Below are 43,364 nucleotides of genomic sequence, written 5' to 3' on the forward strand. Positions count from 1 at the left end.
CCTCGGGCAGCGTCCAGGCGGGCCAGTCGGTCACGATCCGGGTGAACACCGCGGTCACCGGCGGCAACGCGCAGTCGGTCAGCCTGAGCACGCGTTCGCTGCCCAGCGGCGTGACCGCGTCGTTCAACCCGGCCACGGTCACCGCGGGCCAGTCCGCCACGCTGACCCTGTCCGCATCGTCGACCGCCCAGGGCGGCACCTACCAGGTGACCGTCGTCGGCACCGCCGGGTCGACCACCCACGAGGCGTCCTACTCCCTCACCGTGGGCAACGACCAGCCGCCGACGAACGACTTCTCGGTGTCGGTGAGCCCGTCGTCCGCCTCGGTGCAGGCCGGAAAGTCGGCCAGCGCGACCCTCAGCACCAAGGTGACCAGCGGCAGTGCGCAGTCGCTCACGCTGTCGGCCGGCGCGCCCTCAGGCGTGACGGTGTCGTTCAGCCCGGCCACGATCACGGCGGGGCAGTCGTCGACGGTGATGATCGCCGCATCCTCGTCCACCGCGGCGGGGACCTACACGATCAGCCTCAACGCGGCCGGCACGGTCAGTCACGCGGCGTCGTTCTCGCTGACCGTCACCGGCGGTGGCGGCGGTGACGGTGGGGGGACCGCCTGGGCGGCCTACACCTCCTACAAGGTGGGCGACGTCGTGACCTACAACGGCGTGAGCTACCGGTGCATCCAGGCGCACACGTCCATGCCCGGCTGGGAGCCGTCCAACGTTCCCGCCCTCTGGCAGCGGCTGTAACAACCGAATGTGATCGATGACGGGGCGGGCGGCCATCCTGGGCCGCCCGCCCCACGTCGTCCGAGTGAGGGCGTCGGCGTGAGCGCCGAGCGCCACGCCCGGTCCACCGTCACGGTCACGGTCGAGGACGATCCGTCCGATGGTGTACGGTTCGTCCTGCCCGCCCTCCGCCGGCCCCGCTGACTGACGTCCCCGGGTAACGATAGATCACAATATAGGCGTGAATCGGATACACGCTTACTCTGATCTTCATTTTCCCGTGCCTGTTATGTAACCTCCCTTAAGGCGCAGATCGGGCGGAATCGGGCCCGCCGGTCGATGTGAGAGCACACGGAGGGCGCTTGCTGCCGCTGTTGGCGGGTGATCCGCAGGAGATCGGCCCATATCGGATCGTGGGCCGGCTCGGCGCGGGCGGCATGGGCGTCGTCTACGCCGCCGTGGACGGGGCCGGCCAGCGCGTGGCCGTCAAGCTCGTCCACGAGGCGCTGTCGATCGACCTCGAGTTCCGCCGCCGCTTCAGCCGCGAGATCTCCGTACTCCGTGGAGTCGAGGGGGCCTGCCTCGCCCGCATGTTCGACGCCGACCCCGGCACGGAACGCCCCTGGCTGGCCACCGAGTTCATCCCCGGTCCCACCCTCGAGCAGCACGTGCAGGCCGAGGGGCCGGTGACGGGCGACGCGCTCACCGGCCTGGCCGCCGGACTGGCCGAGGCGCTGGTGGCCATGCACGCCGCCGGAGTCGTCCACCGCGACCTCAAGCCGTCGAACGTGATCCTTTCCCCGCAGGGCCCCCGGCTCATCGACTTCGGCATCGCGAAGGTGCTGGACGAGACCTCGATGACTCACACAGGCACGCTGATCGGTTCCCCCGGGTGGATCAGTCCGGAGGAGTACGGCGACGGCCGCGCGGGGACACCCGCGGACGTGTACGGCTGGGCCCTGCTGGTGCTGTACGCGACGACCGGCGAGCCGCCGTACGGCACGGGTCGGCCCGAGGTGCTCGCCTACCGGGTGCGCGAGGAGACTCCCGACATCGCGACCGTGCCGGAAGAGCTGCGTGAGATCGTCGGCCGGGCGCTCGCCAAGGACCCGGCCGAGCGGCCCACGGCCGACGAGGCCCTCGTGGCGGTGACGGCGAGCCGGCCGGACGCGGAAGACGATCAGGCTCGGGAATCCTTCGACATCACCTCGTTCATCCAGCGCACATGGGTGCTGCCCCAGCAGGAGGCCCCCGAAAACACCGACTGGCCCCAATCCGGCCCGCTCGCCGCCGCCTCACCCACACCGTCCGTGCCCTCTGCCCCGGAGCCGGAGCCGGAGCCGGCGGCGAGCGCCTCCCCGACCGGGCCGATCGCCGCCCAGTCGATCGCCGTCCGGCCGACCGGTGTGGGCAAGCTGCCGGATGATCAGCGGTTGGTCATGGTGGCCCGGCGGTCCGGGCCGTCCTGGGTCCACGCCTACGTGGCCACGGCGGCCGCGGTGACCGTGATCGCCGTGGCCGCGATCGTCGCCACGTCCTCGGCGGAACGTTCCACGCCCACCGCTGCGGCCCAGACGCCCTCCGCCCCGCCGGTGACGACCCCCGCGTCCTTACCGACGGTGACGCCCTCGCCGTCGTTGACGCCCACCCCGCTGCCCGAGCCGGTTCCGACGCGAACACCGAAGAAGCGCAAACCCCGGTTCACGGGCAAGCGTGTGTCGTTCCAGGGCATCACGACGGTCCTGCCCAAGGGCTGGCGGATGTTCGCCGTGGGCAAGGACTACGCCTGCATCGAGTCCCCGCGCTCCGTCGGCAGCGGGGGCCCGTGGGACTTCACCTGCCGTCCCGACGCGATGGCGCTCGTCGTCAGGTCGTCCAACGACGGGTGGCCGGGGTTCGGCATACAGGACAACGAGTTCGGTTTCATGTGGGGCCAGCACGTGCCCTGCCTGACGGGAGGAAGCGTCATCCGGGATCCGTACGGCTCGTATGCCGAGCCCGGCGGAGATGCCGGCTTCTACTACGGGATCGATCCGTACGGTTCCCGGCTCGTCCACTCGGGGCTGGCCAAGATGGGCGACGGCCGGAAGGCGTACTACCGTGAGTGGCAGGTGGCCTGCGAGGTCAACCTCGTCTACACCATGAAGATCTGGCACCTGCCGCAGTCGAAGGTGTCGCTATACGTGCTCAGCGCCCGCCCGGAGGACGGCAAGGGCCACCGGCAGATCATCGCGTCGATGGACCTGCGGGGATACAGGCACGCCGCCAAAGTCTGAACCGGATCAAGGCGGATGAGCCCCGGGATCTCACCCGCCTTCGCGGCCTGCGTCTTTCGGGGAGCCCGGTTCGGGGAGCTCAGTTTCGGGTCAGGGTCCAGGCGCCGTCGGCATGGACGGTGACGAGGCGGGTGCCGGTGGGGAGCACGACCTTCCCCCGATAGCGGCCGATCTCGTTGATGAGGAGGTCGGAGAACGAGCCGAGCCGGGTGTGGCCGTGGACGATGAAGTTCGACTCGCCGTTGTGCGCGGCGCGCATCGTGCGCAGGCCACGGGTGGGGGAGAGCTTGAGCACCTGGTCGCCTTGGCCGCGGATCGTCGCGCCGCACCAGCAGCGGGCCTTCTGGACAGGCAGGAAGGTCGCCGTCCAACGACCGTCGGCCCTGATCTCCAGCCCGATCGTGCCCTTGGTGCCGTAGTCGTTGTACAGGACCGTCCCGTCGTACCGGCCGATCTCATTGACCAGGTACTCCCCGGTCTTGCCCCGGGGATCGATCGTGTGGACGATGAAGTTCGACTCGCCGTCGTGTGTGAGGCGGATGAGGCCGGGTTGCTTGGTGGCGCGGATGCGGATGACGTCGTCGCCGACGCCGCGGAACCGGGTGGCGGCCTGGGCGCTGGCCTCGGTGCCGGCCTGGGTGTTGATCTGAGTGTTGACCTGGGTGTTGACCTGGATGGCGGCATCGGCGGTGGCCGGGGTCGTGAGCGCGGCCGTGGTCAGGGTCAGTACGGCGATCATGCGGCGGAGCATGTGCTTCTCCTCTGGGAGGGGGTACGGACGTCGCTTGGGATGGAGATCAGCAGGAGATCAACGCAGGGTGACGGTGACCCCGCCGGAGAAGAACGAGTCGTGCAGCTCGATGGACTTGATCTTGAAGTCCTTCGGCACGTCGAAGAGCACGATGCCGTTCACCGTGTTGCCGGGGTTGATGTTGTTGAGGAAGGCGTTGGAATCCTTCATCCCGATGGCGGCGCCGGAGTCGGCGTCGAACTGCCGGCCCTGCGTGTCGATGAGCTTCTGGGCCGAGCCGGTGAACATCTGGGCCTTGTCGCCGATGTTCTTCACGTTCAGGTGGACCAGGACGTACTGCCCCTGCGCCTTGGAGACCATGAACCCCTCGCCCACCTGCGACAGGCCCTTCTCCACCTTGGTGACCTTGAAGGCGAACTTGCCGTCCTTGACCAGGTCGCCGATGCCGGGGGTCTTCGGCTTATCGGCCTGCTTGGGCTTGTCCGCCGCCTTGTCCGCCGCCTTGTCCGCCGGCTTGGCGGAGGTGCCGTTCGAGGTGGCGGTGGTCGTGGTGTCGCTGTCGCCGCCGGACCCGCCGCCGCTGAAGATCGCCGCCAGCACGATGATGCCCATGAGGACACCGGCGCTGATCAGCACGGCCTTGAGGCAACCGCCACCCTTCTTCTGCACGATCACGGTCTGCGGGTACGGCTGCGCGGTCTGCTGGTAAGGCTGCGCCGGGCCGTACGGACCGGGGTGTTGCTGGTTGCTGTGCACGAGGCCTCCAGAACGGGGGACGGGTACGGCGGCAGGGCCCTACGGCACACGCTGAGCGCCACGGCACAGCCACCGTCGTGTAGACAACCAGCATTACAGCAGACTGTGAACTGAGAACACAAGTCAGATTAAGAAAACAGGGACCCGCCGCCATCAAGGGGTGGTTGGTGGAAGGCGTCAGGCGCGCGGCCTGCTGTAATCGGTGGTGTCGAGGACGGCCTGGTAGTCGCTCTCATCAAGCCAGTGACACCAGGGGCTCGACGTACCGTCGATCCGCAGCCGGCCTCCGCCGCCACGCCACGCCGCGACCTCGATGTGCCCGCACTTGAGCTCCTGCACAGCCTCGATCGCCGGCACCAGATCCGTGTCGCCGCTGAACACGACTCCGACGTCGTAGGAGTCGTCGACGGCGGCCAGCCTGAGGATGTCGACAGCCAGCGCCACATCGATGCCCTTCTCAACGGCAGGTTCATGCGGCCATCTGGTCGGATACCGCAGCGGTCGTCGTCTTACCAGCACTTTGGGAGAGCGGGTCCAAGCGTCCGATTGCCGATCGTTGGCGGCTGCCGCAGCAGGCTGCCGACGCGGGTTTGGTGCGCCACGGTAGATCCGGACCTGAGCGAGTCGACTGGGGTAACCGTTTGTGGTGCGCTTTTGAACGATCAGTTGGCCGAGCCTGTATGGATCGATATGGCCGTTGGCGGGATGGGTGCCTCGCGGCCAGAAGGCTCGGAGAGCAGAACCATGAACATTTTGGTAGTCCATGAAGACTACGACACGTGCGGGGGCCACTACTCTGTGATACCAGAACGTGGCTCGCTCCACATAGAAAAGTCCCCGCCAGTCCCGGAGGACGACGGGGAAGAATCATCGCCGACATTACCCGCACGGCTCTTGGCCAGCTGGGATTTCGGGCAAAAAAGTCCCCGCCAGTCCCGGAGGAGGGCGGGGAAGAATCTCCTTCACGATACACCACTCGGCTGTCGGTGTCGAGCTGACCGGGACACTTCGTAGTCGACGTGTCACAGAATCGGCTGGTGGGCCTTGCCGTACGGGGTCAGTCCTCGGTGGGGAGGGCGGCGCGGAGGGTGGCGGCCCGGTCGCGTACGGCGTCCGCCTCGGCGTGGCCGAGGACGGTCAGCAGTTCGCCCAGGTGATCGAGCGCGGTGACCAGCGAGGGGCGGCGGCTCGGGTCGTGAGCGGCTCGCCGCTCCATGATCTCGACGCATCTCCTCTGGTACGGCAGCGCGTCCAGGTCCCGGCCGGCGTCGTGCAGATAGCCGCCCAGCCGGTCGAGCACCACGGCCAGCGCTCCGAGGAAGACATCCGGATCGGCCGAAGCGCCCGCCTCGAAGATCTCGACCACCTCGCGCTGCGCGGCGGCGGCCTCGCCGGGGCTGCCCTGCCGGGACAGGAGGGTCGCCATCGAGTCGAGCACGTGGGCACACGGCATCGGGTCGGCGTCCGGATGCTGGATCACGTGGATCTCCCACAGCGCGGCGGCCCGGTCCAGGTGCCGCCGGGCCTGGTCGAGCAGGCCGATGCCGAGGAGCTCCTGCGCCACGTCGTTGAGCGTCCGCACGGTGTGGGCCAGATCCTCCTGCACCTCGGTCAGCCGCTCCACCGTGGCCTCGGTGTCCCGGCCGAGGCAGGTCAGGATGAACAGCCGCCGGTGCAGCGAGCCGACGAGGCAATCGGTGTCGCCGAGGCCGGCCCAGATGTCGGCCGCCCGTTCGGCGTGCGGCAGCGCCTCCCGGTGAGCGCCCCTCTCGCAGAGGCGTTCGGCCAGGCTGTCGATGGTCATCGCCAGCTTCGGCAGGTACGGCTCCGGCCGCTGGAGTGCCAGGTCTTCCAGGATCTCCATGGCCTCGTGCAGCATGCCGAGCGCGTCCTCACCGCCGTTCTCGCCGGTGTCGCCGTGCTCGCCGCCGTGTTCGCCGCCGGCCGCCTCGGCCGTACGATCGCTGAGCATGCGAAGCGCGTGCGCCAGCCCGGCGCGGTCGCCGGCCTCGCGGTAGAGGTCGACGGACAGCCGCAGCGTCGACAGGCACTCGTCGAGCCCGCCGGTACGCCACAGGTAGACGCCGAGGGAGAGCCAGGCGGAGGCGAGCCGGGACCGGAAGCTGACCGGGTCGTGCTGGATCAGCTCGCCATAGAGGGAGACCGACCGCCGCATCAGCGTCAGCGAGCGGTCGAACCGCTCCGCCATCTCGTGATAGCGGCTGAGATTGTGCAGCGTGGCGGCCAACTGCTCGCCGCGATCCGTGTCGCCCGGCCGGTAGGCCCGCTCCAGCAGGCTGACGGCCCGATCCAGACTGGTGATCGCGTGCTCGAACTGGCGTGCCTCCTCCCAGATGCCGCCCAGCAGGCGCAGCGCGTCGGCGAGGTCGAGGTCCCACTCGGCACCCCCCTCGTCGTACAGGCGCTGGTAGATCTCGGCGGACTCGCGCGCGCGGGCCAGCGCGTCGTCGATCCGCCCGCATACCCGAGCGGTGACCGCCGCGTTGAAGAGCACGTGCGCCAGTCCGGGCAGGTCCCCGGCCGTGCGGAACAGATCGATCGCGTCGGCCATGGCGGCGGCCGAGGCGTCGTGATCACCGTCCGTGTGCAGGTATGTGCCAAGTGCCCGGAGCGCGTCGGCCAGTCGCGGGTCCCCGGCCTGACGGTAGAGCTCGGCGGATCGCTTCGCCTCCGCGGCCGCGCGTGCCGCCTGGCCGTTCTCGGCGAGCCGCTCGGCGAGGCAGCCGTACGCCTGGGCGAGGTCGACGGAGCGGGAACCGTCCCGCTCGACCAGGTCCCGATAATGCTTGACCGCCTCCTCGGTGGCGTAGACGGCCTTGGCGCCGCGCCCGGCCGCGGTGTACCGGATGCCCAGGTTGACCAGGTCGATCGCCAGATCGGGCAGGTGCCGGCCGGGGTCGGCCGCGACGAGGTCGCGGTCGATGTCGACCGCCTCGAGCATGACCTCCAGCGCCTCCTCCGTCTCCCGGAGCCGGCCGAGCACATCGGACAGCCGCCGCAGGTGGGCGGCCCGCAGGTCCGATCGGGGCGCGTCCACGGCGAGTGCCTCGTCCAGGCAGTCGCGGGCCTGCGCCCACTGGCCGAGGTTGCCGTGCCGTACGGCGAGGCCGCCCCAGGCCAGGCCGAGCGTGACCTGGTCGGAGGGGTCGTCGCGCGCGGCGTCCAGCGCCTGCCGGGACGCCTCCAGCGCCGCGGTCAGGTCACCCGCCAGGTGGTGGATGTCGCTCAGGATGTTGAGCGTGAAGGCGACCTCGAAGGAGACGCCCACGTGACGGAACCACTCGACGGCCTTCTCGGCGACGGTGACCGCCTCCGCGTGGCTGCCCGTCCGGCTGAGCATCCGTGCCCGCAGCCGCAGCGCCAGGGCGTACGGCTCGGCGGACCACTCCTCCTCCAGCGGATCGAGCGCTTTCACGAGCCGGTCGGCGACCCGCAGCGCGGCGAGCGGCCGGTCGAGGCGGACGAGCAGTTCGGCGAGCGGCTCGGCCTCGGCGGTGGCCGCACGCCACCGGGCCTCGCTGCGCCGGTCTTCCCGGAGCCGGTCTTCCCGGCGCGGGGCTTCGTGGCGCCTGGCGAGCCGGATCATGCCGTCGAAGGCCTGCCGCCGCAGGGCCAGGGCCTCCTTCAGGTCACCGAGAGCGGTGAGGGGGGAGGCCAGCCTGCTCATCGCCACGGCGATCGCGAACTCGTCGCCCGTACGCCGATGGAGGTCCAGCGCCAGGCGGCGTACGTCACGCTCGTCGGCGGCCCGATCCCGCGAGGCCAGACGATCGCCGAGCGCACCGAGCCACCCGAGGAGCTCGGCCTCCACGAACGCGGGCACCTCGATGACCAGCTGTTCGGGTCCGGCGATGTCGTCGTCGTCCAGTCGGGCGCACAGGTCGCCGAGCGCCCGTACGACGTCGGCGTCGAACCATTCGAACGACTCGGGCCGCTCGGCGGCGAGGTCCTGGTACTGGCGGATGAGGTGACCGATCGACATGCCCGGGGGAACCATTCCTTCTCACCTGGAACGTGACATTTGACGGATCATCGCGCAGATCACCACGAGATGTACAGATCCATCGGTTAGCAGGAAGATTACCAGCCTGCTCGATGTGAATTCAATACACAAATTACCGTGGTAGAGTCCCGCCTGGAGGGTGCCGGTGGAGCGGGGAGTCGGAGCTTCGATGATGAGCCAAGAGTGGGCCACGGCCGGCAACATAGATCGAAATCATATTGTTACTTCTGTTCACAGACGCATGTGTGTGGACCTGTCTGCACTGACCGGTTACTGTTGCCTGACGTGCGGTGAAGGTGTGGGGCCTGATCACTTTGGGGCCGGAACGGACATCTCAAGGAGCGAGGCGGCGTATCCTGGGCGCGCCCTGGTGCGTTGCCCCCGGACGTCGCGGTAGAGGCAGGTGAGCATGGATCCCCTGGACCGCTCCGATCCCACCCGGATCGGCGGTGCCACCCTGCGCGGACGGCTCGGTTCCGGAGGCATGGGCCGGGTCTTCTACGGCGTCACCGACGATTACGAGCAGGTCGCCGTAAAGATCATCCGTGAGGATCTGCTCGGCCACGCCGAGCCCCGCGCCAGATTCGCCCGGGAGATCGACGCCCTGCGGACCGTACGGGGGCCGCACGTCGCCGCCCTGATCGACGCCTCCGGCGAGGATGAGGAGCGGCCCTGGCTCGCCGTGGAGTTCGTCCGCGGCCTGAGCCTGAAGGAGTTCATCGACAGCCGAGGCCCGCTCGGCGACGAGCACGCCGCGACGCTCGGCGTCCTGCTGGCGTCCGCGCTGGGCGACATCCACGCGGCCGGCCTGCTCCACCGCGACCTCAAGCCCGGAAACATCCTGCTCGGCAGGGACGGGGCGAAGGTCATCGACCTGGGCCTGGTCGCCCTCGTCGACGGCCCGACCGACCTGACCACGACCACCTCGACGCTCGGCACGCCCGCGTGCATGTCGCCTGAGCAGGCCAACACTCCCAAGAACGTCACCGCCGCCACCGATGTCTACGCACTCGGCGCGACGCTGATGTTCGCGCTGGCCAAGCACTACCCCTACGACGGCAAGACCGTCGCCGCGCTGTTCATGAACATCATCAGCCCCGAAGTGGAGCCGGACCTCACCGGCGTCCCCGCGGAGTTAGCGCCGCTCATCGCCGCGATGCTCGCCCACGACCCGGCCGACCGCCCCACCGTGCCGGAGGCGTACGAGCGGCTCAAGGAGTTGGCGACCGCGGATGGGATCTCGCTGCCGGTGGCCGTACGCCGCTTCGCCGTGGCCACCTACGTCGAGCGGGAGACCGATCCGCAGGACCCCGCCCCGCCTGCCCGGCCGCGCCCCCGCGACCTGTCCGAGGTCGTCGTGCCCGGTTCGGTGGTCGCGCGGCTCGCCGACCGTCTCCGCGGCGCGTACGCCGCCAGTGCCCGTCTCTGACCAGCGCCCGTCTCTGACCAGTGCCCGTTTCCAAGAGGAGAACCGTGACCGAGACCTCGTTCCCGCCCGGTGCCCGGATCGAAGTCCGGGACGCCGAGTGGATCGTCCGGACCTGCGCGCAGCTCGCCTCGGGCGGCGACGAGCCCAGGTACAAGATCACGGCGGTCGGTGCCTCGGAGTTCGTCCGCGACGAGGACGCGGTCTTCTTCACCGACCTGGACGAGGTGGGCCTGCTTCGGCCCGAGGAGACCGTCTTGGAGCAGGACAGGACGCCACGCTTCGCGCAGAGCCGCCTCTTCATCGAGGCCGTCCTGCGCCGGACCCCGCTCCCGCAAACGGAGAAGGGCCTCGCGCTCGCCGACCGGTTCCTCCTCGACCCGCTGGCCTACCAGCGGCGCCCCGCCGAGCTCGCGCTGAGGGGCCTGCGCCCGCGCATCCTGATCGCAGACGTCGTCGGTCTCGGCAAGACCCTGGAGATCGGCCTCATCCTCGCCGAGCTGATCCGGCGCGGCCGCGGCGAGCGCATCCTCGTCGTGACCCCGCAGCAGGTGCTCGAGCAGTTCCAGCACGAGCTGTGGACGCGGTTCGCCATCCCGCTGATCCGCCTCGACTCGGTCGGCATCGAGCGGATCCAGCGGGAGATCCCGGCGGGCCGCAACCCGTTCACCTACTACAAGCGGATCATCGTCTCGGTCGACACGCTCAAGAACGAGGGCAGGTACGGCCAGCACCTGGAGAAGATGGACTGGGACGCGGTCGTCATCGACGAGTCGCACAACCTGATCGGTGAGAGCAGCCTGCGCAACAAGCTCGCCAGGCTGCTGGCCCGCAAGACCGACGCGCTGCTGCTGGCCAGCGCCACCCCGCACAACGGCAACAGCGAGTCGTTCGCCGAACTGATCCGCATGCTCGACCCCGCCGCGATCGCCGACGACAGGCACTACTCGGCCAAGGACATCGAGCACCTCTACATCCGCCGCACCAAGATCAGCCCTGAGGTGCGCGACCAGATGGGCGCGAAGTGGCCCGACCGCGGCCCCTCCGTCCCGGTGCGGTGCGCCGCCACCCCCGCCGAGGAGAAGATCTTCGAAGAGCTCACCCAGGTCTGGCTCGCAGGGGACCGGCGTGCCGGCGGCCCGGTCGTCGACGCCAAGCACCGGCTCTTCCCCTACACGCTGCTCAAGGCGTTCCTCTCCTCGCACAAGGCGCTGGCCAAGACGGTCGAGAACCGGTCCAAGAACGCCAAGGAGCCCCGCGAGATCGAGGCGCTGAAGACCCTCGCCGACCTGACCGCGCGGATGACCGACGACGACTCGGCCAAGCTCGACGCCCTCGTCCGGGTGCTCCGGGACGAGATCGGCGTACGGGCGGGCGGCCAGACCCGGGCCGTGGTCTTCTCCGAGAGCATCGAGACGGTCAGGTGGCTGGCCGAGGTCCTGCCCAAGCGGCTCGGCCTGACCGGTAAGGGCGCGGTCGAGATGATGCTCGGCAACGGCATGTCCGACCAGCAGCAGCAGGACATCATCGAGCGCTTCGGGCTCTCCGACAGTCCCGTCCGCCTGCTGGTGACCACCGACGTGACCTCCGAGGGCGTCAACCTCCACCGGCAGTGCCACCACCTGGTCCACTACGACGTGCCCTGGAGCCTCATCCGGATCGAGCAGCGCAACGGCCGCATCGACCGCTACGGTCAGACCGAGCAGCCGCGGTTCCGGGCGCTCATCCTCACCTCGGACGTCGAGGGAGCCAAGGACGACCGGACCGTCGCCGAGAAGCTCCTCGACAAGGAGGAGACCGCGCACCGCAGTCTCGGTACGGCCGAGGCCGTCACCGGCGAATATCGCGCCGAGCGCGAGGAGCGCCGCCTCATCCAGGACCTCCTCGCCGGCAAGTCCGTGGAACAGTCCCTCGCCGAGCAGCAGGCCGACGACCCCTTCGCCGACCTGTTCGGCTCCGTCGACGGCGGCGTCACGGGCGGCGACACCCTCCGCGCTGACGTGCCCCGGTTATTCGACGGCTCGGAGGCGTTCATCAAGGAGGCCGTCGACACGCTCGGGCTGCTCAAGGGCCTCGAGGACGACGGCACGATGCTCGCCTTCGAGCCGCCGCCGGACCTCGCCCACCGTCTGTCCGCGCTGCCCTCCGACTATCTGCGCACCCACGACGTCCGCAAGCGGATGAAGGTCACCTTCGACCGCGCGGAGGCCCGGCGGAAGCTCGACGAGGCCCGCAGGACCAAGACGATGTGGCCGGAGATCGCCTACCTCTCCGATCTGCACCCCATGGTCGACTGGGTGACCGACAAGGTTCTGGTACGGCTCGGCCGCCAGAAGGCGCCGGTCGTCACCGCCCAGGTCGACGAGCCGACCTTCCTCATCCAGGGCATCTACTCCAACCGGCTGGGGCAGCCGACCGTGGTCGAATGGATGGCCGTGGCATGCGGAGGCGCCTCCGCACGTGTGCTCGACCGGAAGATGACCGACGTCCTCGCCGCGGCCGACGTCGGCCCCAAGATGATCAACACGGGCCGGGCGATCGACCTCCGGCCCCTCCAGGAGCGGGTGCCCCAGGCGGTCGCGACCGCCCGCGCCCACCTGGAGGAGCGCCGCTCGGCCTACGAGAGACAGGTCGTCGGGCCGCTCGACTCCTACCAGAGCCGGCTCGATGAGTGGCGGCAGCTCACCCTCGACGGCGTGCACGCCTCCCAGCGCGGACGCAAGGAGCAGCGCGTCCGGGAGACCGTCGATCGGCAGCAGCGTCTGCTCGACTCCCTCAAGATCACCGGGGAGCCGCTGCTGCGGGTCCTCGCCGTACTCGTTCCTCAGGACGGAAACCGATGAGCTTCGACTCGCTGGTCAACCGCGGCGACTACTTCTCGGCCCACTACCTGGCCGAGGTGCTGCCCAAGGACCTGAAGAAGTCCGGCGGCCTGTTCGCCCGCTGGAACGAGCAGGAGAAGGCCGGGCACCGCACCCCGCGCAAGGGGCTGCGTGCGCTCGCCAAGCCGTACTTCGCCGACCGGCCGTACTTCGCGGACATGGACGACCGGCTGCGCGACGGCGAGGTGCCGGCCCCTGACCTGAGCGCTGACGAGGGCGCCGAGTGGCGCAAGGAGCTGGGCGAGCTCCACGGCGAGGTGCTGCGCGCCCTCGGCTACGAGGCGAGCCCGCGCGAGCTGACGGTGGAACGGGCGGGCAAGGACTACGTCGTCGAGGTCGCCTACGCCGACCGGCACCTGGTCGCGATCGAGTGCGGCTGGGCCGCCGACGTGGACGCCGCCCTCGACGACGACCGGGCCGGGCGGCTGCTCGCGCCGGTCAGGCTCGACAACACCGAGGAGATCACCTCCGGCACCAGGCTCGCCTCCTGGCTGCTGACCGCGGAGGAGGCGCCGCGCTACGTGCTCATCCTCGCCGGGGGCGTGGTCGTGCTCGCCGACCGCGCGGTGTGGGGCGAGGGCCGCTATCTCGCGGTCAGCCTCGATGTCGCGCTCGGCCGGAACAACGAGGCTGAGCTGGGCACGATCGCCGCGCTGTTCGGCGCCGACTCGCTGCTGCCGCCGGAGGAGGGCGGCTCCGAACCGCTCGCCGAGCTGCTCGACCGGTCCCGCGGTCACGCGGTCGGCGTCTCCAGGGAGCTGCGCGACGGCCTGAAGGACTCGGTTGAGCTGATCGCCAACGAGGTGCTCGCCCGCGTCCGCGCCCAGGGCGTACGGCCCGAGCAGATCATGGAGCCCGCCGCCCTGGCGAAGCAGCTGGGCCGCGAGTCGCTGCGCTACCTCTATCGGATCCTGTTCCTGCTGTACGCCGAGGCCCGCCCGGAGCTGGGCATCCTGCCGACCGACGACGATGACTACGTCAGGGGCTACAGCCTGGCCCGCCTGGGCGACCTGGTGGTGCGCGACCTGACGGGAGAGGAGGCGCGGGGCGGGTTCCATCTCTACGAGTCGCTCAACCTGCTCTTCCGCATGGTCAACCGCGGCCACCGGCCTCGACTGGGCGCCGAGCCCGAGGGCTCGGAGGGGGAGGGGCTGCGGTTCGAGCCGCTCCGCTCCGACCTGTTCGAGCCTGAGGCGATCAAGCTCATCGGCCGGAACGCGATCTCCCTGGACGATGACGACCCGGACGCGCCGCCCGTCGACACCCGGCTGCGCAACGAGACGCTCTACAAGGTGCTGCGCAAGCTCATGCTCACGAAGGGGCGGAAGAAGGAGCGCGGCGGCTTCATCTCCTACGCCCAGCTCGGCATCAACCAGCTCGGCGCGGTGTACGAGGGCCTGATGTCCTACACCGGGTTCATCGCCACGGAGGAGCTGTACGAGGTCGCCAAGGGCGGCGACCCGAAGGACGGCTCGTGGCTGATCCCGGCCTCGAAGGTGGACGACTATCCGTCGGAGGTATTCGTCCACGCGGTGGACGAGGACGGGAACAAGCTCGATGAGTACAAGCGCTATCGCGAGGGCTCGTACGTCTACCGCCTGGCCGGCCGCGACCGGGAGACCAGCGCCTCCTACTACACCCCCGAGTCGCTGACCCAGGTCACCGTACAGCTCGCGCTTCAGCACCGCCTCGACCAGGACGACACGGTCACCCCGGCCCGGGAGATCCTGAAGTGGACGATCTGCGAGCCCGCCCTGGGCTCCGGCGCGTTCCTCAACGAGGCGATCAATCAGGTCGCCGCTGAGTATCTCAAGCGCCGCCAGCAGGAGCTGGGCGTCTCGATCGACCCCGAGGCGTACGAGGAGGAGCTGCAGAAAGTCAAGGCGTACGTCGCGCTGCACAATTCTTATGGCGTCGACCTCAACGAGACCGCGATCGAACTGGCCGAGGTCTCGCTCTGGCTCAACGTCATGCACCCCGGCCTGCAGGCCCCCTGGTTCGGCCTCCACCTGCGCCGCGGCAACTCCCTCATCGGCGCGGGCCGGAAGGTGTACGGCGCGGCGCAGCTGACCAAGGGCACCTGGCTGAAGGAGGCCCCCGAGGACCTGCCGTTCTCGGCGGGGGAGCTGCCGGCGGGCAAGGTCCACCACTTCCTGCTCCCCGCCGAAGGCTGGGGCACGGTCGCCGGAGCCAAGGAAGCCAAGGAACTGGCTCCCGAGCAGGTGAACCGGCTCAAGGCCTGGCGCAAGCAGCTGCACAAGAGCGTCTCCGACAAGAAGAAGCAGGGCCACAAGCTCACCCAGCTTGGGCGCCTCCAAGGGCTGTCGAAACGGGCCGAGTACCTGTGGGACCTGGTCCAGCAGCGGCTGGCCATCTCCGAGCGGGAGATCAGCCGCAAGATCGACGTCTGGGGCGCCGACTGGATCGACCAACCGGTCAACGCCGTGCCCAAGGAGAAGGTCTACGGCGACCTGACCGCGCCGGGCACGCCGTACTGGCGGCTGAAGAAGGTCATGGACGCCTGGTGTGCCCTGTGGTTCTGGCCGCTCGACAAGGCGGGCCTGCTCGACGGCTCCGACGATCTCTACGCCCGGCGCGCGAAGGGGGATCGGCCGGAGGAGGCGACCGGCACCCCGGCCGCCGATGAGTCGATCGGCTTCGGGGGTGTCTACGTCACAGACTCCCTGTTCAGCATCGGTGACAAGCAGCTTGACCTCGTCTCCTACGCCCTGGACGCGAAGGCCACCAAGGCCGGTGGCATGGCCAAGCCCGCCGCCCGCAAGCCCCGGCCCGCCCTGGAACCGCTGCGCCCGGTGATCCCGCTGGGGAACCTCGACGACTGGCTCGACTTCGCCGAGGCCGTGCTCGGCCGCGCCGACATCCCCGACGACTCGCTCGGCGCGGTCTTCGCGTCACTCGACGCCCTGGAGGTGTTCGAGAACGAGCTCCACACCTGGATGGGCATGGACTCCGAGTTCAAGCTGGGGGAGCGTTTCCCCTGGCTCGACGTGGTCGAGGAAATCACCGACCAACAGGGCTTCTTCCACTGGGAGCTCCACTTCGCCCAGATCTTCACCAACGGTGGCTTCGACCTCCAGGTGGGGAATCCGCCCTGGGTTCGGCCCCGCTGGCAGGAGGACGCGGTCATCGCCGAGCTGGAGCCATGGTTCAAGCTCGCGGAGAAGCCGAGCGTCGCCGAATGGCGCGACCGCAAGGCCGCCGTGCTTCCGGAAGGAGGCGCCCGGGTCTATTTCATGGGCGAGCTAGTAGGTAATGCGGGAACTGTTGATTTCCTCACGTCCGAGGCCACTTATCCGCTGCTGGTCGGTACACAGCCCGACCTCTACCGCGCCTTCATGTGCCGGGTCTGGGCCAACGTCGGCCGGGCGGGAATGGCCGGGCTCATCCATCCCGACACCCACTTCGGTGGCGTGAAGGAGGGCCGCCTGCGGGCTGCGGCCTACCGGCATCTCCGGATGCACGCTCACTTCCACAACCGCGCCGGTGTTTTCCCAGAGAATCACGCGAATACCGAGTTCGGCGTCCATGTTTACGCGTCGGCGGCTCAGACCTCGTTCACTCATTTGAGCTGGCTCTTCCACCCGGAAGCGCTCCTCGCTTCGCTGGACCATGATGGCACCGGCGAACTACCGGGGATTAAACATGACGGCAAGTGGGAGTTGCGTCCGCACAAGGAACGCCTCATCCGGGTGGACGAATCGTTACTCGCTCAGTGGGCGAAGCTCACCGACTCCGCCGACGTCCCCGTCGAGCAGACGCCGCTGCTCCATCCGGTGACCACCGCCGAGGCGGGTGCGATCGAGGCCCTGGCGGCCCACGGTCGGCGACTGGGCGCAGACGGTCCACGGATCAGCCGAGGGTATGACGAGGCGAACGCCAAGAAGGACGGACTGATCCAGTGGGTGACAGGCAAGCCTGGCTCTCTGGATGCCGTCATCCTGCAGGGGCCGCACTTCGTGCAGGCGACGCCGTACAACAAGCAGCCGAACATCCCGTGCAAGACGAACCGCGACTGGTCGGCGTGGGATCTGACGGCCCTGCCCGAGGACGCCGTCCCGGTGACCAACTACGAGCGAGCCTGCGACGAGGAGACCTACCTCGCCGCCCAGGACCGCTGGGTGAACTACCGGCTGCTGGAGCAGCTCCAAGCGGAGTATCGTGACAATCCGGGCAGTCTTCCGGAAGGGCTACGGAAGGCGAGCCCGGCGGAGATCGAGACCTACCTACAGGGCAGGTGCACCCAGCGCTATACCGAGTTCTACCGGCTGGCCTGGCGGCGCATGATCCCGTTCGACACCGAGAGGTCGCTGTTCGCTGCGCTGATCCCGCCCGGTCCGGCGCACGTTAACGCTGTGCACACGCTGGCGCTGCCCGACAACCAGGGCACCGCGCTGGCCGCTGGCTTCTGGGCGGCGCTCCCGCTCGACTACCTGCTGCGGATCACTGGGCGGGCGGATCTCCAGATCGGTGATGCACCGAACATGCCTGCTGCGGATCCGGACCATCCGCTGGCCTCGGCGCTGCTGCTCCGCACGCTCCGGCTCAACTGCCTCACCAACGCCTATGCTCCGCTCTGGGCTGAGCTGTACGATCCGGCCTGGACTGACGAGCAGTGGGCTGCCGACTGGCCGGGCCTCAGGCCGCTCGGGGAGGCGGCATCGGTCACCCCGGAGTGGGCATACGCCACCCCGCTCCGTATCGAGCGGGAACGCCGGGCCGCGCTGGTCGAGTTGGATGCGCTCGTCGCGCTCTGGCTCGGGATGACTGCCGAGCAACTCGTGGCGATTTACCGGTCCCGCTACCCGGTCCTGTCCGACTACGAGGCGCAGATCTGGTTCGACGCGAACGGCCGGAAGATCGCGGGCAATCACAACACCTACGGTTACGGCCAGACCAAGCAGCACTATGAGCAGCTCATGGCCCACCTCGACCCCGAGGCGAACGGTCCCGTTCCCGACGGGTACACCGCGCCGTTCTACAAGGCCGATCGGGAGGCCGAGTACCGCCAGGCCCACGCCGTCTTCTCCGAGCGCCTCCGCCGCTCCGGCTGGCAGCCGCCAGCCGTACCCGGCGTCGGCGGTGAGAGCGCGTCGTGACGAAAACCGTTTGCCCGATCACCCAGAGTGCGGCACCCTCAGCAGTGCCGCACCCCTGGCGGGTGCCGGAAGTAGGGGTCGGGACCACCGATGGAGTCGGGCGCCCGGCCCCCGCGTCGGGGGACGGATCAGGCGGCGTGGTCGGCGTGCTCCCGGATGTAGCGCGCGAAAGCCTCTCTCGCCAACTGGGAGAGCGTCTTCCCCTCACGTTCGGCCAGCGCCTGGGCAGCGGACTTCTCCTCCGGGCTCAGGCGGAATGTCACCTGAGGCGAGCGCTCGCCCGGTGCGCTGAGCGAGGGGCGGCCCACCGTCCGGTGCACATGCTCCACCGCGGCGTCCACGTATGCCTGGTCGATGCGGCTACCCCGCCGGTCGTAGATATCCTCGGCGTCGAGGTCGACGTCCGAGGAGTCGTCCAGGGTCAACTCGACGTCCTCTGGAGGCCAGGCGCCGCTGTACTCGGTCATGACGTGCTCCTTCTTAGCGCGGTCGGCAGGGTGACCGACAGGTGCTTCTCGGTCAGAACCGCGATGACCTCCAACTCCGGTCCACGATCATCCAGGCCGAGCCAGTGCCACTGTTCGTCCAGATCAGGGCCGGGCGGTGGCACCACAGTGGGTGGGCCACTGCGGATGACGAACAGGGCTCGGGCTCGGCCGATGCGGTGCTTTCGCGCTGACTGCGTGAATTTGTTTCTACGCAGGAACGCATTGTGCCATGCACAATTAGTCAAGGCGAATCCGGTGTGAGGGGAATATTACTTACGGTGAAAAGTGGGTGAAGGAAGGCCGAAGGTCATCAGGCTTGAGCCGCCTTCTTCGAGCGGCTCCGCCAGGCCTGCGCCCCCCAAGGCGGCACCCGGTGAGGATCTCCTTGGCTACCCGCCGTTGCCGGACGCGTTGTCAGACCAGCGCGGCACAATGACTGCCATGACCACCGACCCGACCGAGAGGGTGAGCGTGCTGACGGAGTGTCGTGGGGCCCTCGACGGTCCGTTCGACGGACGGAGCGTTCCGGGCGGCATGGTTGATGATCTGGATCTTCGGCTGTTCCGGTCGACTTATCTGCCCGCTATGGCCTCGGCCGATGTCATCGAGGAGGATGGCCGGCCGGAAGAGCTCCAGCTCGCGAGTCTCCGAATGGCCGATCTCGTGGGCGCCCCGACGGTTCTTGGGCTGCTGGTCCTCGGGTTAGACCCCGGCGCGTTCATTCCTGGCGCATACGTGCAGTTCGTCCGATATGACGGCACCGGGCCGGAAGCCCCCATCGCCGACGATCAGGAACTCAGACACAACATCGTCGACCTTGCCAGACGTCTCGACGCTCTACTGCGCGGTCACATCCACACCCGGGTGGTCGAAGTGGACGGGTTCCGCGAGCGACAGCAGCCGGACTATCCGTTCTCAGCCCTGCGCGAGGTCTTCATGAACGCGATCATGCATCGCAACTATGAGACCTCCCACGCCCCGGTGCGCATCCTCTGGTTCACCGACAGGATCGAGGTGACCAATCCGGGCGGGCGCTATGGCCAGGTGCGTCCGGACAACTTCGATCGGGTACGCGATGACCGTAATCCTTCGCTGGCCGCCGCGATGAAGTCGCTCGGATACGTCAACCGATCCGGCCGAGGGATCGGCCGGATCCAGGCGGCCCTCAGGGAGAACGGCAACCCGGACGCGGAGTTCCTGATCGATGAGGTGTCATGGTCGGTGACCCTGCGGAGGGTGACGTGACCTCGGCGGCACTCTTCAACGACAAGGGCGGCGTGGCCAAGACGGTCCTCACTAATCACACTTGCCGGATCACTTTCAGTGAGGCATGCTCTGTGCTGCCGCACCCCCGGTGGGTGCCGGAAGCAGGGGCCGGGACTACCGATGGAATCGGGTGCCCGGCCCCCGCGTCCTATCCATCACTCCGGACCTTAAGGTCGGTTTCCAGGAAGTGCACGTCAGGGGAGGGCCTGAGCGGTGCGCTCTCCGGGAAACGACCTTGTGTCACCGGTAGGGCATTCCTCGCCTCTGGGCCTCTTCCGCCCCTCAGCCATAATCTGCCGGTAACGGCAGGACAGGTCGCTCTCCCCACTCTCGCCCTTCCCCACCCAGGGGAAGCGCCGCCGTACGGCCTCGTAGTCAATGGGTTCGTCATCGCTCATGCCTGCAGCGTAGACAGGTGCCTCACGCAAAGTGAGTTGACGGGCACGCTCTGGTGTCGATCTAATGGCTCGCACACACCGCTCATCCGTTCCCGCGGATGGGCCCCGGCTCGGAGCCGCATTCCGTCTGGCGCTGGCGAGTCGGTGTATTCCCCGGCTAAGCCATGGCCGTGGACCAGGCCCTACGGGACCCGTGCGCACGGTTTGGGCCACTCCACGCAGTCAGGGGGAGGGGGTGCGGGCGTCCGGACGGATATGGACTCCCCACCCCTTGGACCACCTCTAGCCTCACGGTCGGTCACCTCGTGTGACACCCGCTGGGCTGTGCCGTACGCCTTGGGGGGTGCGGAAGTGAGGCTGGGACTCCTGATGGAATCGGGCGTCCGGCCTTCGGTCTGTCGTGCCACCACTTCGCCCGTCGGGCGAGGCCCTGGTCTTCTCTCGCTCGGCTTGGAGGCCGAGTGGCTTGATCTCTCCTCCGCTGTGGCGACGGAATCCGCTTGCCTGGTCACGCAGCATGCGGGATCCTCGTCTGTGCCGTGCCCCTGGGAGCATGGAAGTGAGGCCGGGACTACCGAGGGATATCGGGTGCCCGGCCTTTGCGCTGTCTTCGCGTCCCTGGATGGTGTTGAGCATCCGGCCTACGTGTCGCTCGCCGCCCGAGGCGGGGTCGGGAACGCCTGTGTTACAGGGAGTGATTTGACGGACGCGGAGGGGATCCTATTTGCTGTTCTCGACTGCACCACCCGTTTCGGTGGGTGGCCCGGAGCCCCGTTCGCTGGATGGGGCTCTATGTTTTGGCTGTCACGCAAAGCTGCTTGCCCGCTCACCCGTAGTGAGGCATACTTGGGGAAGCTGCACCCCCTGGGGTGCGGAAGTGAGGCCGGGCCTCCCGATGGAATCGGGCGTCCGGCCTTCGCGCTGTTCGGGTCATTCGAGACAGATCGCGCGGACTTGCTTGACGAGCAGGTCGTAGTATCGGGCGCGGCCATCCAGCCACCAGGTCGTGGCGCTGACCACTGCGTCCGCAGCCCAGAGGAGCGGTTCGCTGACAGAGGGCTTCCATATGACTGTCAGGCTTTTCGGCAGGACGTTCGCCGTGCGCAGCCCGGTCAGGAGTCCTCGATCGAGGTGGTCTTGCTCGGGCGACCGGCTCTCGATTACCACCGTCGAGACGCCGGTCTGCTCGACCTCGATGAGCAGGCGCTCCAGGCAGCGTCGGCGCGCACGCTCCGTGCGGACCTCCTTACCATGCAGATACACCGTGACGATTCCTTGAATCGGCATGTTCACAAGCCGCTCAGTGATCGCGAGCTGCCGGGCGGGGGATTCGTCTCGCCAGTGCAGGCGGGGGCTCTTGCCGAGGCGAAGGGACTCCAGTTCCGTGCGGACATCCCCGTGGTCGGCGGAATCTATGATCACGGCAGCCATCGCGTAGACGCTGTCGTCATGGGGACGGCGGCGAAGGCTCTCGTCGATGTAAGCGGTAAGCACTGCGTAAATATATCGCCACCGAGAGTTATGTCACTCAGGAATGTTCGAACGGGAGTGCGGGTGCGGAGCAGGTTAGGGTGCGGGCGGGCCGTACGAGTTCACGCCGTAGTTCACAAGGAGGACCGGTGAGGCCGACGTTGGCCGCCGAGGAGTTGCGGCAGAGCCTGACGCAGTACCTCACGACCACCTTCGCGCTGGCCGACCGGCCCGTCCGTGAGGCATTGGAACGCTTCCTCAACCATCCCGAGCAGGGCATCTTCCGCGGGCCGTACCTGCGGATCCGCACGCCGTTCCGGACGGCCGAGGACGGCTGGCGCAAGACGCTGGAGTGGGCGCCGGCGGGCTTCTCACCGTACCGGCACCAGGCGAAGGCCTTTGATCGCCTCAGCACGCTCGGTAAGCGGGCCGAGCCGACGCTGATCACGACGGGCACCGGCTCGGGTAAGACCGAGTCGTTCCTCATTCCCGTGCTGGACCACTGCCGCCGGGAGCGGGCCAAGGGGCGCGGCGGCGTCAAGGCCGTGCTGCTCTACCCGATGAACGCCCTGGCCACCGACCAGGCGCACCGCATCAACGGCTACTTACAGCAGCCGGAACTGCGCGATGTGACCGCCGCCCTCTACATCGGCGACACCCCCGAGGTCGCCTACCCGAAGGTGATGACGCAGCGCTCGGAGATCCGGCGCAACCCGCCTGACGTGCTCATCACCAACTACAAGATGCTCGACCTGCTGCTCCAGCGCCCCGACGACCTGCCGCTCTGGCAGAACGCCGAGATCACCTACGTGGTGGTTGACGAGTTCCACACCTACGACGGCGCGCAGGGCACCGACGTGGCCATGCTGCTGCGCCGGCTGGCCGCCGCTACCGGGCATTCGCGGCCGGGCCGGCCGCTCGGCGGCATCTGCCCGGTCGCCACCTCCGCCACCCTGGGGGAGAACACGGATCTGGGGGAGAACACCGGCCAGGCGGGGAGCGGCATCCGCGAGGTGGCCGAGCAGGTTTTCGGCACGCCGTTCCCCGTGGACGCCGTGGTCGGAGAGGACCGGCTCACCGTGGAGGAGTTCGTCGGCGACATCGACGTCACGCTTCCGCTGCCCGGCCCCGACGACCTCATCGCCTGCGGCGACCCGCTGCGCGACCCCGCCGCGATGGAGCGGCTCGCCGCGGTCGTCACCGGGCGGGCCGGGCTCGACCCGCAGGAGCTGGGGAAGGTGCTGCGTCGGCACATCCTCACCCAGGCCTTGCTCGACGTGCTCGGCGGCGAGCCGCGCACCTCCGACGAGATGCTGGATCTGCTGCCCCGGCGCGGCGCCTACAACTGGGGCGCCGCCATCCGCGCCAACCCGGACCGGGCGGCCACCGCGCTGGCCCGGTTCGTCGCGCTGCTCTCGCACGCCCGCGACCCCGAGGACCCCGAGGGCCCCGAGGACAACGAGAACAACGAGAACAACGACGCCGAGAGACCTGAGGACGCCGACGGCCCCGAAGGCCGCCCGAGGCGGCCGTTCCTGATGATCGAGACGCACATGTGGGTGCGGGCGGTCTCGCGGCTGCTCCGCGTGGCGCACCACACCGCGGCCTTCGCCTGGATCGGCGAGCTGCCCGTGGTGGACGCCGACTCGACGTTCAGTGTGCTCGGCAAGACCCTGCTCCCGGCCGTCTACTGCCGCCACTGCGGCCGCTCCGGCTGGGCCGCGTTATCGCCGGAGCGTGACCCGGAGCAGCTGGTCACCACGCCGGAGCGGATCTACCGGGCGAACGTCGGCGCGGAGAAGAAGCGGGTCCGCCCGCTGATCCAGGCGACCGAGCGCGAGGTGGAGGCGGCGGTGCGCGGCCTCGCCGTCCTCGACGGGGAGCGGGTCCGGCCGTACGACCCGGCACGCGACACCTACGGCAAGGGCGACATCGTCTTCGTGCTGACGGACCTGCGCACCACACAGGAGGCGCTCTACGCCGCCGAGCAGGACCGCTGCCCGGCCTGCGAGATGGACGAGGGCATCCGCTTCCTCGGTTCGGGCCTGGCCTCGCTCGCCTCGGTGGCGATCACGCAGCTGTTCGCCGGCGGCCAGCTGGAGTCGGAGCAGCGCAAGACCCTCCTCTTCAACGACTCGGTGCAGGACGCCGCGCACCGGGCCGGGTTCGTCGCCAACCGGTCCTACGCCTTCTCGCTGCGTCGGCTGCTCACCTCCCGGCTGGACGAGGAGGCGCCGATCCTGCTCAACGATCTCATCGGCGACCTGGTGGCGGCGGCCAGCGAGGCCGGGGTGCTGCCCGCGGTGGTCCCGCCCGACCTGCACGACCGCCCGGAGATCGACGCGATCCTCGCCGGGGAGGCCGAAGGCGGCGCCGACGCGTGGAACCTCATCGGGGAGCGGCTGGCGTTCGCCGCCGTCATGGAGCTCGGCCTGCGCTCCCGGCAGGGCCGTACGCTCGAGCTCACCCGGACGGCCGCCGCAGAGGTCGTGCTCGCCGACCCGGTGAGGATCGCCGCGCTGGCCCGGGACGCGCACACCGCCACCTCGGGCATGGTCGAGATGCGGAGCGACGCGCGCTACCTCGTCTTCGTCCGCGGCCTGCTGGAGCGGCTCCGCTACCGGGGCGCGGTCAAGCACGCCTGGCTCGACAGGTGGATCGGCAACGCCGGGACCAGCCGCTACAACGGCGTCTGGGGCCGCCGACCTGACGGCATGCCCGCGTTCCCGCGCGGGGTCAGCGCGCCGACCTTTCTGCTCGACCGGCTCAAGCGGAAGTCGGAGTTCGACCGGATCGACGCCGACCAGGGCTGGCCGCAGGACTGGGCCGCCCGCTGCCTCGGCCTGACCCGGGGCCAGGCCGGTGAGTACCTGTCGCGGCTGCTGCCCCTGCTGGCCGCCGAAGGCGTCGTCGCCAGGCGGACCGCCGACGACGGCTCCACCGGCGTGTACGGCCTGCGGCCCGGCCACATCCGGGTGCACCTGCTGGGTGACGAGCAGGTCAACGACGCCGGGGTCGGCTGCGATCGGTGCGCCTGGCAGCAGACCGTCCCGCCGCATCTCGTCGCCGGCTGGTACGGCCAGCCGTGCCCCCGCTACCGATGCGGCGGCTCGCTGACCGGCGGCGACACCCGGGAGGACATCCGCGACCACCGGGCCGACTACTACCGTCGGCTCTACCGGGGCGAGGGGGTGTTCCGGGTCGTCACCGCAGAACACACCGGCGCGCTCACCCGCCGCCAGCGTGAGCTGACCGAACAGCGCTTCCGCGAGGGCGCCCGCTACAGCGACCCGAACGTGCTGTCGTGCACGCCGACGCTGGAGCTGGGCATCGACATCGGTGACCTGTCCGCGGTCATCCTCGCCTCGCTCCCGCCGGGACCGGCCAACTATGTGCAGCGGGTCGGCCGGGCGGGCCGCCGTACCGGGAACGCGTTCCTGGTCACGATGGTCGGCCGGTCCCCGCGCGACCTGTACTTCCTCGAGGAACCACGCGACGTGATCGCCGGTGAGATCGTGCCGCCCGGCAGCTATCTGTCGGCGGTGGAGATCCTGCGCCGGCAGTACGTCGCTCATCTGGTCGACCTGTGCGCCCGCGACCGGCTCCCCGGCAGCACGGCGCTGCCCCGGCGGGCGTCGGTGCTGTTCGGGGAGACCGGCTGGCTGGCCGCCTTCACCTCCGCAGCGCTGGCATCCGGCGCGACGCTCGCCGACGGGTTTCTCGACCTGTTCGGCGAGGCGGTGAGCGAGGCGGCCGCCGCCGACCTGCGCGCCTTCGCCGCGGGCGGGCTGAAGGAGGCCGTGGCCGAGGCCGAGCGGGTGTGGCATCGGCGCCTGGACGACCTGCGCGAGCGGCTGAACGTGATCAACGCGGCGTCCGAGACGCTGGTGGAGTCCGACCCGAGCCAGCAGACGATCAAGCGGTCGCTGGCGGCCGAACGGCGGGCCGTGGCCAGGCTCATCGGCGACATCGGCCGTCAGAGCGCCCAGGGCGCGCTGGTCGAGCTCGGCCTGCTGCCGAACTACTCCCTCATCGATGCCGCCACGGACCTGGAGGCGACGATCACCTGGGACGAGGAGGTCCCGGGCGGCAGGCACTATCACAGCGAAGTCCGGGAGTACCGGCGTCCCGCCAGGCTGGCCCTCACCGAGCTGGCGCCCGGCAACTCCTTCTACATGCGCGGCTACCAGCACCAGATCACCGGCCTGGACATCGGCACCCCGTCCCGCCCGGCCTGGGAACACTGGCGGGTCTGCCCCGGCTGCGGCCACGTGCGGACCTTCCGGGCCGTCGAGGACACCTCGCCGTGCCCGCGCTGCGGCAGCCGGGACATCGGGGAGCTGGGCTCGCTGCACAAGGTGCTGCGGCCCACCCGCGTCACGGCGCACGACCGCCGCGACGACGTGCAGATCCGCGACGACCACGACGACCGGAAGCGGCGCTACTACGAGCGCGCCGTCGCGGTCGACGTCGACCCGGCCGACATCGCGCCGGGCTCGTGGCGGCACGCCACGGCCGTCTTCGGTGTCGATTTCACCCGCCGGGCCGTCATCCGCCGGTTCAACCTGGGCACCACTCGGTATGACCGGCCGGCGGGCGACCGGTTCGCGGGCGAGCTGGTCCGGCTCAACCCCTTCCACGCGTGCCCGTCCTGTGGCGGGACGACCGTGGACGGCCCCCCCGCCTCCGGCGAGTCCGACGGACTGGTCGCCACCTCGTCGTTCGACCGGTCGCGCAGCCACCACCGGCCGTGGTGTCCCTTCCGGCGGGCCGCCGGCGACACCGAGCACGTCAAGCTGATCCTCGCCCACGAGCTGCACACCGAGGCGCTGCGCATCCTGCTTCCCGTCGCCACGCTGATGATCGAGCAGCGCACCGCCTCGTTCCGCGCGGCGCTGATGGCGGGAGTGGCGGCCAGGTACGGCGGCGACCCCGACCACCTGGACATCGTCACCGCCACCATGCCCGACCCGGCCACCGGGCGGGAGCGGCGCTTCCTCGTGCTGCACGACACGCTGCCCGGCGGCACCGGCTACCTGCACCGGCTCTCCGCACCGGACGGCTTCCGCGAAGTGCTCGCCGAGGCGTACCGGATCGTGGCGGAGTGCCGGTGCAAGGAGGAGCGCGACAAGCGGGCCTGCCACCGCTGCCTGCTCTCCCACGTCCCCGGAAGCCTGTACGACAAGGTCAGCCGGGCCGACGCGCTGGAGATGCTCGCCGAACTGCTCGAGAAGTGGGAGGCCGCGCCGGTCGCGACCACGGCCGACATCTCACTGTGGGACCAGGTCGAGAGCGAGTTGGAGGCGCGATTCCTCGACGGGCTGGAGGCGTGGGCCCGTCGGCCCGACACGCGCGCCGCGCTCGCCCGCGGCGAGGTCGTCGACGGCAGGAAGACCGCCGACCTGCGCATCGAGGCACCGGACGGCACGATCCGGCACTGGCGGATGACCCTGCAGAACACCATCAGGGGCACCCGGCCCGACGTGCTGTTCCGGCTGGTGGGCGACGAACCGCGGGAGGTCGCCGTCTACCTCGACGGCTACGCCTACCACGCCACCGCGGAGATCAACCGGCTGGCCGACGACGCGGCCAAGCGGGCCCGGCTGCGTGCGCATGGCCGATTCGTCTTCCAGCTGACCTGGGAGAACCTCGACGAGTGGGAGGGGCGAAGCTTCGCCCCGGACCTGTCCGTCGAGCCGCTGCGCAAGCCGTACCGGGGCATCGCCCAGGAACAGGCGCGGACGTTCTACCGGCGCTTGGAACCGGAGCGCGACCCGGTCGAGTTGGTGCGCACGATGTGGACCAACCCGGTCGAGACGCTGCTCGCCTTCCTCCGCGAACCCGACCGGCGGCTGTGGCTGCACCGGGCCGAGGCGGTGGTCGCGGGCACGGTCAAGGAGCCCCGCGGCGTGAGCAGGTGCGACGCGGGCGACGTCGCGCAGCGGGTGGCGGCGTCCGTGCGCGGCGAGGACCTCCCGGCCGGAACGGCGGGCCCGATCACGGTCTGCTCCACAGCCGACCTGGACGGCTGCCTGCTCACGGTCGTCCTGGACCGGCGTGCGGAACCCGCGTGGAGCGGGTTCACCGTGGTCGACGACCGGAACGAGACGATCACCGCCGACGGGGAGACCCATCGGCGCCGCTGGGCCGCCTGGCTGTACTGGGGCAACCTGCTGCAGTTCCTCGACGTCGGCGCCGGCGACGGCGGGCAGCTCGCCCGCACCGGCCTGGACCTCCTCGACCCGGCCCTGTTCGATCCAGGCGTATTCGACCCGGCGCAGCTCGCCGCGGCCGGCGGCGATGGTCTCATGAGCGTGCTCAGCAGGCTCCCGCTCGATGAAGATCTCGCCGGGGATCTCGCCGACGTCGCGGCGTCCGTACCGCGACCGCCCGCTGTGGCCGCGGAAGCCGTACGGCCCGCGCCCGAGGAGGCCGGGGCACCCGCCGAGGCGGTGGAGACGGCCGTGCCGCAGGACTGGGAGGAGGTGCTCGACCTCCTGGACCCCGAGGACCCGTTGCTGGCGCTGCTCGCGCACGCCCTCACCGATCTGGGGGTGTCCGCGCCCGAGGCGGGTTACGAGCTCGGCGAGCAGGCCTGGCAGGCCGAGCTGGCCTGGCCGCAGGCGAAGGTCGCGGTCGTGCTCGCCGGAGACGACGACGAGGCACGCAAACGCGACGCCGCCTACGCGCAGGCGGGCTGGGACGTACGGATCGCAAGGGGCTGGACGGCCGAGGAGTTGGCCGAGCGGATCGGCGCCGACAACAGGGGAGGGGCCCGGTGAGTGACGACCGGTACAGCGGTACCGCGCACGCGTCGATGAAGGAGGCCGTGTGAGTAGGGCGACGTTGCGGCTTCTCGACAAGGCCGACAAGGAGATCCTCAAGCTCCCGCGGGCGGTCAAGGGCGCCATCTACGACTTCCAGCACAAGTTCCGTCAGGACCCGGAGAGCCCCGGTCTGCGGTTCAAGCAGCTCAAGGGGCACCCCCGGCTGTACTCGGCGCGGGTGAACCTGGACTACCGGGCGCTGCTGTTGCACGCAGGGGGTGGCGACTACATCCTGGTCGCGGTCAAACCGCGCCAGGAGGTCTACGACAATCTGGACAAGTTCGCCTACCAGATCAACCCGGTGACGGGTGGCATCGAGTTCCTCGACCTGCTGACGATCGAGGAGACGGTCGTCCTCACGCCCCCGGTGTCCCCGCTGTCCCCGGTGCCGCCGGTGCCGCCGATGTCCCAGGCATCCCCGGTGCCGTCCGCGCCGGGCGAGGAGATCCCGGCGCGGCCGGAACCGCTGTTCGCGAAGTTCTCCGCCGAGACCCTGCTGAGCCTGGGCGTCGCCGGGCCGCTGCTCGGCCTGATCGCCAAGATCACCACGGAGGACGAGCTGCTCGGCCTGACCGCCTACGCGCCGCAACTCACCGGCGAGGTGCTGCTCGCGCTGTACGACGGCAAGACGGTCGACGAGGTCATGGACCAGGTCACCGCGCCGGTCGCGGTCGAGGAGACGGTCGACGCCGACGACTACCAGGCGGCCCTCACCCGCCCCGCCACGGTCGTGACCACCGAGGACACCGCCCTGCAGGAGGTGCTGGAGGAGGGCGACTTCGGACGCTGGCGGGTGTTCCTGCACCCCGCCCAGCGGAAGATCGTGGAGCGCGCCTACAGCGGCCCCGCCCGCGTCAGCGGCGGCCCCGGAACGGGCAAGACGATCGTGGCCCTGCACCGCGTCAAGCACCTGGTGGAACGGCTCGGCCCAGGCCAGGGCAAGGACGTCCTGCTGACCACGTTCAACAAGAACCTCGCCGCCGACCTGCGGCGGCGGCTGTTCGACCTCGCCGGGCAGGAGGTCGTCAAGCGCGTCGACATCGTCAACATCGACAAGCTGGCCAGCGGCCTCGTCTCGGCCACCCAGGCCGGCTCCGGACGGCAGTGGATCGACGACACCAAGGCCGTCATCGAATGGCAGGGGCTCCTCGACGAACTGGGGGAGCACCGGTGGGACCCCGAGTTCCTGCACGACGAGTGGTCGCAGGTGATCCTCGGGCAGGGCGTCGCGACCCGGGCCGAGTACTTCCGCGCCCGCCGGGCCGGACGGGGCCGCGCCATCAGCAGGCAGGACCGGGCGGAGATCTGGAAGCTCATCGAGCGCTACGTGATGCGGCTGGACGACAGGAGGCTGTGGACCTTCCGGCAGGTCGCCGAGCGGGCGGCGCGGCTGGCGATCGAGCGGGCCAGAGCGGTCGCCTCCTACCAGGCCGGCCAGGTCAGCTCGGTGAAACTGCAGCACGAGTCCGGCATCTGCTACCGCCACCCCTACCGTCACATCGTCGTCGACGAGGCACAGGACCTCAGCGCGGCGCACTGGCGGATGCTGCGCGCGATGGTCCCCGAAGGCCCCGACGACCTGTTCATCGCCGGCGACACCCACCAGCGGATCTACGCCAACCACATCTCCCTGGGCAGCCTGGGCATCAACATCCGGGGCCGGTCGTCGAAGCTGAGCCTCAGCTACCGCACAACCCATGAGATCCTCCGTACGGCCTGCCGCCTGGTCGGCGAGGATGAGTGGGACGACCTCGACGACGGCAACGACGACCTGACCGGCTACCGCTCGGTGCTGCGCGGGCCCGAGCCGGTGCTCACGCCGTACCCGACCTGGGCCGCCGAGCTGGACGGGATCGTCGAGCGGGTCAGGGAGTGGGGCGGGGGCTCGATCGCGGTCTGCGTGCCCGAACGGCAGATGGTGGCCGAGGTCGAGAACCGGCTGGGCAGGGCCGGCATCATGGCGGCGTCCATCGGCCCCGACGGGCCGAAGCTCATCGAGGCGCTCGTCCACGTGGGGACGATGCACCGATTCAAGGGACTGGAGTATCAGCGCATGATCCTCGCCGGTGTCGCGGAGGGGCTGCTGCCCGGTCGGCGGGTCCTCGCGTTCGAGAAGGACGACCCGCTGCGCTTCCGCCGGGAGTCGCAGCGCGCCCGGTCACTGCTCTTCGTGGCCGCCACGCGGGCACGCGACAGCGTTGTGATCAGCTGGCACGGCGCCAAGAGCAGGTTTCTGCCATGAGGACCGTCGCTGACCGTTACCGGATCACCTCACCCATCGGGCGGGGCGGCATGGGCGAGGTGTGGGAGGGCACCGATCTGCGGCTCAACCGCCCGGTCGCGATCAAGCTGATCAGCTCCGCCGACCTGGTCTCGGAGAAGGACGCACGACGGCGCTTCCACCGCGAGGTCCGGATCACCGCCCGGCTCCGTCATCCCGGAGTTCCGGTCGTCTACGACTTCGGCGACGACGGCGACCTGTTCATGGTCATGGAGGCGCTGCGCGGCGACTCGGTCGGGAAGCTCAAGGACGAGGAAGGCAGCCTGCCCGTGGCGTGGGCGGCCTTCGTCTGCGCCCAGGTGTGCGCCGTGCTGGCCGCCGCGCACGAGGTCGGGCTGCTGCACCGCGACGTCAAGCCGGAGAACCTGGTGCTGTGCCGGGACGGGGCGGTGAAGGTCATCGACTTCGGCGTGGCGGCCTCGCTCGGCGCGAGTGAGTTCTCCCGGATCACGCAGACCGGGCAGATCCCGGGCTCCGCCTGCTACATGGCGCCCGAGCTCATCGACGGGGAGGACGCCAGCCAGGCCAGCGACCTCTACACCGTCGGCTGCGTGCTGTACGAGTTGCTGACCGGCGCACGGCCGTTCCAGTCCCGTGACCTGCTGCGGGAGATCGCCCGTAGCAGGGAGGAGGACCCGCCGCTGATGGCGGGAGTGCCCGGTGAGCTTGAGGAGCTGACACGACGGCTGCTCGCCAAGGACCCGGCTCAACGCCCCGATGACGCGACCGGTGTCTACCGGAGCCTCCTGCCCTGGATCCGGGACCTCCCGCCTCTTCCCGGCTGGGTCGACCAGAACCTGTCCGCCGACCCCGCCCACATGTACTCAACGGTGATCTCGAGTTTGGGGTGATCCAAGCCTGACGACCATGATTGTCCCCGTCCGCACACAAGTCGCCGGGTCCACCGGCCCAGCCCGCCCCCATCCGCAGCGTGACACGAACAAAGCAAGATCGCGGGTAGCTGGGGCCGTAGGCTCGACGACTTTCACGCTCCGTTCAGGAAGGGCTGCCGATCGGCACCTTCGCGACCGGGCGCCAGTCCCAAAGGTATTCGGGGCCGTCCTGAACGACGAGGTCGATGCTGCCGACCGTGACCTCGCAGGTCGGCAACTGTCGGCCGAGAGCCGCGATGATCGGAGCCGCCGGTTGTGCAGCCTTGCTGTACGCCAACGTCACGTGGGGCGTCCACGGTTCGTGAGCGGGGATGCCGTCACGGCCGAGCGCGGTGCGGGTCGCGGTCTGTGCGGCTTCGAGGATCGGGGCCAGGGCGGCTGCGGGCCGTGCCTCCAGCATGACGGCCTCGGGGTGGTAAAGCACCCGCCCGAGCGTCGCGGTGACGGGCCGTACCTGTGCCAGTAACTTGCCCGCCTCGGTCACCATGGCGGTCATCTGCTCGTCGCTGATCTCGTTGGTGAGACCGGCGATCAGCACGGTCAGGTGCAGCCACCGATGCGGTGTGAGGTCCAGGCCGGGTATCCCGGCCAGGCGCTCGTGGGCCGTGGAGGCCATCGCGCGCACCTCAGGATGATCCTCGAGAAGGATGTGCCAGTAGATCCGGCCCTGCCCGGGTGGGAGCATCTCCCGCTTCGCCCAGCGGTCGGCCATCAACTCCGGCATCGGGCTCACGCGTCCTCCTTGATGGCGACGTCCGCCGACAATGCGGCGGAGGTGAACTCCCGGATCTGCTCACGAAGCTCCGCCGCGACATCAGAGCCTTGGAACCGTGGGGCGTCCAATCGTGCGTCCATCTCTACCAAGTAGTTGGTGACGGTCGCCATGCGGAATTCTGGCGGCATGGTCATCACCGGGGCAATCTGCTCCGCGGCACCATGGAGATCACCCATCATTACGTAGGCGTTGCCCGCGCCGAACCGGATTTGCGCCCAGGTCCCGTACACCCAGGCATCCCCGGATGCCCATGCCGTCTCGGCTGTTTCCGCAGCCCGCAGAGCCTCCTCCGGTTTGCCTGCCTGCAGGGCTACCGAGAGTGCGTACAGGGCTTGACGTGGACGTGGACATGACCATGGGGACACTCCCGAGTCGGGCGACAGGGGACCGCCGGCCGCCTCTTCCGCGCGCCTCAACGCTTCTTGCGCTCGGTCGATGTCGCCCAGGAATCCGGCGGCGTTGGCCTCCTGGCCGGCGAGCAAGACACGCAGCGGTGTCGGCGGACTGCACTCGAATCCACGTCGGGCCAAATCGGCGGACACGGCGTAACGGCGTCGCCAGCGTTCGGTCTTGGCCTGCGCGCTGAGTGCGGCGGCCGGGTTGGCGCCCGCCTCCCCGGCGCACAGGGCGGCGGTCATGCCGTAGGTGATCGCGATTTCGTTGTGGTGCAGGTCGCCCAGGAGGATGCAGGCGTGGGAGAGGAGGTCGGCCTCGATCCGGAGGAGCTCACGAGTCTGGCCGAGACGCTGCCGGCCTTCCCGCAGCAGCGTACGTGTTCGCCGGTGCAGCCCGATGACGTCGGACAGCATGCGTCGCGGGGAAACCCGAGTGTGGCTTTCGGCAAGACGGCGGCTCGCCTCGCCGAGCATGGTGATCGTGCCATTCCCCACATTGGTCTGTTCGATCCAGGCCGCAAGGTCGATCGCTTCGTCTGCGAGTGACGAAGCGTTATCCGAAGGGCAGGCAGGCCCGCCGAACAGTTCGGCCTCGCTGGTGCCGAAGGCGCGGGCGTACAGGAGACGGTAGGGGTCGCGCGGCTCGTTGTGTCCGGCCTCGTATGCCTTGATGCGGCGGACGATCGTCTCTCGAACGGGAAGTCCTCTTCGTGTCTCCTCGTCGGCGGCTTCGACGAGGCGGCGGGCCATCTCCTTCTGGCTCCACAGCCGGTTGCGCCGCTCGGCGCGCAGCCGTACGGCCCATTGGGGGAGTTCGGCGATCAACGCTTCACCTCTTCGTCAGACCTGGGGGCGTCTTGACTACCCTCAGTTTCCTCCGTCTCGATCTGTGATGCATAGGTTACGGAGTGTTTTATCCGGTGCCGAGTGCGGCCCATGTCCCGTCCCGACCCCCAAATCGCGCGTCTCCCGGGTCTCGGCCGCTGTTGTTGTTGTGGTTGCGTTGGAGTCCTCGGTCAGAGGCTGTCGTAGATCGAGTGATCACCGATACGTCGCCACAGCAGTAAGGGCTCACCGTCGTCAGCCGTGCTGAATTCGAACGTGGCCCGGCCGTCCGGGGAGGCGAAGTTCCACGTCAGCGAGTAGACGTCGGTGTCGGTGAGCTTATGGATGCGCAACCGCGAGGGCCAGAGGGTGCGACCCGTGTGCGCTCCTTGCTCAAGGGCAGGGAGGAAGTGTTTGTAGACGGCTTCTTTGAACATGGCGTAGTGCTCGGGGGGAAGTCGCGCGGCGTCCCGGTGAAAAGCTGTCGTGCGTTCGAATTTCACGGAAGGTCGTCTCCACGGACCGCCTCGATGTCGGCGAACAGGTCGTCCATGCTGTCGAAGACACGAGTGCGACCCTCCCGGATGTCCGCGTCGGCCTCGGCCTCGGCGGCCTGCCAACCGGGTGTCCAATACCAGGCTTCGTCCGCTGGGACGATCGCGGCGACGCGGCGGCCTTGGTCAGTGAGGTAGGCGATCGTGTGTCGCTGGGCGGCGGCGGTGATGACGTCAGGCAGATGACCGTCGGCCTCGCTCACCGGGATCTCGAACGCGTTCTCACTCATGCCGTGAGTGTAGGTGGGAGCTTGCGTAGGGGTCACGTATCAAAGAGTAACCGAATGACTGCGATGAGTTGCATCATCTGGTTCACTGCACCGACCGTCGAAGTGGATGCCTCTTCGCGTTCACGAGCGTGGGAGACGTACGTGAGATGCCGACGCACCCCGGGTTTCCTCGTCGGCGGCTTCGACGAGGCGGCGGGCCATCTCTTTCTGGCTCCACAGCCGGTTGCGCCGCTCGGCGCGCAGCCGTACGGCCCGACAGCAAGAACCCCGCCGCCGGGACGCGCCGATGCGGACCTGAGACTGGCTGCTGAAGCCGGCCCGCCGCATCGACGCCACTCCAGTCGGCGTGGAGGAGGCCATGACCTGGCTGGCCGAGCGCTACCGGGCCGCCGAGCCGTCCTTCCTCCACCCCGCAGACGAGGCGCGGATCGGCGTGGACTTCCGACTGGGCCTCGTACGGAAATCCCTGAACGCGGGCGTGGACGTGCAATGGGGCATCTGGCTCCGCGCCGGACGCTTCGTCTCCTGCGCCGTCGTCTGCTGCTCCCCGAACCGGGATGCCGACTACCGCTGTCCCGTCATCTGAGCCGCCCGCCTGCCGTACTTCCCCCGTGGCGGCAGGCGGGCCAACCATCCGGCAATCGCTAACTCTGGGCGAATGAAAATTGCGTGGAGTAATAACTGGCGGTTATGTCGATGCTGGGTCGGTATGGATCGACCTGTACGTGAGGTCCCTCATTGAGGGCCCATCGACGTGAGGAGAAACCACCATGGGTGAGTACGTAGATCTCCTCGGCATGCTGGTGCGGGCGCTCGACCAGGCCGGCACCGTCATCGCCAAGATCCAGCCCGAGCAGGCGGCGCTCCCCACACCGTGCCGCTCCTGGGACGTACGGGCGCTGGTCAACCACGTGGTGGACGAGGTGCACCAGTTCGCCGTGGTGACAGCGGGAGGAAAGCGGAACCATCTCGGCGTCGACGTCATCGGCGACGACTGGACGGGGGCATACCGCGCGGCGGCCGACGAACTGATCGCCGCATGGCGGCAGCCGGGCGCCCTGGAGCGGCCGCAGCGTCTGCCGTTCGGCGAGATCCCGGCCACATGGGCGGTGGGTCAGCACGTCACCGAGTTGGTCATCCACGCTTGGGACATCGCCAGGGCCACCGGTCAGCCGACCGACCTGGACCCCGAGCTGGGGCGGGTGGCGCTGCAGTGGGGGCAGGACAATCTCCAGCCGGAGTTCCGCGGTGACGAGGCCGACGGGCATCACATCGGCCCCGCGGTGCGGGTGCCCGATGACGCGCCGCTGTACGACAGAGTCGCCGCCTTCGGCGGCCGCGACCCCAGCTGACACCCGCCGGCGGGGCGCCCCACCTCGGTGCGGCGGAGATGGGGCGCGTCCGACGTGAGAAACGCGAACACCGGGCACGGCGGCGACGGCCGGGCGGCGCGTGTGATCGACTAGCGGCAGATCCGGGCGTGCTTGATGTCGACCGGAAGGACGGGCTTGCCGTCCACCGGCGGTGTCGGGCCTTCCGGGGTGGCCTCGATGCCGCCGGCGGCGATGCGATCCAGGGCGGCGAGCCCGGCGGCGTCGACCGTCCCGAAGACCGTGTAGTTGGGCGGCAGCCCCGAGTCGCCGTAGACCAGGAAGAACTGGCTGCCGTTGGTGTCCGGTCCGGCGTTGGCCATGGCCAGCACGCCGCGCGCGTACGTCTTCCGCGTCCCGGTGGTGTCACCCGGCCACGGCGGCAGATCGACGGGCAACTCGTCCTTGTAGCGGTAGCCCGGCCCTCCCTCGCCGGTGAAGCTCGGGTCGCCGCACTGCAGCACCTTCAGGCGGTCGTACGCCGTCAAGCGGTGGCATGAGGTGATGTCGTAGAACTTGTGCCGGATCAGGTGGACGAAGCTCTGCACCGTGCAGGGTGCCTTGGCCGCGTCAAGCCTGAGCCCGATGGCGCCGTGGTTGGTCTTGAGGACCGCGGAGACCCGCCGGGTGGGAGTACGGCGCGGGTCCGGCGGCAGCGGCACCTTCCGTACGGCCGGATCGTCCGGAGTCGCGGTGTAGTGACAGGGGCCCTTCGTCGTCCTCGGCGGTTTGCCTCCGGCCGCATCCGCGGCCGCCGAGGCGGGCATGACTCCGAACGCGATCAGGGAGCCCGTCGTCGCTGCGGCGACCGCGGCGCGTGCCGCGAGTCGTAAGACTGCTCTGTCAGACATGTCGTCCTCTCGGGGGGTGATCCACAGGCTCTCTGTGGTCTAGTCGATCTGACAGATGCAGTCAAGAGGGTGTGGCCATCGACAGTGTCGACGCGGTCTGGCGCGTGGGCGAAGTGCCGGGGGAGGAGCCGGTGCGGCAGCCGCCGCCGCTGACCGCCGCTGTCAGGGCGCATTAGACGTTCCGCCTGCTCAGGGGGCGGATGGCGCGCGCCATGCCGACCGGCTCACGTGGGTCACGACGCGAGCTTCCCCGTCCGCCGATCGCGCGGGCTCAATTGGTTCGCGCAGGTGTTCCGCGACCCGGCCCCGTCCCCCGGCGGACCGTTCCCTCGCCAGCCTGGTCTCCTCGTCCGCCGTGAGGCCGGCCTCCTGCGAGGGATCGCGCGGAATCGAACGCAGGACCTCGTCCAGGTTGTCGTAGCTGCCGAGCGGCAGGGCCGCGAGCACGCGGATCACGGGCTCGCCGGCTCCGGTCTCTTCGGCGCACCGTACGACATCATGCTTGTCCGCGGGATAGTCCAGTGAGGACAGAGCGCGGCGGACGGATTCAACATCGGTGCCTCGTGTCATGTCGTCCCCTCCTTCGCCGACGGCCCGCCGTCTCGCGGACGTGCCGTCCGAGGCGAGTCCGTCGTCTCTCCGGCTCTCGTTACCCGGCCCTGGCCGGTGAACACCGCCAATCCGGCACGGCAACGTCCTGAATGGTCGTGGCCTTGGAGATGGGCCGAGCCCCAATGTTGAAACACGAATGCCGGGCTCCCGATTTCCTCAGGAGCCCGGCACTGGCGATGATGTCTGCGACGACCTGGGGATCGGGCTCAGCCAGAGACTGGCCGAGAGAGCGGTGCAGGTCTCAGGTGAAGATTTCGTCGGCGGAGTTCACGGTCGCCGCGCGGCGGACCCAGGTCGTCAGCAGATCGAGGTCGTTGCAGCGAGTGATCCGGTCGCGGGTCTCGGGGGAGATCTCCATGCCGCGGGCATCGAGTACGGTCAGGATCGCCTTCGCTTCGCCTTCCGCGAGCCCTTCTTGCCGCCCTTGGTCGATCCAGTCGGTCACGTACGGGCGGGCGAGGTCCTTGGCGCGCTTCAGCAGGTCGTTGTTCATGGTCATGAGCTCCTTCATGTGCTTTTGCGCCACGTCCGGTAGCTTGTCGAGCACGTAGTGCAAATATAGCTCGGCCTGCTCCGCTTCCAGAGTGTTCAGTCCGGCGAGCATGGCCTGGAGTGCGGCCGGTTCGATCTCGCTGGTCTTGGCGTTGAGGATGGTCGACAGTACGGCCAGTTCCGGGGATGCACGGGCCCGGTCGGGGTCGGTGATCAACGGGATACGGCCGGGGTGGATGACCAGCGGGGTGATGATGCCGCTGGGGCCCAGGGTGATGGGCTGCTCGCTCCAGCGGCCCACCGCCGCATCGTGGCAGATGACCACGAGCGCGGTGGCGCACTTCAGCCGGGCGCGCAGCGCGGTGACGTAGACCGGCCAGCTGTACCGCTTGCCCGTGTCGTAGTTTTCCTGCGCCTCCACGATCGTGGCGAACCGGGCTTCGCCTTTCTGGTTGCGCAGCACCACGACCGAGTCGGCGCGGAACTCCACCGGGGCCACCTGGGTGAAGTCCAGCGCCTCCAGGGCTGCGGTGGCGAACGGGGGCGGCTGGATCCCGGCGGCGTCGCGGAGTAGCTCCACGGCCGTCATGGGGTTGTTGCGGATGAACTCGATGGACATCTCGTGGTCGATTCCTGGCATGGCCAAGGACGTTACTCTAAGTGTTCTATCCATTACTTTGAGGTGTGATCGAGTTGTGGATAAGTTCCCACCTCGGGAGGAGTTCTCTGCGTCCGGGGCTGAAGTGCGAACTGGTGGAGGGCGGTCCGAACTCGTAACGTCTGCTGCCGACTCTGACGATTTACACGTGGTATGGCTGCAGAGCGACCGGTGTGATCGTCCAACGGGACGACGAGACCAGGCGAGGCGATCGTGACCACTCAAAGCCCCCGGGCGACCACCGGCGGCGGGGACGGCGCGGCGTACGGCAAGGCGGCGGTGACGGCGACCGCGTGGCTCGGCCACCCGGTGACGATGGCGGCCGTCGCCCTGCTCATCCTCAACGATCACCTGTTCAAGCGCCTGTGGCCTGGTGTGGTCACCGGCAAGCTCAGCGACTTCGCCGGGATGCTGGTCGCGCCCCCGCTGCTGGCGCTGCTGCTCGAGTCGGCGATCCTCGCCGCGCGAGCGGTGGGCCGGGCCGTACGCCGGATTCCCGCCCCGCGCCTCGAAGCGGGGAAGTGGATCGCAGCGGCGGCGATCCTGCTGACCGGGGGACTCTTCACGCTCATGAAGACGACCGCGGCCGGAGCCGAGGCGGCGGCCGCCGTGTGGGGCCTGTTCACGCCATCCGCCCAGGTGATCGCCGACCCGACCGACCTGGTCGGACTGCCGTTGCTGGCCGTGGCCTGGCTGGTCCGGGGTCGTGCCGCACAGGGCCCGGGCGCGTACCGGGCGGTTCGGCGGACCCGGACCCTGGTCGTGCTGCCCGCCGCCGTCTTCGCGGTGGCCGCCACCTCCGCCGGACCCCCGGCGCCGTCGGCCCGGCATGTCGAGGTGCACGGCTCGACGATCGTTGTGTTCCTCGGCTCGGAGAGGGGCGAGGGCCTCGAGGAGGGGTGGGCTCTGGCCACGAGTGATCAGGGCCGGTCGTGGCGCGAATGGAAGGGTGCGCCGTCGGGGCACCGGAACGCCAGAGCGTGCGTGCCCGGTGAGCCGCGGCGCTGCTACCGGGTCGTCCCGCCGCGGCTGAAGGTCGAGCAGACGGCCGACGGCGGAGCCACCTGGTCGACGGCCTGGGAGATCTCGCGGGGACGGCAACGGCTGCTGGACCGGCACTACGAGAACCCGGACCGGTACGGCATTCCGTCGGACCCGGCCGCCTCGGTGGCCGTGGCGGTCCTGCCCGTGACCGGGGGGCACCTGGTGGCGGTCGCCAACCGGACAGACGGGGTCGTGCTGCGCGACGTGGCGGGACGGTGGCATCGGTTCGGCTTCATCGATTACGGCAGCGGGCTGTCCGAACGGGCGGCCGTACCGCTCGCCGAGCCCGGCGAGAAGACCGGCAGTGAGATCAAGGTGGCCGGGATGGCCGCGCTCGCCGTACTGCTCGTCGCCCTCGGGTTCGCCGGAGGCGCGCGGCGCCGACCGGCCTGGTTCGTCCTCTCGGGGCTGACGATGTGGTCCGGCGCACTGCTCATCGCGATGAGCGGAAGGGATATCGCCGACATGATGTCGGCGGGCGCCGGCATTCTGCTGATGCTGCTCGGTGGCACGGGCGTGCTGATCGTCTACACGCTCAGCCAGCCACTGCGAGGGGCGCCCGCCCTCGTCGCCGCGCCGTTGACGTTCGCCGCCATCTACCTGCCGTTCCTGGGCTGGAGCGCCGGATGGCCCGATGACTACGGCGTCGCCGTACTGTTGGCGATCGCCCTGTCCGTCGCGGTCCTCGCCTTGGGCGTCCGCCTGATGAAGCGGGCATGGCGGGACGATTCCCCCTGAATCGACTCCCAGGAGTTCTGTCGCACATCGTCACGTGCCCCCGTGCCCGCCCGTACTATGTCTGGTTTCAGGTCGTTTGGGGTTTATGCGCCGATCTGTAGGGCACCAGCAATAAGCGCCGTGCCCGCCTGGGGCTGACGGTACGGCGCAGCATGCCACGGCGGCCGGTCCGGCCGGCGCCATCTCCTCGGGTTCTCCCGGTGCGTCCCCGGGGGAACCGATGCACGAGATTGGAGTCAGGAATGGCTCAGCACGCTCTCGAACGGCTGATGCGGAAGATCGAGGGCCAGGAGTGGCTCGACAGACCGGGCCACACGCTCGAGCACGGCTACGCGTTCGTCCAGAACGTGTTCGGCCTCTCCCAGAGGCCGGTCCGCAGATTCCTGCACGGTGTGTGGTTCGGGCATCCACTGCACCCGGCGCTCACCGACGTGCCGATCGGGTCATGGACGACCGCGCTGGTCCTCGACACCATGGGGGCGGGGAAGGGCCGGCGTGAGCGTGAGGGATACCAGCGGGCCGCGCGGCGGGCCGTCGGGCTCGGGGTGGTGGGCGCCCTGGGGGCCGCGGTGACCGGCCTCACCGACTGGCAGTACACCCATGACTACGCCCGGCGTCTCGGCCTCGTCCACGGCGCACTCAACGCCGTCGCCCTCGGACTGTACACATGGTCCTGGTGGGAGCGCAGACGGGAGCGCCACGGGCGGGGGCGCCTGGCGGCCATGCTCGGTTATCCGCTGGTGGCCGTCAGCGGCTACCTCGGCGGCGGCCTCACCTTCCGCCACCTCGTCGGCGCCGACCAGTCGGAGCAGGAGGCGGACCGGCTCCTTCAACCGCGCGACTTCACACCGGTGCTGCGTGCCAACGAACTGCAGGAGGGGACCCCGCGCCGCGTGGAGGCCTGCGGCGTGGGCGTGCTGCTCGTCCGGTCGAACGGCCAGATCCATGCCCTCGGCGAGACCTGCCCCCACCTGGGCGGCCCGCTGTCCCAGGGCTGGCTGCGGGACGGTTCGATCGTTTGCCCCTGGCATGGATCGGCGTTCGATCTGGAGACCGGGGAGAGCCAGAACGGCCCGGCCATCGCACCGGCGCCGCGATTCCAGGCCCGCGTCCGTGACGGCCGCATCGAGGTGCGCCGGGTGCCGCCCGTGGTGAGCGCCCCCCCGGGGAGCGCCCTGACGCGCCAACAGGAGATGCCGGTTCAGCCACCGCGGCCTCGCCAACGGGAGATGCAGCCATGAAGAAGGGGACCCAGGTTCTCACCGACCGGAAGAAGCAGACCACTGAGGTGATCACCCCGCCGAAGACGGCGACTCAGATGCTCTACGAGCATCACGGAGTCCTGCGCGGGATCATGGAACGGCTCTCGCGCACCTCCCGTGACGACATCGAGCAGCGGCGGGCGCTGACCGACGAGCTGTACAGCGAAGTGCAGATGCACGAGCGGATAGAGGAGCACATCTTCTACCCCGCGATCAGCGACTTCCATCCGAAGCTCGACGCCGCGTGGTCGGAGCACCGCCAGATGACCGACCAGCTCGCCGCGCTGCTGCGCGCCGATCCCGGCGGCGCCCGGTTCGAGGAGGAGCTGCGGCTGATGCGCGACGTGCTGGAGGCCCACGCCCATCTGGACGAGGAACTGGAGATGTTCCCCGAGGTGGAGAGGCTGATGGACGAGGCGTGGCTCGTGGAGATGGGCGAGAGGCTGCAGGACCGCCTGGACCGGCTGCGGTCGTCCAGGACGCTGCGGGCACGGCACCGGCTGGAGCGCATGATGCTGCGCGGACCCGGACGGCTGATCGCGCGCACCATGCGGCGCGGGTCGTAGGAGTGTGAGCGGTGACCACAGAACAGATTCGCCGGTCGGGACCGCTCCGCTGGACGGGAATGGGGAAGCTCGTCTCGTTCTACCGGTACTTCGCCTTCAACGCGCCGAAGACGACGACGGCCGGGGGCATGGCGCTGCTGGCGGCCACCGCGGTGGCCCAGATGTCCCTGCTGATCCGGCACTCCGCCGCCCCGGCCTACGTCGTCGTCTGGTTCCTGCTGATGATCATCGGCTCGCTGCTGGCCGCCTTCGCGATGTCGGTGGGGTCCGTTCCGGCGCTGACGCGGTCGGGGTGGGCCCTGGGCAGCGCGGTCTCGCTGGCGTCGATCGCGATGTACTTCGTCAGCCGCGCCGTGGGGCTGCCCGGCCTGCCGCAGATGCTCGGCCACTGGCACTATCCGCTCGGCAACGTGACGCTGGCGATCGGCCTGTTCTTCCTGGCCCTGCACTTCTCCGTTGTCACCGGGATGAACGTCGCATACCCACGGACGCGGGGCTGGCATGACTGACGACAGGTCTATCTGACAGCCGATCCGATGAGGGGGCCATCGCGATGCACAATGACTTTCCGGCCTGGCTGCGGATCGAGCACTGGCTGAACGTGCTGTTCGTCACCCTGCTCATCCGCAGCGGGATCGAAATCCTCGCCACCCACCCGAGGCTCTACTGGCGCAACCACAGCAGGCCGGGCACGGAGTGGGCGAGGTTCACCCGCAAGACGATGCCGAAGGACAAGCTGTACGACACGATGGACGAAGAGGAGGACTACTCCCCGATCGTGTCGTTGCCCGGCCACAAGAAGATCGGGATCGGCCGGCACTGGCACTTCTTCACCGTGATGGGCTGGCTCCTGCTCGGCATCTCGTACTGGACCCTGCTGTTCGCGACCGGCCAGTGGCGCCGCTATCTCCCCACATCGTGGGACATCTTCCCGGCGGCCTGGCACGACCTGGTCAGCTACGACGCGTTCCGGCTGCCGCCGATGATGCCGGGCCAGCCGTTCGACGCGCTGCAGAAGCTGTCCTACGCCGGGGTGATCTTCCTGCTGGCGCCGTTCCAGATCCTCACCGGGCTGGCGCAGGCTCCGGCGATCGAGGCGCGCTTCCCGTGGTACGTACGGATGTTCGGCGGCCGGCAGGCGGCGCGCAGCCTGCACTACCTCGGCCTGCTCGCGTTCCTCGGGTTCACCGCCGTGCACCTGATGATGGTCGGGTTCTGGGGCTGGCCGCGCCTCAACGCGCTCATGATCTTCGGTGAGGCCCGGAACCTGACGCTGGCGTTCTGGCTGTCCCTGGCCATCATCGCCGCGATCGTGGCGGTGCACGTGGCCGCCACCGTGTGGAGCCTGCGCAGCCCGCGCTCGGTGCAGCGCAGGATCGGCGCCGTGAACACCGCGGTCAAGAAGCTGCTGC

The 43,364-nt window shown here is 69.3% G+C and carries 30 protein-coding genes; 16 read left to right on the forward strand and 14 right to left on the reverse strand.

The window, feature by feature from the left end; all coding sequences use genetic code 11:
* Window positions 1-746, forward strand: a 746-nt coding sequence (locus Mth01_RS24370; protein ID WP_407695974.1) for a carbohydrate-binding protein, incomplete at its 5' end; no start/stop codon positions are given.
* A gap of 341 nt (window positions 747-1,087) precedes the next feature.
* Window positions 1,088-3,001 carry a serine/threonine protein kinase gene (locus tag Mth01_RS24375; RefSeq protein ID WP_204018273.1) on the forward strand — a complete coding sequence of 638 codons (1,914 nt, stop codon included), beginning with the start codon at window positions 1,088-1,090 and terminating at the stop codon, window positions 2,999-3,001.
* Between the two features lie 79 nt (window positions 3,002-3,080).
* On the opposite strand, the gene Mth01_RS24380 is transcribed toward Mth01_RS24375, so the two are convergent.
* The 4 genes from Mth01_RS24380 to Mth01_RS24395 all read right to left on the reverse strand — a co-directional run bounded on the left by Mth01_RS24380 (window position 3,081) and on the right by Mth01_RS24395 (window position 8,511).
* Window positions 3,081-3,752 (reverse strand): hypothetical protein, encoded by a 672-nt coding sequence (locus Mth01_RS24380; protein WP_204018274.1) that lies wholly within the window; start codon window positions 3,750-3,752, stop codon window positions 3,081-3,083.
* Between the two features lie 57 nt (window positions 3,753-3,809).
* Entirely contained in the window at window positions 3,810-4,508 is a 699-nt protein-coding gene (locus Mth01_RS24385; RefSeq protein ID WP_204018275.1) for a DUF4352 domain-containing protein, read from the reverse strand.
* 177 nt (window positions 4,509-4,685) lie between these two features.
* Window positions 4,686-5,333, reverse strand: coding sequence for an NYN domain-containing protein (locus tag Mth01_RS24390; RefSeq protein WP_308440839.1), 648 nt, complete (start codon window positions 5,331-5,333; stop codon window positions 4,686-4,688).
* A gap of 232 nt (window positions 5,334-5,565) precedes the next feature.
* Window positions 5,566-8,511: a tetratricopeptide repeat protein gene (locus Mth01_RS24395; protein ID WP_204018277.1), complete on the reverse strand. Its 2,946-nt coding sequence runs from the start codon at window positions 8,509-8,511 to the stop codon at window positions 5,566-5,568.
* A gap of 430 nt (window positions 8,512-8,941) precedes the next feature.
* Here Mth01_RS24395 and Mth01_RS24400 point away from each other — a divergent pair, with 430 nt between their 5' ends.
* The 3 genes from Mth01_RS24400 to Mth01_RS24410 are packed head-to-tail and all read left to right on the forward strand — an operon-like array spanning window position 8,942 to window position 17,957.
* Window positions 8,942-9,961, forward strand: coding sequence for a serine/threonine-protein kinase (locus Mth01_RS24400; protein ID WP_204018278.1), 1,020 nt, complete (start codon window positions 8,942-8,944; stop codon window positions 9,959-9,961).
* 44 nt (window positions 9,962-10,005) lie between these two features.
* A complete protein-coding gene (locus Mth01_RS24405; RefSeq protein ID WP_239089963.1) occupies window positions 10,006-12,801 on the forward strand; it encodes a DEAD/DEAH box helicase in 2,796 nt (931 codons plus the stop codon).
* Window positions 12,798-17,957 carry a class I SAM-dependent DNA methyltransferase gene (locus Mth01_RS24410; protein WP_204018280.1) on the forward strand — a complete coding sequence of 1,720 codons (5,160 nt, stop codon included), beginning with the start codon at window positions 12,798-12,800 and terminating at the stop codon, window positions 17,955-17,957. The genes Mth01_RS24405 and Mth01_RS24410 overlap by 4 nt, the downstream gene beginning before the upstream one ends.
* Window positions 17,958-18,085: 128 nt before the next feature.
* Here the strand turns inward: Mth01_RS24410 and Mth01_RS24415 are convergent, their stop codons facing one another.
* Entirely contained in the window at window positions 18,086-18,424 is a 339-nt protein-coding gene (locus Mth01_RS24415; RefSeq protein ID WP_204018281.1) for a ribbon-helix-helix protein, CopG family, read from the reverse strand.
* A 462-nt stretch (window positions 18,425-18,886) separates the two neighbouring features.
* Here Mth01_RS24415 and Mth01_RS24420 point away from each other — a divergent pair, with 462 nt between their 5' ends.
* Complete coding sequence (locus tag Mth01_RS24420; RefSeq protein WP_239089964.1) at window positions 18,887-19,690, forward strand: ATP-binding protein; 804 nt, start codon at window positions 18,887-18,889, stop codon at window positions 19,688-19,690.
* 215 nt (window positions 19,691-19,905) lie between these two features.
* Here the strand turns inward: Mth01_RS24420 and Mth01_RS24425 are convergent, their stop codons facing one another.
* Together Mth01_RS24425 and Mth01_RS24430 are read right to left on the reverse strand one after the other, a co-directional pair.
* On the reverse strand, window positions 19,906-20,109 hold the full coding sequence (locus Mth01_RS24425; protein ID WP_204018283.1) for a hypothetical protein: 204 nt from the start codon (window positions 20,107-20,109) through the stop codon (window positions 19,906-19,908).
* A gap of 930 nt (window positions 20,110-21,039) precedes the next feature.
* Window positions 21,040-21,603: a hypothetical protein gene (locus Mth01_RS24430; RefSeq protein WP_204018284.1), complete on the reverse strand. Its 564-nt coding sequence runs from the start codon at window positions 21,601-21,603 to the stop codon at window positions 21,040-21,042.
* 125 nt (window positions 21,604-21,728) lie between these two features.
* On the opposite strand from Mth01_RS24430, the gene Mth01_RS24435 reads away from it, so the two are divergent.
* The 3 genes from Mth01_RS24435 to Mth01_RS24445 are packed head-to-tail and all read left to right on the forward strand — an operon-like array spanning window position 21,729 to window position 31,538.
* Entirely contained in the window at window positions 21,729-28,361 is a 6,633-nt protein-coding gene (locus Mth01_RS24435; protein WP_239089965.1) for a DEAD/DEAH box helicase, read from the forward strand.
* Between the two features lie 49 nt (window positions 28,362-28,410).
* Entirely contained in the window at window positions 28,411-30,648 is a 2,238-nt protein-coding gene (locus tag Mth01_RS24440; RefSeq protein WP_204018285.1) for a UvrD-helicase domain-containing protein, read from the forward strand.
* Window positions 30,645-31,538 (forward strand): serine/threonine-protein kinase, encoded by an 894-nt coding sequence (locus tag Mth01_RS24445; protein WP_204018286.1) that lies wholly within the window; start codon window positions 30,645-30,647, stop codon window positions 31,536-31,538. Before Mth01_RS24440 ends, Mth01_RS24445 begins: the two co-directional genes overlap by 4 nt.
* A 145-nt stretch (window positions 31,539-31,683) precedes the next feature.
* Here Mth01_RS24445 and Mth01_RS24450 read toward each other — a convergent pair whose 3' ends face one another.
* The 4 genes from Mth01_RS24450 to Mth01_RS24465 all read right to left on the reverse strand — a co-directional run bounded on the left by Mth01_RS24450 (window position 31,684) and on the right by Mth01_RS24465 (window position 34,359).
* Window positions 31,684-32,304, reverse strand: a complete 621-nt coding sequence (locus Mth01_RS24450; RefSeq protein WP_239089967.1) for a 2'-5' RNA ligase family protein — start codon at window positions 32,302-32,304, stop codon at window positions 31,684-31,686.
* A gap of 5 nt (window positions 32,305-32,309) precedes the next feature.
* Window positions 32,310-33,575: a helix-turn-helix domain-containing protein gene (locus Mth01_RS24455; RefSeq protein WP_204018288.1), complete on the reverse strand. Its 1,266-nt coding sequence runs from the start codon at window positions 33,573-33,575 to the stop codon at window positions 32,310-32,312.
* A 191-nt stretch (window positions 33,576-33,766) separates the two neighbouring features.
* Entirely contained in the window at window positions 33,767-34,078 is a 312-nt protein-coding gene (locus Mth01_RS24460; RefSeq protein WP_204018289.1) for a hypothetical protein, read from the reverse strand.
* Window positions 34,075-34,359 (reverse strand): type II toxin-antitoxin system Phd/YefM family antitoxin, encoded by a 285-nt coding sequence (locus Mth01_RS24465; protein WP_204018290.1) that lies wholly within the window; start codon window positions 34,357-34,359, stop codon window positions 34,075-34,077. The genes Mth01_RS24460 and Mth01_RS24465 overlap by 4 nt, the downstream gene beginning before the upstream one ends.
* Before the next feature lie 358 nt (window positions 34,360-34,717).
* Here Mth01_RS24465 and Mth01_RS24470 point away from each other — a divergent pair, with 358 nt between their 5' ends.
* Together Mth01_RS24470 and Mth01_RS24475 are read left to right on the forward strand one after the other, a co-directional pair.
* Complete coding sequence (locus Mth01_RS24470) at window positions 34,718-34,945, forward strand: hypothetical protein (RefSeq protein ID WP_204018291.1); 228 nt, start codon at window positions 34,718-34,720, stop codon at window positions 34,943-34,945.
* Between the two features lie 184 nt (window positions 34,946-35,129).
* The gene (locus tag Mth01_RS24475; RefSeq protein ID WP_204018292.1) at window positions 35,130-35,711 is read left to right on the forward strand and encodes a TIGR03086 family metal-binding protein; all 582 of its coding nucleotides are present in this window, start codon (window positions 35,130-35,132) and stop codon (window positions 35,709-35,711) included.
* A gap of 110 nt (window positions 35,712-35,821) precedes the next feature.
* Here Mth01_RS24475 and Mth01_RS24480 read toward each other — a convergent pair whose 3' ends face one another.
* The 3 genes from Mth01_RS24480 to Mth01_RS24490 all read right to left on the reverse strand — a co-directional run bounded on the left by Mth01_RS24480 (window position 35,822) and on the right by Mth01_RS24490 (window position 38,324).
* Complete coding sequence (locus tag Mth01_RS24480; protein ID WP_204018293.1) at window positions 35,822-36,580, reverse strand: peptidylprolyl isomerase; 759 nt, start codon at window positions 36,578-36,580, stop codon at window positions 35,822-35,824.
* Between the two features lie 189 nt (window positions 36,581-36,769).
* Entirely contained in the window at window positions 36,770-37,150 is a 381-nt protein-coding gene (locus Mth01_RS24485) for a DUF2795 domain-containing protein (RefSeq protein ID WP_204018294.1), read from the reverse strand.
* Window positions 37,151-37,433: 283 nt separating this feature from the next.
* A complete protein-coding gene (locus Mth01_RS24490; RefSeq protein ID WP_204018295.1) occupies window positions 37,434-38,324 on the reverse strand; it encodes an RpnC/YadD family protein in 891 nt (296 codons plus the stop codon).
* 231 nt (window positions 38,325-38,555) lie between these two features.
* Between Mth01_RS24490 and Mth01_RS24495 the strand changes: the two genes are divergently transcribed.
* From Mth01_RS24495 to Mth01_RS24515, 5 genes are all read left to right on the forward strand, one after another.
* On the forward strand, window positions 38,556-40,124 hold the full coding sequence (locus Mth01_RS24495; RefSeq protein WP_204018296.1) for a hypothetical protein: 1,569 nt from the start codon (window positions 38,556-38,558) through the stop codon (window positions 40,122-40,124).
* A gap of 242 nt (window positions 40,125-40,366) precedes the next feature.
* Window positions 40,367-41,365, forward strand: coding sequence for a Rieske 2Fe-2S domain-containing protein (locus Mth01_RS24500; RefSeq protein WP_204018297.1), 999 nt, complete (start codon window positions 40,367-40,369; stop codon window positions 41,363-41,365).
* Window positions 41,362-41,952, forward strand: a complete 591-nt coding sequence (locus Mth01_RS24505) for a hemerythrin domain-containing protein (RefSeq protein ID WP_204018298.1) — start codon at window positions 41,362-41,364, stop codon at window positions 41,950-41,952. Before Mth01_RS24500 ends, Mth01_RS24505 begins: the two co-directional genes overlap by 4 nt.
* Before the next feature lie 11 nt (window positions 41,953-41,963).
* The gene (locus tag Mth01_RS24510) at window positions 41,964-42,461 is read left to right on the forward strand and encodes a hypothetical protein (RefSeq protein WP_204018299.1); all 498 of its coding nucleotides are present in this window, start codon (window positions 41,964-41,966) and stop codon (window positions 42,459-42,461) included.
* Between the two features lie 44 nt (window positions 42,462-42,505).
* On the forward strand, window positions 42,506-43,364 hold an 859-nt coding region (locus Mth01_RS24515), incomplete at its 3' end, for a cytochrome b/b6 domain-containing protein (RefSeq protein ID WP_204018300.1).

This window comes from Sphaerimonospora thailandensis, from assembly GCF_016863115.1.
Taxonomy (GTDB): Bacteria; Actinomycetota; Actinomycetes; order Streptosporangiales; family Streptosporangiaceae; genus Sphaerimonospora; species Sphaerimonospora cavernae.

Bases quoted from the DNA above. Each gene is read 5' to 3' on its own strand.
- Mth01_RS24380 (WP_204018274.1), bottom strand. From the start codon at position 3,752: ATGCTCCGCCGCATGATCGCCGTACTGACCCTGACCACGGCCGCGCTC.
- Mth01_RS24395 (WP_204018277.1), bottom strand. From the start codon at position 8,511: ATGTCGATCGGTCACCTCATCCGCCAGTACCAGGACCTCGCCGCCGAG.
- Mth01_RS24400 (WP_204018278.1), top strand. From the start codon at position 8,942: ATGGATCCCCTGGACCGCTCCGATCCCACCCGGATCGGCGGTGCCACC.
- Mth01_RS24410 (WP_204018280.1), top strand. From the start codon at position 12,798: ATGAGCTTCGACTCGCTGGTCAACCGCGGCGACTACTTCTCGGCCCAC.
- Mth01_RS24415 (WP_204018281.1), bottom strand. From the start codon at position 18,424: ATGACCGAGTACAGCGGCGCCTGGCCTCCAGAGGACGTCGAGTTGACC.
- Mth01_RS24420 (WP_239089964.1), top strand. From the start codon at position 18,887: ATGACCACCGACCCGACCGAGAGGGTGAGCGTGCTGACGGAGTGTCGT.
- Mth01_RS24425 (WP_204018283.1), bottom strand. From the start codon at position 20,109: ATGAGCGATGACGAACCCATTGACTACGAGGCCGTACGGCGGCGCTTC.
- Mth01_RS24445 (WP_204018286.1), top strand. From the start codon at position 30,645: ATGAGGACCGTCGCTGACCGTTACCGGATCACCTCACCCATCGGGCGG.
- Mth01_RS24450 (WP_239089967.1), bottom strand. From the start codon at position 32,304: ATGCCGGAGTTGATGGCCGACCGCTGGGCGAAGCGGGAGATGCTCCCA.
- Mth01_RS24465 (WP_204018290.1), bottom strand. From the start codon at position 34,359: ATGAGTGAGAACGCGTTCGAGATCCCGGTGAGCGAGGCCGACGGTCAT.
- Mth01_RS24470 (WP_204018291.1), top strand. From the start codon at position 34,718: ATGACCTGGCTGGCCGAGCGCTACCGGGCCGCCGAGCCGTCCTTCCTC.
- Mth01_RS24475 (WP_204018292.1), top strand. From the start codon at position 35,130: ATGGGTGAGTACGTAGATCTCCTCGGCATGCTGGTGCGGGCGCTCGAC.
- Mth01_RS24480 (WP_204018293.1), bottom strand. From the start codon at position 36,580: ATGTCTGACAGAGCAGTCTTACGACTCGCGGCACGCGCCGCGGTCGCC.
- Mth01_RS24485 (WP_204018294.1), bottom strand. From the start codon at position 37,150: ATGACACGAGGCACCGATGTTGAATCCGTCCGCCGCGCTCTGTCCTCA.
- Mth01_RS24490 (WP_204018295.1), bottom strand. From the start codon at position 38,324: ATGCCAGGAATCGACCACGAGATGTCCATCGAGTTCATCCGCAACAAC.
- Mth01_RS24500 (WP_204018297.1), top strand. From the start codon at position 40,367: ATGGCTCAGCACGCTCTCGAACGGCTGATGCGGAAGATCGAGGGCCAG.
- Mth01_RS24505 (WP_204018298.1), top strand. From the start codon at position 41,362: ATGAAGAAGGGGACCCAGGTTCTCACCGACCGGAAGAAGCAGACCACT.